Consider the following 57671-nt stretch of genomic DNA (forward strand, 5'->3'; position numbering starts at 1 on the left):
TGTGTGTCAAGATGCACACTACCCGCGGTTAGACGGAAAGACCCCATGAACCTTTACTCTAGCTTTGCATTGGCATCAGGAATGTGATGTGCAGGATAGGTGGTAGGCATTGAAACTTGGACGCCAGTCTGAGTGGAGCCATCCTTGAGATACCACCCTTCGCCTTCTTGATGTCTAACCGCGGTCCGTTATCCGGATCCGGGACCCTGCATGGTGGGGAGTTTGACTGGGGCGGTCGCCTCCCAAATCGTAACGGAGGCGCGCGAAGGTTGGCTCAGACCGGTCGGAAATCGGTCGTTGAGTGCAATGGCAGAAGCCAGCCTGACTGCGAGACTGACAAGTCGAGCAGAGACGAAAGTCGGCCATAGTGATCCGGTGGTCCCAAGTGGGAGGGCCATCGCTCAACGGATAAAAGGTACTCTGGGGATAACAGGCTGATGATGCCCAAGAGTCCATATCGACGGCATCGTTTGGCACCTCGATGTCGGCTCATCTCATCCTGGGGCCGGAGCAGGTCCCAAGGGTACGGCTGTTCGCCGTTTAAAGAGGTACGTGAGCTGGGTTTAGAACGTCGTGAGACAGTTCGGTCCCTATCTGCCGTGGGTGCAGGAGGCTTGAGAAGAGTTGACCCTAGTACGAGAGGACCGGGTTGAACGAACCACTGGTGGACCTGTTATCGTGCCAACGGTAGTGCAGGGTAGCTATGTTCGGACAGGATAAACGCTGAAGGCATCTAAGCGTGAAGCCCCCTTCAAAACTAGGCCTCCCTTGAGGGCCGTGGTAGACCACCACGTCGATAGGCCAGAGGTGTAAGTGCGGTAACGCATTCAGCTGACTGGTACTAATTGCCCGATTGGCTTGATTTGATCCGGTAAAAGCAAGGCATAAACCTTCGCTAACCGACAGACAGCCATATACAAGCACCAAAAGTCGTACAGACCTGAACAATACATCGATGTTCGCGGATCAAATCCGCAAGTCTCTGTTCCGGTTTGGTGGTCATAGTGGTGGCTAAACACCCGATCCCATCCCGAACTCGGCCGTTAAGGGCCTCTACGCCAATGGTACTGCGTCTCAAGACGTGGGAGAGTAGGTAACCGCCAAACCTGATCAGAGACTTCTCTCTCCAATACGATACAAATCCCCTCATACTAACCCCGAGGGGATAACGGCCGCGGGGTGGAGCAGCCAGGTAGCTCGTCAGGCTCATAACCTGAAGGTCACAGGTTCAAATCCTGTCCCCGCAACCAGAATTACTGATAGATATCAGTGTATTAGGCCTCCTTCGGGAGGTCTTTTGCATTTGAGCCCAAAACATCCCGGAAGCATATCGGAAGCACTTGCGCGGAAACCGTAGCGGGAAATCGGCGGAGGTCACATTGACGTGAGGCCAGTCGTTGATGGCGCTGAAGCCGCGCGAAACCGGCAATGTGTCGGCTGATGCTCTGCTCTGATGGATATCGACTCTCAGTTGAGGTCCTGTTGCTGCTGAGCGCCACCGCTTAACCGATCTTTATGGGGATGTGCTTAACCGAATGACATTCGAAGGAAGCTTTGCTAGGTCATGTTGACAAATGGCGGAGCCAGAGCCTGATGCAGGCGACGTCGACGAAGCCCAGGAAGCTTTCGGCGGTTTTGTCGTAGCGGGTTGCAAGGCGGCGGCTGTTTTTCAGGTTGTTGAAGCAGCGCTCGACCATGTTGCGCAGGGTATAGATGGTCATGTCGACAGCCTTGCGCACCCTTCGGTTCTTTCGCATCGGTATCATGGGCAGGGCGTTGCGGCTCTCGATGTCTTCCCGAATTTTATCAGAGTCATAGCCCCTGTCGGCGACCAGAACTGCTGGCTGCGGCAGGTTGTCGGCCATCACCAGATCATAGCCGGTGTAGTCGGAATCCTGCCCCCGCGTGATCTCGGTCCTCTTCGGGAGGCCTGCGCCGTTGACGCGGAGATGGATCTTGGTCGAGAAGTGGAAGGTGGTCCAGAAAACGATCCAGTGGATCGTTTTCCCACCGGACGCTCTCGAACGGCCAGGAGCCTCTTGTCAGCAGTCCCCCTTTTGCGCCCGCCGCATGATGATGAGCGCGGATCACAGTGCTGTCGACCATCTGGAGCTTGTCTGGCGCGATCCCAGCGTGGTTCAGCGCATCCAGGATATCCTCCCACAATCCCGCCAAAGTCCACCGGCGGAACTGACGGTAGACCGAGGACCACTTGCCAAACTCTTTGGGCAGATCACGCCATGGCGCACCAGTCCTTGTGATCCAGGAAATTCCATCGAGAACAAGACGATGGTCCGCAGGTTTCCGCCCGTTAGAGTGCCGGGCGGCACGAATGAAGCCCTCGAAGAAGGTCCACTCATCGTCGGATATCAGGTTGCGTGCCAAGCTCATCTCCCACGTAGAGATGAGCTTGAATCATAGGACGAATGCCAGCGGAATCCCTTTTGTCAACACGACCTAGCAAAGAAGGCGTCCACAAAACATGGGGCTATTCACTTATCTGCCGCATGCACTACGCATATTGGCATGCGAATGACCGACAGAACCCAGTTTCCGAATTTTCGGTGCTTTTCGAAATCTGCTGCCATCACGCCCTCAGCAGACGCATCTCGCCGATGAACGAGTCCAGAGTTTGCAGGTGCGGTTGAACTGATCCGGGGAACTTCTCGATTATGGGTCTGGGAACGACAAGCGTAACCTTTGCGTCAAGCATCTCTTTGAACTGGGTTTCCGAGATCCCTTCCTGCAATGTCAGCAGGTGCTTGTGTTCCACACGATTGGCTTCATTCAGAATCTGGCGCCAACGGTCTTTCATCGTCGTCTTCACCGCCAGCATCCGCAGCTTCTCTGTCGGAAAATGCGTATCTTTGTAGGCTGCTTCTGACGGGAACAGAAAATCTGGTGATTTCCCCGGTTCAGATTCGGGCTGGTGCGAGAAGTCGGTCCCCTCAACGAGCTTCTCTTCTAAAAAGATCTCACGGGCATGGAGTTCGAGTGACCGCCCGGCGCGCGACTTCCGGCGCTGGAGAATGGTCTGCGCGCGGGAGATGAACCCGTCAATATCCGTGAAGCCCTTTTTGATAAACGGCAGCTCAACAGCTTCCTCAACGCTACGGAATATTTCATACTCACAGGCACGCCGTTTCATGAGGCGCAGATCGGGCATCAGGCTGCCATGGGACTGAAGCCCGGCCGCCTTAGCGATGATCTCGGTTCCGCCAGGGAATTTCGAAAGCCATGCAGCAGGAATCTCGGCTGGCGTCAGCCAGCAACTGGCACGGACTGTCGCAGTTGTCGTGAAAAGGTCAGGCTGGATCACGCCGCCTACCGGTTGGATGAACGACTTGCCAGGCTCGACGGGACCGATGCGATCCTCGACCAGATCTTCCTCAGCTTCATGTCGGCATAGCCAGACGTGGCACTTTGGTCCCAGATCCTGGCCAAGGGCAAAAGCGAAGATGGTCAGCGCGCCGGTGTTTTCGGGGTCGAGCAGTGCAGAATCGGAGCCGCCCCAATTCGTAAGCCGGGTTTCGTCGCGCCCGTTCCTCTGCTGCTTATACCGTTTTGAATTGTAGTAGAATGCGCGGATCTGGCGGTAGTCAGCGTGGCTGTCGATGTAGACGTCGAACCAGGCGGTCGGATTTTCGACGTCAACCCGACCGAGAGCGGGCAAGACCTCGAACAGTAAGTTTTTCGGAATATAGGGACCGGCCTGGTGCGTTTTGTTGGCAAGCGTGTCGTTGCCGCTCAATCGCTTGACGTACCATGTGTAATTCGGCCCACTGTATTCGTTGAGCCAGTCTCCCAGGTCCATCATCTGCTGCGCCCCCTGATCTCGCATCTGACCTCTTCTCCGCGGCGCCACGCAGCCGTCCGCACAAGTGTCTCTTCAAGTCCAATACGCCCCGGCCCCGAAACACGCACTCCCAGATCGCCAGACAACGTATACCAGCCTCGGACAGCAAAACACTGACACGTGCATCTCCTGCCCAATTCGTGGCAATTTTGACTTCCCTGAGATCCTGCCTGGCCGCTGGCTACCTGAAAAGAGAGCAGTCGTGCCCGTGCCAGAAACAACCATGAATAGAATCTGCGCCGCGATATCCTGGAACCCATAGATCGGGCTTGCCAGATATTTCTCGGATGCAGCCAGGAACGGAAGCAGAGCGCGTGAAGACCTGATCGCACAGCTGATTCAGGCGTGGTATTTTTGCCTCTGTTTCCAGACGTCATCCGGCGACGGGTTGCAGCATCGACGACGTCAGTCATCTCGGGTAATCTTGCCGAAATGAAAGCTATCGCACTTGTCTTACCCGATGAGACCATGAGCGAGCGATTGAGAAAAGCGAGCCATCAGGCGCTTAATTTTATCGGCTCCTTCGCTGCAGCCGGCGCCTGCACTTAAACGGGCACCGTATGGCTGGCGACCGCCTTCACAACCGGTGACCTGCGCCCTTTGGGTCCCTCGTTCATCACGAGAGTCTGCGGGTTTGTGCTCTGCTCCCCTGGTTAGGACCGCCGCGATCTGGAGTTTCGCGGCTCTGATCACGGAGGCGGGCTGGCTGCGCCACCGGGAATATGCAGGTTGATCGGCACGTTGTAACCGATCGCACTGTGAGGCCTGACCTCGTTGTAGTCTCTGCGCCAAGCCTCCAACTTTTCGCGCGCATCCGCAAGGTCCATGAACCAGTGGGCGTTCAGGCACTCCGCCCGCAGCTTGCTGTTGAACGCCTCAATGAAGCCATTGTCGGTGGGTTTCCCCGGTCGGGAGAAGTCCAATGTGACACCATTGGCATAGGCCCACAGATCCAGGTCGCGGGAGATAAACTCGCTGCCGTTATCGACCCTGATCGTCTGCGGGTAGCCGATCTGCCGACAGACCCGTTCGAGCGTCTGAACCACATCCTCGCCCCGGTAAGCAAATCGGGGATCCGTCGCCGGGCAATAACGCGAATGGATATCCACGATGGTCAGGATCCGCAGTTTCTTGCCCAGGGCGAGCTGGTCATGGACAAAATCCATCGCCCAGACCTCGTTCGGTCCGGAGGCCTCCTGTCGGTCCTCGCGCAGCCTCGCCTTCACCCGGCGCTTCGGATGCCTGTTGCGCAGCTGCAGGCCCAACTCATTGTAAATCCTGCGTGTCTTCTTGATGTTCACCTGCCAGCCCTCCCGCCGCAGCAGCACATGGATGCGCCGGTAGCCATAGCGCACACGCGTTTCGCAGATCTCGCGGATCCGCAGTTCGAGGCCAGCCTGCCCGGTGCGACGGGATTTGTAATGGTAGCTCGAAGTGTCGAACCGCTGCGCCTGGCAGGCCCGTCGGATCGAGACATCCCAGTCAACCAGAAGCCCGTCAACAAGCTTGCGCGTCCGGACAGGCCTCAGAGCTTTCGGCGGATGACGTCCTGCAGCATCTCGCGGTCGAGCGTCAGGTCCGCCACGATCTTCTTCAGCCGTGCATTCTCGTCCTCAAGCGCCTTCAACCGCCGCATCTCATCGGGAAGCAACCCGCCATAACGCTTCTTCCAGTTGAAGTATGTGGCCTGGCTGATCCCCGCCTTGCGGCAGATCTCGGCAACAGGCGTGCCTTCCTCGCCCTGCTTCAGAATGAACGCCTTCTGCGCTTCCGTGAACTTCGATGCCTTCATCGTCTTCAGCTCCTCTCCCAGCCAGGGAAAACTAGCCGAAAACTCCAGCTTAAGACGGTCCAGTTTCCAGGGGGCAGAGCAGTTGGCCGTGCCGCCTTTGAACTCCGCCCTGTGCATGACGCGCTGATGGCCAATCTGAAACGGTCCACCAAGCTGTTCATGGATGAGACCCGCGCCCCGGTCCTCGATCCGGGGGCAGGTCAGGGCCAGAAAGACCAGGACCGGATACTTCTGGGCGCTTGCCCGCGATGACCGCCCCTGGAGCGGCGCGGCGCCACCGGCCGTGGCCTTCACCTATGCGCCCGGTCGGGGTGGGCAACATGCCGAACGGATATTGCAGGGCTTTGGGGGCATCCTGCAGGTCGATGGTTATGCAGGATACAATCGGCTGATTGCGCCAGACCGGATCGGCCCAGGTATCCAGTTGGCCCATTGCTGGGCCCATGTCCGCCGCAAGCTGATCGAGATAACCCGCAACGGTTCAGCGCCGATTGCCGAGGAAGGCGTGACCCTCATCCGCGATCTCTATGCCAACGAGGCCGATATCCGCGGAAACGACCCCGCAACCCGACTTGCCGCCCGGCTCGAACGTTCCGCCCCGATCCTCGCCCGTATCGACGCCTGGCTAAGCCACCACCGCGCCCGCGCGTCGGCAAAGTCACCCTTGGGCGAGGCGTTGGCCTATATCGCCAAATACCACGGCGGTCTCGGTCGCTTCCTGACCGATGGACGTGTCGAGCTGGACAGCAACACCGTCGAGCGCACCATTCGTCCCATCGCCCTGAACAGAAAGAAAGCCCTCTTCGCTGGTCACGACGCCGGCGCCGAAAACTGGGCCGTCATCGCCTCACTCATTGAGACCTGCAAAATGAACGGCGTCGATCCCCATGCCTGGCTGACAACCACCCTCACCGACATCGTCAAAGGCCACAAACAAAGCCAGATCCAGGACCTGCTCCCGCGGAACTACGCCGCCACCGTGTGAGCGGGACATCGCTTACGAAGCGTCATTGCGGACGGTCGACAGGACGTCCAGCCCTGATGGGCGTCATGCGGGTTTGCCACCCTTCCAAGCCCATGCCTGATATGCCCCTCAGTGCGGCATCTCCGATGGTCCTTGCGCCTTTCGGGTTCGGGTCCCCGTCGATTTCCTGACCGGCAGGGCTTGCAGTTGCGGGAATTTGGGTCGAAACCTGTTCGTTGCCAGCGAAATTCCCAAGGAGCGTCTCCCCTATGGCCAGAGATCCCATTGTGCGAGAAGAACCCGAATCGGACGATACGGAGAGCTCTGCCCGGCGGGATGGACATCAGTTCGGCGCAATCCTGCGCGCCCGCCGACGGGCGCTGGATCTCACCCTGAACGACGTTTCGCAAAAGACCGGTCTCGCCAAAGGGTTTCTCAGCGACATCGAACGCGACAAGACTTCGCCCTCTGTTGCATCGCTTGTCAGCCTTTGTGATGCGCTGAGCCTGCCGGTGGGCGATCTTTTTGCCCCCTCGCCGAATGTCCTGGTGCGGGCCGAGGCGCGCCAGCCGATCAAGTTTGGCGGCATCGGTGTGTCCGATCACCTTCTCACCCCCAGCCACGGGGTAAAGATGCAAGCGATCTGGTCGGAAATCGCGCCGGGGGAACCGCAGGTGATCAGCTCTATGCGCTGCGTTCCGAGGAAGAGCTGGTTCTGGTCATAAGTGGTGATCTTGCCCTGAATATCGAGGGTGAGGAGACGATTCTTCACCCCGGAGATTCGATGAGCTTCGATCCCCGGCGCCTGCACAGCTTTCGAAACCCCTCGTCTTCGCTGCCCACGATTGCGGTATTCATCATGACGCCGCCCCCGACCTGACCGTTTTTGTTACGCTCATGGAGAACAAAGTTCGGTATTTGCGAAATTGTTATTGACGAGATCGCCGAACAGCTTCACGTTCTGTAAAAACAATACAGGGAGCAATTTCATGAATACCCGCCAAAGCAGATGTATGATTCCGGGCAAAGCGACCCTGGCAGCGGTGATTGTCGCCGCCGCTTCGCCCCTTGCCGCCCAGACCGTGCCGGATTTTGCCGCCGACGGCTTCTCGGTCTGCGTTGACCCGACATTCCCGCCAATGGAATACATGGCGGACGCCGCCGACAAAGAGCCGAGCGGCGTTGATATTGATGTCGCGCGTGCGCTGGCTGCGCATTGGGGCGTTGACGCCAGCTTTGTCAGCATGGATTTCGCGGGCCTCTTGCCCAGCCTCGAGGCCGGGCGCTGCGACGCGGTGATTTCCGGCACTGTGCTGCGCGAAGATCGGCTGAAGACCTTCAATGCCGTCCCCTATCTTGACACATCCACCGTGCTGATCGCCGGTAAGGGGGCGCCGGTCGTCTCTGATATCGCCGAGCTGGCGGGCAAAACCGTCGCGGTGCAATCCGGCACCTCATATCCCGGCCGGATGGAAAGTCTGAATGCCGAGCTGGAAGCTGCGGGCCATGCTCCGACCAAAATCCAGCAATATCCCAAACAAAGCGATGCGATCCAGCAGCTGCTGGTCGGGCGTGCCGCCTATGTCGTAACTCAGGATACTGAAATCGCCTTCCGCGAGCTTCAGGATCCCGGCAAGTTCGATGTCGTCTTCACCATGCCTGCCGCCGCTTTCGAGCCTTTCTCGGTCTATCTGCGCAAGGATGACGCCGAAACGGCGAAAACCGGCGAGGCGGTGAAGGCTCTGGTTGAGAATGGCGAGCTGCTGAAGATCGTCGAAAAATGGAACCTCTCGCCCTCGCAGCTTAACGGCATCGGCGAGTAATATACTGACAGGGCCACCATGAGTTTTGATCTTTCAACCTTTTGGGAGGCCCTGTTTTCATGGCCCTTCCTGCGCGGCGCGCTGCTGACCCTCGGGTTGACGGTCGCTGCGCATATGACCGCGATCCTGATCGCGCTGCCCCTGGCGGTGGTCCTTAACGGACCACCCTCACTGCTGCGCAAACTGATCACGGCCTATGTCGGGTTTTTCCGGGCAGTTCCGACACTGCTGCAGTTGCTGTTCGTCTGGAACGCGCTGCCGCAGATCTTCCCGATTTTTCGTGAGGAATGGTTCACGCCTTTCCTTGCGGCATGGATTGCGCTTTCGCTGAATGAATCGGCCTATCAGGTCGAGATCAACCGATCTGCGCTTTCGGCAGTGGATAACGGGCAGATGGCGGCGGGTCAGGCGATCGGTCTGAAGAAGTCGCATATCTACCGCTATATCATGATGCCTCAGGCGTTGCGGGTGGCACTGCCGCCGACGATGAACGAATTCATCACGCTGCTGAAGCTGACATCGCTGGCCTCGATCATCTCGCTCCAGGAGCTGATGACCGTCACCCAGATCAATGTCGCCCGGACCTTCCAGTTCTCGGAATATTACGCTGTGGCGCTGACCTGGTATCTGGTCATGGTCTATTGCCTGATGGGTCTGCAGAAACTGGTCGAGCGCCGCTTCCGCTGGTCAAGCCGCACCGAGGCCGCCGTGCTGGCCGAAACCCGCCGCAGCAGGGGGTGGTAAGAAATGATCAGCCTGAAAAACGTCAATAAGAACTACGGCGCCTTCCATGCGCTGAAAGATGTCAGCCTTGATATCGCCCAGGGTGAGAAGGTGGTGATCTGCGGTCCTTCGGGCTCGGGGAAGTCCACGCTGATCCGTTGTGTGAACCATCTTGAGCCGCATGACAGCGGCGAAATCCGGGTTGATGGGCTGGAGGTGGGCGCTGCAAAAGACGTGCTGAAGGTCCGGCGCACGGCTGGCATGGTGTTCCAGAATTTCAATCTCTTCCCGCATCTCACCGTGCTGGAAAACTGCATCCTCGCGCCAAAGCTCGCCAGCGGGGTGAGCGACCGCGAGGCGCGGAAGATGGCGGAGGAATACCTCGCCCGGGTCCATATCCTGGATCAGGCCTGGAAATTTCCGATCCAGCTCTCGGGCGGCCAGCAGCAGCGGGTCGCCATCGCGCGCGCGCTGTGCATGAAGCCCAAGGTCATGCTGTTTGACGAACCGACATCGGCGCTTGACCCGGAAATGGTCGGTGAAGTGCTGGATGTAATGGGCGAGCTGGCGGCCGAAGGCATGACCATGATCTGCGTCACCCATGAAATGGCGTTTGCCCGCAAGGTCGCGGACCGCGTTGTCTTCATGGATGCCGGTCGCATCATCGAAGTGGCGCCGCCCGAAGAGTTCTTTGCTGCGCCGAAATCTGACCGGGCGCGCGCCTTCCTCTCACAGATCTCGCATTGACCGCCAGGCTGACTGGCAGGGGCCACGCGCCCCCGGCAATGCCCAATACCCTCAAGGAGAACGACATGGCTGATTTCGACATCGAACAGGCCAAAAAGGACGTGGGCCGCTGGTACTGGCATGGTATCCCGACCTTCTTCCGCTGCGAATGGAACGAAGATCCTGCTGCGGCCGATATCGCCCTGATCGGCGTGCCGCACAGTTCCGGCAATGGCTCGACCGAGCGTGACCAGCATCTCGGGCCGCGCGCGGTCAGGAATATCTCGGCCCTTTATCGCCGCAGCCATGGCCGCTTTGGGATCACGCCCTGGGATCTTGTCACCATCAATGATGCCGGTGACACGCCGCTGCCCGAAGCGATGAACAATGACGTCTCGGTTGAGCATATCGAAGCCTATGCCGCGCAGTTCGAAAAAGCCGGCACCCGCGTTGTCGCCATGGGTGGCGATCACTCGATCACCGGACCGCTGGTCAAGGCCTGCGCCGGCGCGCATTCCTCGCTGACCGACGGCCAAAAAGTGGCTTTGGTGCATTTTGACAGCCATACCGACACGCTGATGCATCTGCCGCACTGGCTGGGCAATAAGCGCTCGGCGGCGCATTGGGGCGCTTATCTGGTCGAGGAAGGCCATGTCGACGCCTCCAAATCGACCCAGATCGGCATCCGCGCGAATGTCGGAACCGCCGGTTCGCTGAACACCTCGGACGAGCTGGGCTACCGGATCGTCGGCATGGATGAGGTTGAGGAGATCGGCTGGAAAGGCGTGGTCGAGATCCTGCGTGAGCGGATCGGCGATACCCCGGTTTACATCACCTTCGATCTCGACAGCCTCGACCCCTGCGATGCGCCGGGGGCCTCGAACCTGGAGCCGGGCTATCCCGGTATCCGGATCGGCGAGGCCGTCCGTATGCTCCAGGGCCTGCGCGGTCTGAATGTGGTCGGTGGCGACGTGGTCTGCCTGATCCCGACCAAGGACAACCCGAACAAGATCACCGCGCAAAACGCCATGGTCGTCATGTTCGAGATGCTCTCGCTGATGGCCGACTATATCCACACCAATCGCTGAGACCTGGCATGCATATCCCATCGAAGGCAGAGGTCGTCATCATTGGCGGCGGTATTGCCGGCTGTTCAATCGCCTATCACCTGACGAAGCTCGGCATCACCGACGTGGTGCTGCTGGAACGCAAACAGCTGACCTGCGGCACCACCTGGCATGCAGCCGGGCTGGTAACGCAGCTGCGCGCGTCGCAGCGGATGACCGAGCTGGCGCAATATACCGGCGAGCTTTTTGGCCGGCTGGAAGAGGAAACCGGTCAGGCCACCGGCTTCAAGCGCAACGGGTCGCTGCGTCTGGCAAAAACCCAGGCGCGCTATGAAGAGCTGGCGCGCGGCGCTTCGATGGGACGCAACTTCGGCCTGCCGGTCGAGGCGCTGACGCCCGAAGCGGTCAAAGAACGCTGGGACCCGATCTCGACCGAAGGTCTGGTAGGCGGCTTCTGGTTCCCCGATGACGGCCAGGTGAACCCCGCCGATGTGACCATGGCCTATGCCAAAGGCGCAAGGATGGGTGGCGCGAAGATCCTTGAAGGGGTCACCGTCACCAGAATTCTGCATGAGAATGGCCGCGCCTCTGGCGTGATGACCGAATTCGGCCCGATCACCGCCTCGAAGGTGGTGATCACTGGCGGTATGTGGTCGCGCGATCTGGCCGCAGATATCGGTGTCACCCTGCCATTGCATGCGGCCGAGCACTTCTATGTCGTGACCGAGGCAATCCCCGAGCTCAAGCGCGATCTGCCGGTCATGTTCATGGCCGATGAGTGGAGCTATTACAAAGAAGACGCGGGCAAACTGCTGGTCGGCTTTTTCGAGCCGGGCGCCAAACCCTGGGGTCAGAAAGGTATCGCGGAAAGCTTCTGCTTCGACGCGATCCCCGAAGATATCGAACATATCTCTCCCTATCTTGAAATGGCGATGGATAGGGTGCCGGTGCTGCAAAAGACCGGGATCCAGCTGTTCTTCAACGGCCCGGAAGCCTTTACGCCCGATAACCGCTATCACCTTGGCGAGACTGCCGAGATCAGCGGTCTGTTCTCGGCCACCGGCTTCAACTCGATCGGCATTCTGTCCTCGGGGGGCGTGGGGAAATCGATGGCCTCCTGGATCGCCGATGGCCATCCGCCGGTCGAGCTGATCGATGTCGATGTGCGAAGGACGCAGAAATTCCAGCGCAACCGCAAATATCTCGAAGACCGCTCGGTCGAGACCATCGGCACACTTTTCGACATGCACTGGCCCGGGAAACAGTTTGAAACCGCGCGCGGTGTGCGGCGCTCGCCCTTCCACGACCGGATGCTGGAGGCCGGCGCCTTCATGACCGAACTCGCCGGATGGGAACGGCCCGGCTTTTTCGGCACGCCCGAGGAACTCGCGACGATCGACTATTCCTACCACCAGCCCAGCTGGTTTAAGAATGTCGCCGCAGAATGCCGCAACACAGCCGAGAATGTCTCGGTCTTCGACTATAGCTGCTTCGTGAAATACCGTGTCGAAGGGCCGGATGCGCTGTCAGCGCTGAACCGGATCTGCGCCGGAAACTGCGATGTCGAGACCGGCAGGATCGTCTATACCCAATGGCTGAACCCGCGGGGCGGGATCGAGGCCGATGTAACGGTGATCCGCGTCTCTGAAACCGAGTTCCTTGTGATCACGGTGGCCGTGTCGCAGCGCCGCGACATCAGCTGGTTCCGCCGCAATCTGCCCGAAGGGGCACGCGTCCATATCAGCGACATCACCTCGGCCACGCCGATGCTGGCGGTGATGGGACCGAAATCGCGCGAGCTGCTCATGCGGCTCTCGCCCGATGACTTCTCGAACGAAGGCTTCCCCTTCGGCACCTCGCGCGAGATCGATCTTGGCTATGCCAGGGTGCGCGCAAGCCGTCTGACCTTTGTTGGTGAACTTGGGTTCGAGCTGCTGATCGATGCGGAATTCGCAGGCCATGTCTGGGAGGTGCTGGCAGAGGCGGGCAGGGATCTCGGGCTGAAACCCGCTGGCTATTTCGCGCTGAACTCGCTCCGGATGGAAAAGGGCTACCGGCACTGGGGCCATGACATCGGCGAGGAAGACACGCCCTATAACGGCGGTCTCGGCTTTGCTGTGGCGCTGGAGAAAGAGGGCGGCTTCATTGGCCGTGACGCGCTGCTGGCGCAAAAGGCCGAAGGCACCGTACGCCGTCGCCTCGTACAGGTTCAGCTGGAAGGCGGTGCCGACGCGCCGATGCTCTTCCATTACGAGCCGGTGACACGCGACGGGGAACTGGTCGGATCGGTGATGTCCGGGGCCTATGGCCACCGGGTCGGCGCCTCGCTTGGCCTCGCCTATGTGTCGCATCCCGATGGCGTCAAAAGGGAGTGGCTTGAGACAGGCTCCTGGGAGGTCGAGGTCGCAATGAAGCGCTACCCGGCACGGGTCCAGTTCGGTCCCTGGTATGATCCCGCCGGTGCGAAAATCAAAAGCTGAGCGCCCACCCCGCGCTGACGAAAAAGAATGGCCGCATCCGATGGCCATTCTTGCAAATCTCCGCCGTTATCCGGATGTACCCCTTTCCCATTGGGGGTGATGGCACGCTTTCACGCCTGGCGGTGCCGGAGCAGTCACGTATCTGGTCCGGCCCTGTCACCCGTTTGAGCCCCCTGGCGTTAAAAGGCCAGGGGGCTTTTGCCTGTCTGGGCGGAATGCGTGCGGCGCGGGGCGGGGGCGCAGTCATTGCGCAGCCACCATGTCATGCACGGCGGCAGCAGCACGGACCCGGGCAAGGCGTCTGCAACTCCGGGAGCTATCCGCCTTACGGTTCCTGTACTTCTTCGGTCCAGACCCTGAACATGGTCAGCAGATGCGGGCCGAAGGAATGGATCAGCGGGATATCGGTCGCGTCCCGGCCGCGCGCAATCACCACCCGTCCGATGCGGGGTTCGTTATGGCGGGCGTCGAGGGTGAACCAGCGGTCCTCCAGCCAGACCTCGCACCAGGCATTGAAATCCATCGGCGCCGGATTGACCGGCACACCGATATCGCCGAGATAGCCATTGGCGTAGCGTGCCGGGATATTCATGCAGCGGCAGAGCGTGATCGCGAGATGCGCAAAATCACGGCAGACACCGACCCGCTCCTGCCAGGCCTCCGAGGCGGTGCGGGTGGCGCGCGCATGCTCATAGCCAAAGGTGAGGTGCCGGTTCACATGGTCGAAGATTGCCCGCACTCGCGTCCAGCCCGGCGCCACATGGCCGAACAATTCCCAGGCCTGTGCCATCATGAGATCGGTCTCACAGTATCGGCTGGCCAGGAGATGACCAAGCACCTCGTCTGGCAAGGCGCTGAGCGGGCATTCCCGTGCCGTCTCATCCCATTGGTCCGGGCGGTCGTCCACCTCGACGAGGCTGTCGCGTGACAGGCGCATGGCACCTGCGGGTGCTGTCAGCCGCAAACAGGAATTGCCATGGGGGTCGGCATAGGTCCGGTTGGGGATGGCGGGCGAAACCTGCAGCCCGCTGGTTCTGATGATGCTCCCGGCGAAATCCGGATGTGGATCCAGCAGCGCGATCACCTCTGTCGGCTGATCGCAGGCGATCTCGATCTCGTAACCCAACCGGATAAGCACATTCATACTCCTCACTAGATGCAGGCAGAACGTCTGCGGGCGACACAGGTTCCAGCAGGGGACGCTTACTGCGGGATGTCTGATCATCCGTGGCAAAGACCCGCCGATGCCGGTGAACTGCCCGGAACCTTGTCCCGGAGAAGACGTTTCTTTTGCACGAGTGTTTTCGAGTAAAAGGAGAGAATGCCATGGACCATACCAGACATATCCGCCTGAACGACACCGAACTGACCGAGGCCGTGCTGAACGGCGCTACCATCTATGGCCCCGGCGACGAGAAGATCGGCCATGTTTCCGAAGTGCATGGCCAGGGGGCCGGGGCGCAGGTCATCGTCGATGTCGGCGGCTTCCTTGGGATCGGTGCGAAGCCGGTCGCTGTTCCGGCGCGTGACCTCGATTTCATGCGTGACGAGAGCAATGCCGTCCATGCAGTGACCCGCTGGACCAAGGACGAGCTGAAGGCCTTGCCGGAACATCGTCACTGATCGCCTGGAAACGGCCGCCGTCCGCCCGGGCAGGGCGGGCGGCTTCACACAGGGAGGACCCCATGAAAACGCTTCAGGATGCCTTTGAACATACGTTGCAGGATATCTACTGGGCCGAGAATGCGTTGCTCAAGGCGCTGCCGAAAGTTTCAAAAGCGGTGAACAATGCCGAGTTGAAGCGCGCCTTCGACGATCACCTGTCCGACACGAAAGGCCATATCGCCACGCTGGACAAGGTGTTCAAATCCATCGGACAAAAAGCCACCGGCGAGAAATGCGATGCCATGGCCGGGCTGTTGAAAGAGGCAGACGGTCTGATCGCAGAGGCCGAGGGCCATGCGCTGGATGTGGCGCTGATCGGTGCGGCCCAGGCCGTCGAGCATTACGAGATTGCCCGCTACGGGACGTTGCGGGAATGGGCGAAGGTGCTGGGCCATGACGAGGCCCATACCCTGCTCAGTTCCGTCCTCGATGAGGAAAAGGCCGCCAATGCGCGTCTGACCGCGCTTGCGGTCATGGCCGTGAACGAGGCTGGGAAAGAGGCGGGCAAGAAACAGAAGTGATGCTGCAAAGGGCGGCCCGGTCATATCCGGGCCGCCCTTTTCCTGTCAGCGCCGGACCGCGCGCGCGCCCCAGATCAGAATGCAGGCCCCCACGGCGCCGGCAACCAGATAGCCAAGCCAGCCTCCGAAAGAGACGCCCAGCAGGCCAAAGAGGAACCTTGCGATTGCCGCCCCGATGATGCCGAGCAGCACATTCGCGAAAATCCCGGTATCGGATTTCATGAAACCCGATGCGATCCAGCCGGCAAGGCCACCGATGATGATGGCTGCGATCCAGCCGATGCTTTCATTGTCCATTCGTCTCTCCTGTTGGTCTGGTGCCGCAACGCCCAGGGGGGATGTACCAGATAGAAGCGGCTTTTCTGGAAACGCATTCGCGCCCATCGGGTTCCCGGAGGCGTCGGGTGGCCAGAACTACAACCGCTGCGAGGGCTGGCTGATGCATTACCGGATATGGACGCTTGCTGCACAGGCCACGCGGCGTGAGGCGGTAAGGTCGAACCCCGGGCGCTGCGCGTGACCCGGAGACATATGCTGCGGGCTGTCCCCCGGGCGGAGAGATCGCCATTGGCGGGATCTTCAAAGGGCAGGAGCGGCTGAAAAGCCGCCTGCGCCGCATGAGGCTGGATCAGCGATAGCGGAAGATCGCTGCATCGGGATCTGGCATGCCGGCAATCGCGGCGGCGATGATCTGCGCTCCGATGACCGAAAAGGTGATGCCATTGCCGCCAAACCCCATAACCGCAAAGGCGCGCTCGAAGCCAGGCACCCGGTCGATGATCGGCAGCCCGTCATCGGTGACACTGAACGGCGCCGACCAAGTATAGGCCGGCCTGCCGATCTTCACCCCGGTCAGATCGCGCAGCTTCTTCGCGATGATCTTTGCCTTTTTCGCCAGCTTCTTCGGATCGGCATTGGCGTCGCCTGCGTCTTCATCCTCGCCGCCCGCGATCACGCGCCCGGCTTCATCGGTGCGAAAATAGAGATACGGCTCGGCGGCTTCCCAAACGATGGTGTCGCGCATCCAGCCGGGCAGGGGACTGAGCGGCGCAGAGGCCAGCGCCCAGGTCGAAGTGACATGATGCGATTTCGTCTTCATCTGCGGCAGATATTCATAGCCAGTGCAGAACACCGCATGGTCGGCCACCAGAACCTCGCCAGCCCGTGTTGCCAGCGCGATACCGCAGGGAAGTTCCGCAATATCGGTGATCTCGACCGGCGAGACGATCTGGGCCTTGCGCGACAGGGCCGCCTGCAAAAGCCCCGCCGTCAGCTGGGCCGGATTGGCAGAGGCCGAGGCATCGGACCAGATCGCCGCCGGGCGGTCGATGCCATAGCGCTCCATCAGATCGGCGCGTCTGAGATATTCGGCGCGGATGCCGATCTCTGCGCGCGCCTTTACCTCATTCGCCAGCGCCCTTGCGCCCAGATCATTGCCCGCCAGATAAAGCGCGGGCTTGGCGCGCATCTGGCAGTCAAGCTTCAGCTTTCCGGCCAGCGAGACCAGATCGTCAACCGCACGGACCGACCGCAGCCAGGCCCGGTCGGCATGATCCTTGCCGATCTTCCTGCGCAGCCGTGTCAGCGGCACGTCGATTTCATGCTGGATCATCGCCGTCGAGGCCGGGGTGGAGCCGCGCACCGGTGGCCGCCGGTCCAGGATCAGCACCGATTTCCCGGCTCTGGTCAGCGCCTCGGCAACCAGCGCTCCCGAGATGCCCGCCCCGACCACGATCACGTCGAAACGTTCACGGGTTAGTTCCGCCTGTGCCGCTACCGTCGAATGCGGCGTCTTCACCCAGAAGGGCGTGCCGGTTCGCAGATCATCCTTGCGGGTCTTCGCCTTGTGCTTTGCCATGATGCGCCGTCCTTCAGCTGCTTCCCCTGATGTATCGCGTCTTTCGCAGGTCCCGCCTGCCGCGCCCCGGAACGGGCAGCGCGAAGATCTTTGCCGAACAGGCAAGCGCGATGCCGCCCGCCGCCAGCGGCCCAAAGGCCGGATCGCCAATGTCGAGCCCGCCGGCATAGGTGCCGAAGGCCGGCAGGATCAGATGGTCGCGCCCGAGGACGAAGCAGCGAAAGCGCCGTCCGGCCAGCCGCACCGAGGGATGCATATGGCCTGAAATGTCGGGCCCCTGGGCCGCAATATGGCGCAGGCTGATGGCACCCTCGGGCTGCGGGGCAGCGGAGGCCGGAAAGCCGGGAGGCAGTCTGCTTTGATCGTGCTGCCCCGGATCGTGATTTCCCGCGATCCACAGCCAGTCCCGCCCTTGCGCAAGGGCGGCAAGACGCGCCGCGTCCTGATCTTGCAGACGGGTTGCGGCCAGATCATCGTCAAAGGCATCCCCGAGTGACACGATCCGGTCCGGGTCAAGCGCCGTGATCTCGGCGGCGAGCCGCGCCAGCGTATCCTTCACCTCAAAGGGGGGCAAAAGCGCGCCGCCGCGCCTTGCATAGCGTTCCGCGCGCCCCAGATGCAGATCGGCCACGATCAGCATCCGCCGCGTGGGCCACCAGAGGGCCCCGGAGGGGCGGGCGATGAAATCCTCACCCGCAAACCGGAAGGAAAAGCCCTCAGTCACCCTGTCCCACCCGATCAAGCCCCGCCTCTGCCATCAGGTCCTGCGCCGTCTGTTCTGCCAGCCGCAACTGGCCTTGCCCTGCAAGCCTGACCCTGCCCATCTCCAGCAACAGGGGCGCCGCCAGCGGCGAGACGCGGGGCAGCGCGCGCAGCTCGATATGGGGATTGCGCGCCAGCATGTCACCGATCCGGTCGAAATCGATCAGGCCGCGCCGGGTCTCCTCCCGCGTGGCCTGCAGCAGGATGTGGTCAGGGTCATGGCGGCGCAGTGTGTCGTAGATGATGTCGCTTGAAAATGTCGCTTGTTTGCCGGTCTTGCGCGCACCGGGGCGGTTGCGCTGGATCAGGCCCGCGATGGTGGCCACTGCGCGAAAGCTGCGTTTCATCAGCGAGCTGGCGGCGATCCAGTCTTCCAGCCCCTGTTCGAGCGTCGGTTCATCCAGCAGGGGCGCGATTTCGGTGGCGGGCTGCAACGAAGTGACCATCAAAGCGTGATCGGTGGCCAGAAACCCCAGCGGATCAAGGCCCAGCCCCTCCATCTGGCGTGTGACAAGCAGGCCCAGCGTCTGATGCGCGTTCTGCCCGGCGAAACCATAGACCACCAGATGCCAGCGACCCGCACGCGGGAAGGTCTCGCAAAGCAATGTGCCAGGGCGGGGCAGCGTACTTACCCTCGCCTGCAAGTCCAGCCAGTCGCGGATATCGGGTGGCAGTTCCGCATGGCGGCCGGGATCCGCCAGAATATCAAGCATGCGCCGGGATAATTCGGTCGAGGTGGCGAATTTCAGGCCCGAGAAGCTGGCGATTTTCGGGTCCCGGCCCGGCATGGGTGTCACTTCCATCACCAGATCGCGGATGCGGTCATACCGCAGCACCTGACCGCCCAGGAGAAAGGTGTCACCGGGTCTGAGGCTGGCCGCAAAGGTCTCCTCGATCTCGCCCAGTGGCCCGCCGCCCCGGCCGCGCCTTCGCACTTTCAGCTTTTCGGCCTCGGTGATGGTGCCGATATTCATGCGCAGATCGCGGGCGGCGCGGGGGTCGCGCAGCTGCCAGCGCCCGTCGCGCAGGATCAGCCGCTGCCAGCGCTCATAGCTGCGAAGGGCATAACCGCCGGTGGCCGCGAAATCGAGGCAGGCATCGAAATCCGCACGGCTGAGGTCGGTATAGGGGCCGGCGGTGCGCGTCTCGCGGTAAAGCTGGTCCGCGTCGAAGGGCCCTGCGCAGGCGGTCAGCAGGATCTGCTGGATCAGCACATCCAGCGGCCCCGGCCCGCGCGGCTCGCCATCGAGCTCGCCCGCCCGCGCCGCCTCGAGTGCGGCGACGCATTCGATCACCTCGAACCGGTTCGCCGCCACGATACGCGCGCGGGAGGGCGCGTTGTAGCGGTGGTTGGCGCGCCCGATCCGCTGCACGAGACGTTTGATATTCCGGGGCGCGCCCACCTGGATCACCAGATCCACATCGCCCCAGTCAATGCCGAGATCGAGGCTGCCGGTCGCGACGACCGCCCGCAATGCCCCCGCCGCCATCGCAGCCTCGACTTTCTGGCGGGCATCGCGCGCCAGGGCGCCATGATGCAGGCCAATGGGAAGCCCCTGATCATTCGCCAGCCAGAGCGCCTGAAAGAACAGCTCTGCCTGGGCGCGGGTGTTCAGAAAGATGATGGTGGTCCTGGCCCCCGCGACCGCATCAAGGACATCGGGCACCGCATAACGCCCGCCGCCCCCGGCCCAGGGCGGCGGCTGGCGGGTCGGCAAAAGCGCGATGTCAGGGGCAGGGCCGGGATCCGCTTCCAGCACCGCCTTTGCGCCCATGAACCGCGCCAGCGCGGCGGGGTCTTCGACGGTGGCGGAAAGCCCCGTGGTGACCAGAGCTGGCGCAAGGCCGCGCAGCCGCGCAAGGCAGAGCATAAGCTGATCACCGCGCTTTGACTCTGCCAAAGCGTGCAACTCATCCAGCACCACGCGTTTCAGCCCCGCGAACATCTTCGCCGCCTCGGGCCAGGACAGCATCAGCGCCAGCGATTCCGGTGTGGTCAGCAGGATCCCGGGCGGATCGGCGTGCTGGCGGCGGCGTTGGCTTGCGGGCGTGTCGCCGGTGCGGTCGCCAACCCGGATCGCAAGATTCATCCCTGCGATGGGACGCGCCAGGTTGCGCCCGACATCTGCGGTCAGCGCCTTCAGGGGCGAGACATAGAGGGTATGGAGGCCCCTGGCCGGGTGCCGATAAAGATCGACCAGCGAGGGCAGGAACCCGGCCAGCGTCTTGCCGCCCCCGGTCGGTGCAATCAAAAGCGTGTCGGTCTCTGCCGCCAGAAGGGCAAGCTGATGTGGATGCGGCAGCCAGCCCTTTCCGGTGAACCAGTCTGCGAATAGGGGGGGAAGCGTCACAGCATCGCCCTCAGCGTCTCCAGCCGGTCCGCCTCTTCGGCGGGCTTGTCCCAGCGGATGCGCGCGATGCGCGGGAACCGCATCGCCAGCCCCGATTTGTGCCGGGATGAGGCGTTCAGCCCCTCGAAGGCCACCTCGACCACCAGTTTCGGGGCCAGCTGGCGCACCGGGCCAAAACGCTGCGTGGTGTGTTTGCGCACGAACCGGTCCAGATCGCGCAGCTCCTCATCGGTAAAGCCGAAATAGGCCTTGCCGACCGGCACCAGATCAGCGCCGTCCCAGAGGCCGAAGGTGAAATCCGAGTAAAAGCCCGAGCGTTTGCCATGCCCGGCCTGCGCGTAAAGCAGTACAGCATCCACCAGCATCGGATCGCGTTTCCACTTGAACCAGGGGCCACGCGGACGCCCGGCGAGATAGCGGCTGTCGCGGCGCTTGATCATCACCCCCTCGATCACCGGCGCATGGGGGGCTGCGCGCAAAACGGCCAGATCGTCCCAGCTTCTGAACGGCAAAAGCGGCGAGATGTCTATACGGGCGGCCCCGAACTCTGCCGCCTCCAGCCGGGCGCGGCGGGTGGTCAGCGGCAGGGCGCGCAGGTCTTCGCCCTCCCAGACCAGGAGATCATATAGGCGCAGGGCCGCCGGGGTGCTGAGCAGCATCCTGTCGCTGACCTGCTTGCGGCCAAGCCTTTGCTGCAGATGGCTGAAGGGCGCGACCTCGGTGCCGCGGCGTATCAGCAACTCACCATCCACCGCGCCCTGAAACTGCATGGCTTCGATAATTTCGGGGAAGGCGGCGCCGATATCCTCGCCGGTGCGCGAGTAAAGCCTGCGGCTCTCGCCTTCGGCTACGGCCTGCACGCGGATCCCGTCCCATTTCCATTCGGCGAGATAGTCTGCCGGATCAAAGGCGGAAAGCTCGTCCGGCGTCACCGGGGTCGACAGCATCACGGGGCGGAACGGGGCTGCGGCAGGGGCGGGGGCGGGGCCACCCGCAAGCCAGTGGAACAGCGGCAGATAGGGCGGTGAAAGCCCGTGCCAGATCTCTTCGACCTCTTCGACGCTGCGCGCGGTGCCCATCGCCAGCGCGGTGCGGGCAAGCCGCGCCGAGACGCCCACCCGCAGGTTTCCTGTCGCCAGTTTCATAAGCGCCAGCCGCTCGGGTGCGGTCAGCCGGTCAAGGAGATCCGCGATCACGCCGGGCAGCGCCAGCTTGCCGGTCTCGCGCAGCAAACTGACGGCGTCGGTCACCGAGACCTCGGCAGTCGCCACCTCCTCTCCCGGCCAGAGGAGCGCAATGGTTTCGGCCAGATCGCCGACGAAATCATAAGACAGGCGGAAAAGCTGGTCATCGACACGGCTGGCCGCCAGCCGCTTCAACAGCGCGGGCGAGACCTGCCGCAGATCCAGCCCGCCGGTCAGCACCGCCAGCGCATAGCCACGATCGGGGTCGGGGATTTCCTGGAAATAATGCGACAGGATGGTGAGTTTCGCATTGCGGCCCGGGGTGAAGGCCAGCCGCTCCAGCAGACGGGCCAAGGCTTTCATTCCGGCTCATCCTCATAGCCCACCAGGCGCAGCGGCCGCGCGGCGATGCCCTCGATCTCGCACCAGCGCATTAACCCGTCTTCGGTGCCATGGGTGATCCAGAGCTCTTCGGGGCCAAGCTCGCGGATCGTGGTGGTCAGTTGCGGCCAGTCGACATGGTCCGAAATCACCAGAGGCAGCTCGATGCCACGCTGGCGGGCGCGGGCGCGCACTGTCATCCAGCCCGAGGCATAGGAAAGCACCGGATCCCGGAAACGCTGAACCCAGGGCGAGGCAAAGGCCGAGGGCGGCGCAAGCACAAGCTGCGCCTTGCCAGACACAAGGGCCGGATCGGTTGCGGAAACCAGCGGGCCAAGGTCGATGCCCTGTTCGATGTGATAGTCACAAAGCCGCTTCAGCGCGCCATGGATGGCGATGGGCGCCTGATGCCCGGCGGCGCGGGCCAGCGCGATCACCCGCTGCGCCTTGCCAAGCGCATAGGCGCCCACCAGATGCGGGCGTTCGGGGAATTCCGCCATGCTGGCGAGCAGCCGCCCGGCCTCGGTCAGCGGGTCGGGGTGGCGAAAGACCGGCAGGCCAAAGGTCGCCTCGGTGATGAAGACATCGCAGGCGACAGGCTCCCATGGCTGGCAGCAGGGGTTCGGCGTGCGGCAGTAATCGCCCGAAATCAGGATGCGCGGGCCGTTATCGGGTGCAATCAGGATCTGCGCCGAGCCGAGTACATGGCCAGCCGGGTGGAAACTGACCGTGACATCCCCGATCCGGGTCGGGCCATTGGCGATCTGCCGGCTGGCGGTGAAATCCTCACCATAGCGGATGGCCATGATCTCAAGCGTCTCACGCGTGGCCATCACCGCGCCATGGCCGGGCCTTGCATGGTCGGAATGGCCATGGGTCACCAGCGCGCGCGGCGCTGGGCGGAGAGGGTCGATGTAGAAGTCCCCCGGCGGGCAGTAGAGGCCCGCATCGGTGGGACAGACGATCTCCTCCGCCCTGAGCGTCATGGCCCTGCCTGTCATGCAAGATCACGCAGCCCCGCTTCGCGCGCCCAGTAGCGGCGCTTTGCGGTGTCGGGCAGGTCCTCCCATGGGCCGATGCCCGCGCCATCCTCGATCCCGGCGCGGGTCAGGATCACCGCCGAGCCCTTGCAATGGCCGATGGCTTTGAGATGGGCGAAAGCATCCATCACAAAACCGATGGCGGCGCTGTCTTTCGCCAGCTTTTCGGCCTGATCGGGCATCAGGATCATGGCGATGGCATCGAACAGCACCGACGGGCTGCCGGCGAGCTGGCCATCCGGGATGATGCTGCCGCCTTTCAGCTTCAGCGGGCCGACTTTGGGCGCGATGGTAAAGACCGTGCCACCTTCGGCCTCGATGGCCCCGGTCAGCTTGTCGATGCCCTCCTTGTCCGACCCTTCGGCGATCAGAAGGCCGATCTTGCGGCCTTTCAGCGTCTCATGCCAGTTTTTCTGGATCGACAGCGCGTCCGATGGATCAAGATCCAGCGGTGCGCGGAAGGGTTTGGCGGGCTCGGGCAGTTCGACCCCCAGCCCGTCCGCCACGCGCGCGCCGAGATCCTCGTCGATGACCCGCAGATGCGACAGAACCCGCGCGCGTACATGGTCCAGCCCCAGCTTCGACAGCTCGAAGACGAAGGCCGAAGCGATATGCGCCTGTTCATTTTCCGTCATCGAGCGCCAGTACATCCGCGGCTGGCTGTAATGATCGCCAAAGCTTTCCGCGCGGATCCGCAGTTTTTCACCTGCAACCTCCTGCGGGGCGGTGACAAAGCCCTCGGTGCTGGCGCGCGGCCCGGGATTCTCGCCGGCCTGATCGAGGCTGTTCGGCTCGTAATTCGCGCGGCCCTGCGGCACGGCGGTCTGCATCAGCCCGTCGCGCATCATATTGGCATAGGGGCATTTCGGCGCATTCACCGGGATCTGGTGAAAATTCGTGGTGCCCAGCCGAGATTTCTGCGTGTCGAGATAAGAGAACAGCCGCCCCTGCAGCAGCGGATCATCGCTGAAGTCGATCCCCGGCACGATATTCGAGGGCAGGAAAGCCGCCTGCTCATTCTCGGCGAAATGGTTGTCGGGGTTGCGGTTCAGGGTCATCCGGCCGATCACGCGCAGCGGCACCAGCTCTTCGGGGATGATCTTGGTGGGGTCGAGCACGTCATAGGGCAGGCTGTCGGCCAGGGTCTGATCAAAGACCTGCACCGCGAAATCCCATTCGGGGAAATCGCCTGCTGCAATCGCCTCATGCAGATCGCGGCGGTGGTAGTCATTGTCGGCTCCCTGGAGTTTGGCGCTTTCGTCCCAGATCAGCGACTGGGTGCCCAGTACCGGGCGCCAGTGGAACTTGACGAAACGCGCCTCGCCTTTGGCATTCACCAGTTTGAAGGTGTGAACGCCGAAGCCCTCCATCATCCGCAGGCTGCGCGGAATGGCGCGGTCAGACATCGCCCAGATCACCGTATGCAGGCTTTCGGGCATCAGCGAGATGAAATCCCAGAAGGTATCATGCGCCGAGGCCGCCTGCGGATAGCCCTTGTCGGCCTCCATCTTCACCGAATGGATCAGGTCCGGAAACTTGATCGCGTCCTGAATGAAGAAGACCGGGATATTGTTGCCGACCAGATCCCAGTTGCCCTGATCGGTATAGAACTTGACCGCAAAACCCCGCACGTCGCGCGGCGTATCGACCGATCCGGCCCCGCCCGCGACCGTGGAAAACCGCGCGAAGACCGGCGTTTCCTTGCCTTTCCCGGCAAACAGGCTGGCGTGGCTGAGGTCCGGGATCGGATCGGTGCAGGTGAACACCCCATGCGCGGCCGAGCCACGGGCATGAACGATGCGCTCGGGGTGCGTTCATGGTCGAAATGGAAGATCTTCTCGCGCAGCAGGAAATCTTCGAGAAGCGTCGGTCCCCGGGCGCCCGCGCGCAGTGAGTTCTGGTTGTCGGAAACCGGGATGCCGTGATTGGTGGTGAGAGCCTCGCCGCCGCGCTGCTGTGTCTCACCGGAATTTCCGGTGGCTGTGTCATAGGATTTGCGTGCCATCTGTCCTGCCTTTCAAAGGTGGGAACGTGTGGCGCCGGGCAGTGACGTCAGAAGCCCGTGGCGCCGTCTCTGTCACGTGAGCGATCCGCGTCATCGCCGCGTCGCCCATTTGTAGTTCATCTTTGCAGTTCATCGGGGCGCGCCGTTCAGACGCGCCCCGGGCCTGTTTTATGACGATCAGATGCGGTAACTGAACCCGCCCCAGATGCGGTTCTCGTCGCGATGACGGCCCCCGCGTACCGCGCCGGAGACAGCTGCGGCTCCCGCCACCAGTGCGGCGGCGGTCAGCAGGAAGGCGGTCAGGATCGCGCTTTTACGAGCAGTCTCGGCTGCGGCGATGGCGGCCTCTTCTGCCTCTTTCGCCAGGCGCTCGGCCTCGGCGCGCGCGTCCGCGACGGCGGCTTCGGCCTTCGTGCGTGCCTCCTGGACAGCCGTTACGGCCTGATCCACACGGGCTTCAACCTCGGCCTCGCTCTGTCCGGTACGACGCGCGACGGCGGCGACGAGGAAGGCACGATCGCCGTCCGAAATCTCGCCCGTCCGCAACACATTGCCCAGAACCACACCGCTCTGCCGTGCAAGCTCTGCATCATCCATCGAGGGCGTTCCGGGCGAGGTGGTGCCGTCGGCCTGCTGCACGCCCTGACGAATGCCGTCGACCTCGGGGCGCATAAGGGTGCTGTTAATGTAGTCCATCAGCCCTTCATCGGCATCATCGGGCATAGCTGCGCCCACAGCCTGGGTGACGCCCTGGATCGCGCCTCCTGCAACTGCTCCCGCGCCCTGGACCACACCGCCCACTGCCGAACCGGCAGCCGTCGCGGCCGTGCCGACGGCCGTCGCGGCGCCGCTGATGGCCCCTGCGGCAATCCAGGTCGTGACCAGCATTCCGAGGCCCCAGACGACGAGACCATTGATCCCGTCGCGTGCCGACACCTCATCGGCGGTTGCGTCATCGACGCGCCGCCGCATCCGGCCCGCGATATAGCCGCCAGCCAGATAGCTTATGACCAGCGAGATCACGAGCCAGATGGCCGTGACGACAAGCCAGAGATTGAAAGATCCTTCGCCGGGCTCGGCCGAGATCGTTGACAGACCCAGAGCAGCGCCAAAGGCGGTGAAAAGCCCGCCGATCGCGGCTGCAACCACCGTGCCGCCGAGAATGGCAGCCCAGTCTATGTAGGAGCCTGTGACGTCGCGGCGCGGTGCCGCAGCGGATGTGATGGTTTCTGTACGTTCCATTACCGCCCCTCCTCAGCGCAGGCCAAGAAAAGACAGGATTGCCAGAACCACGACCACAAGGCCTACCAGATAGATGATGCTGTTCATGAACGTCCCTCCCGAAAGCGCCTGTTCAGGCGATTAAATACAAACTGATGATGCGGCGGGGGGTCGGGTGCCGCATCCTGAGAGTAACGCGAAAGATGTAGTCCGGTTCCTTCTGTGCGGAGCGTGGGCAGGACGATGCAGCGCTAATCCGCCAGGTCTGCGGTATTTGCTGCTGGCTTCAGGTCAGCGCACGCGCCCGCTTTTTTGAGCGGAGCCGTAGGGAAACCGGGGCCCGACAGCGCATGAGCCGTGCAAAAGGGAGCCGATTCAATCCATCGAGCAGTTTGCCGAGGCCAGCGGGGTTAGCTTTCGAGCTGAATGGCGCGACGATCTTGACCGCGAAAGCGCCAGCATCGACCTTCTGCCTAGGTCGTGTTGACAAAAGGGATTCCGCTGGCATTCGTCCTATGATTCAAGCTCATCTCTACGTGGGAGATGAGCTTGGCACGCAACCTGATATCCGACTATGAGTGGACCTTCTTCGAGGGCTTCATTCGTGCCGCCCGGCACTCTAACGGGCGGAAACCTGCGGACCATCGTCTTGTTCTCGATGGAATTTCCTGGATCACAAGGACTGGTGCGCCATGGCGTGATCTGCCCAAAGAGTTTGGCAAGTGGTCCTCGGTCTACCGTCAGTTCCGCCGGTGGACTTTGGCGGGATTGTGGGAGGATATCCTGGATGCGCTGAACCACGCTGGGATCGCGCCAGACAAGCTCCAGATGGTCGACAGCACTGTGATCCGCGCTCATCATCATGCGGCGGGCGCAAAAGGGGGACTGCTGACAAGAGGCTCCTGGCCGTTCGAGAGCGTCCGGTGGGAAAACGATCCACTGGATCGTTTTCTGGACCACCTTCCACTTCTCGACCAAGATCCATCTCCGCGTCAACGGCGCAGGCCTCCCGAAGAGGACCGAGATCACGCCTGGGCAGGATTCCGACTACACCGGCTACGATCTGGTGATGGCTGACAACCTGCCGCAGCCAGCAGTTCTGGTTGTGTTTCGGCGTGCAAAATTGACCCCCTAATGCGGGGTATCGGCGTCCAATTTTGCCCCCCCTTAGGTTCTGTCAGACCGTTCGTTGCGAGGCAGCGAACGGAGGGGGGGATGAAGCGGGTGGATACGATCGCGCGAGAGCGGCGGGCCTTCTACGTTCAGGGCTGGTCGATGAAGAAGATCGTGCGAGAACTGCACGTGTCACGGAACACAGTGCGCAAGATCCTGCGGACGGATGAGACGGACTTCAGTTACGAGCGTGAGCGTCAGCCGATGCCGCGGATTGGTCCCTGGCAGGGGCAGCTCGAACAGTTTCTGTCGTCCAATGCGAACAAGCCCGCGCGGGAACGGCTGACGTTGATCCGCATCTTCGAGGAACTGCGTGGGTTCGGATACCAGGGTGGCTATGATGCCGTGCACCGGTTCGCCAGGAACTGGTCGCAGAACCGGGGGGCGGTGACGGCAGAAGCCTATGTGCCGCTCTACTATGCACCGGGCGAGGCTTACCAGTTCGACTGGAGCCATGAGATCGTGCTGATCTCTGGCGTCACGGTGACGATCAAGGTGGCGCATGCCTCAGACGGCCGGATCTGGCGGGTGATGGACATCGATCACAATCCGCCTGAGCCGATCTGCTGGTGCGAGCCGCAGGACGGCACCACCGGCAGCAGCTGGGTCATGCTGGCATCGCTTACCGCGATCACCTCGGCGGCGCATGTGGCAGAGGCTGAGATGATTGCGGAGGTTTTGGCAGAGATGGCAGCTGATCCGCCGGAGTTGGAATGACCCCCCTGCTGGTGGTTGGTCCCGTCGATCCTCGGCGGGGCCGCAATATGGGCGATGGTGCTTGCGGCTGTCCTGTGACTGTCAGAATTGGCAGAGATCAGGCTTCGATATCAGATCCTGACGGTCCAACTTTTTTGTCCAGAAGCTGATCTGCCGCCGTCCAGAAGCTGGGCCGCCGCAACACGGTCGGTGGTGAGCGGGGCCCGGCTGATCGCTCTGATCGATGCGGGGTGTCAGTAGCCCTAGGTCTATGGTCAGGGGTTTTTTGCATGGGGAGAAGGGGGGCTCTCGGGAACATGTTCCCAACTAAATTCCCAACTGGTCATTGATTGTCGGGAGGATGAACCACTAAGTCTTTGGTTCGATTGGCAGGGGCAGCAGGGTTCGAACCCGCGACCTACGGTTTTGGAGACCGTCGCTCTACCAGCTGAGCTATACCCCTACGGTGCGGTTTCATTAGGTTTTCCGCCAGTCGGCGTCAAGCGGTTATCATTCGTGTTTTCCGTTTCTTGCTCTGGTGCCGTCCTTTCCGGGGCCGCGCGCCCGGGGCTGGTACTGTGCGCAGACTGGAGCTCACGGGTCCCGTGGGCGGCGTATATTGCTTTGAAGTGAAGAACAGCTTTTCCCCGTGGCAACGGCAAAGCGCCATCCGCTGCACGCGGCGCATCGACGAAACCGTGGGGCGCCGCCTTTGCTCCTGACGTTGTTAACTTCCGGTCCGGTCGTGTTTCAGCGTGCCGGGACCATTTCCGTCAAAGTGCCGAATCATGCAGGCGCTTACCGGTCAGATCGAGATGCCAAGGGCGCGGGGGGGGGGGCGCGTCCTGGATGGAGGAGATCCCCCACCGTGCAGTCTGTGGCCGTGACAATATCCTGATACAGGGTGCAGACCTGAACTTTCGGTGGGCTGTTTCGGTTACAGCTATGACACTGCATTGGCCGGGAAGATCAACCATTCCGGGGCTTGCGCGGTCCCACTGCGGCCGCAGTCCCGTTTGTATCATCAAGCCAGAGGTCATTCACAGAAGCGGTCCATAGCGGACCTTCTAAGTCGTCGAATACGCCACGCCGGGATGGATTGACCGGGTCAACAATCCCTCGCAGGCTCTCCCGAACCTGTGGCTTTCACCTGGTCGACCTCCTCGAGCCAATCGGGAGCATCCCGCCAGCCGGGGCAGAGGCCAGCGTCTGTGCAGGTCCGGAAAGTGAAGCCATGGCTGCGTAACCAGTCGTAATCAGCCTCCGGCAAATCCGGCGCGGTTAAGCCCGCCCCAGCAGGTCAATCGCAGCAGATATTCGACGCGGGTAGTGGTCTGGCTGAGTGCGATGCCGGTTTGATACCAAGCGGAGCCTTCAGGCTGGCCAGGGCCGGAGCGCGGCAGCGCTGTAATCGCGCAGTCGAACGTCCTTGCCGATCGGATGCAAGGGAGATGTCATGGGGCGCGGAAAGCCGGTATCTCACCTTTCGTTCGGAGCCCCTTTCTGCCGCTTGCGGCTAAAGGTGTCACGGAAGGACGGCAGGGGGCACGGACAGCAAAAAAGCCGGTCCGACAGCGGGCCGGCTTTGAGAATGAGGCGAAAAACCTTGCGCCGGGCGGGGCAGATCCCTGCTGAGACGGTACGGAATGCTCAGGCTCCGCCGTGTTATCTGAGCCAGGCGAAGCAGCGGTCGGGCAGGACTGCGTGTTCCCGTCTCAGGTGCTCCCGGGCGGGGAGGTCAATAGCCGCTTTTACGGATCAGGAGGTTGAGACGCTTGGTCAGCTCTTCTGAATTGCCGACGATGCTCATGTCTGAACAGACCTGATAGGCAATGTAGCTTGCCTGCTCGCGCGGCATTTTCGGGCGAACTTCCTGAATAAAATCAATAAAATCGGAATGGGTCTCGTTGATGATAGCCCAGTGCGGCACGGGGCCGCGATTGCAGGGCTGTTCGAAAACCCGGGAATTTTGTGCAACTGCGGGAACAGCAAGGCAGGCGACCGCGGCCGCAACTGTCACGATTTTGTACATTCTGGCACTCCGGTCCTGGATAGATGTCCGCGAGACTCTTGCGCTCTGGAGGGGAGTGAGTCCAGCAAATTGCTGGTAAAATCATGCCTGCAACGTGGAAACTAACTGGCGCGCGAACGGAAACGGCCAGCGCGCAGGCTTCTGAAGCGGGGGCTGCCAGGCGGCTTGCCCCGCCTGCCGGGCACGTATTCCCGTAAAACAGGGGGCTGAGCCACATTACACAACCTTGCGGATGATTGTGGCGCAGATGTGTCATTGCCAGGGCGTGTTTCGGACGGGACGTAAGGCCTGAGGCGCGGCGGCGTAACCGTCGCGCAAAATGAAATTCCCCCTCCCGTCGCGGATTGCCGGCAGAATGACTTGAATTTCCGGCTCCAGGCCAGTATCTCGGCGCGAATGGCCGCCAGGACCGGAGCTTTCCAAAGCTTTCTGACCGGGGCGGCTTTGGGAATTATCTCGGGATACCGCAGTTATGGCGACGACCAATCCTCTTCAGTTCCTGCAGCAGGTTCGCGGCGAAGTGGGCAAGATCCACTGGCCGAAACGCCGTGAGGTGGTGCTGACGACGATCATGGTCTTCATCCTTTCAGCGCTGGCGGCGACTTTTTTCAGCCTTACGGATCTGGCGATCCGCTGGGGGCTGGAGCTGATCATCGGCGTCTGAGCGGGGATCGGCGGGCGGCCCGGACGGGCCGCCGGGCAGGCCGGTACGCCGGTTAGGACTTGATCGGGGCGGCGTGAGCGGATATTCCGCGCCGACGTCTCTGTCACGGGCGCGCATCGATTCGGGATGCGCGCTGTTTTTTGTTCGGAGCGGCGGGCAGATCGGCAGTTTGCGGATCGGGTCGGCAACAGGAATTCGGGAGGCAATCCTCCCATGCAGTCAGAAGGTGGAAGCGAGACCATGGCAAAACGCTGGTATTCGGTGAGCGTCCTCTCGAACTTCGAGAAGAAGGTTGCCGAGCAGATCCGGACCGCCGTGGACGAAGCGGCCCTGCAGGAAGAAATCGACGAGATCCTCGTGCCCACCGAAGAGGTGATCGAGGTCCGTCGCGGCAAAAAGGTGACGTCTGAGCGTCGTATCATGCCCGGCTATGTGCTGGTGCATATGGAGATGACCTCGCGCGGCTATCACCTGATATCGTCGATCAACCGCGTCACCGGCTTCCTTGGCCCCCAGGGCAAGCCGATGCCGATGCGGGATGCCGAAGTCGCCGGGATGCAAAGCAGCAGCGCCCAGAAGGGCGAAGTCGCGCCGAGGAACCTGATCCGGTTCGATATCGGCGAGAAGGTCAAGGTTACCGACGGGCCGTTTGACGGCTTTGAGGGCATGGTCGAAGAGGTCGATGAGTCGGAAAGCCGTCTCAAGGTCTCGGTTTCGATCTTCGGCCGGGCAACCCCGGTCGAGCTGGAATTCACTCAGGTCGTGAAGTTCTGACCTTCGGGTCCTGAGTGCATCGCGCGGAAGGCGAGCGCCTGTTTCAGAGGGCTGAACCAGGTGACGGACCGGACCGCTAAACGCGTCTCCATGAGGGCGGCGCCGTGAAAAGGAGAAGGCCAGATGGCCAAGAAGATTATGGGCAGCCTCAAGCTGCAGGTGAAAGCACAACAGGCGAACCCGTCGCCGCCCGTCGGCCCGGCTCTGGGTCAGCGCGGCCTGAACATCATGATGTTCGTCAAGGAATTCAACGCGAAGTCGGCTGATTTCCCGCCCGGAACCCCGATCCCGACGATCATCACCTATTACCAGGACAAGTCGTTCAGCCTCGAGCTGAAGACCCCGCCGGCCGCTTTCCTCGTGAAAGAAGCCGCTGGCCTGAAACCGGTTGGCAAGCGTAACCGCACCAAGGGTTCGGACAAGCCGGGCCGCACCGTGGCCGGCACGATCACCGCGGCACAGCTGCGCAAGATCGCAGAGACCAAGATGAAAGATCTCAACGCCAATTCCGTGGAAGCGGCGATGAACATCATCCTGGGCTCGGCCCGGTCCTGCGGCATCGAAGTGAAGGGCTGATCGACATGGCAAAGCTCGCAAAACGTGTGAAGAAGGCGCAAGAGGCTTTCGCTGGCAAGGATCTGCTGGCTGTTGAGGCCGCGGTCGCGCTGATCAAATCGGCTGCTTCGGCGAAATTCGACGAAACGCTGGAAATCGCGATGAACCTGGGCGTCGACCCGCGTCATGCAGACCAGATGGTCCGCGGCGTGGTTCAGCTGCCGAACGGCACCGGCAAAACCGTGCGCGTCGCTGTTTTCGCCCGTGGCGCCAAGGCTGATGAAGCCAAAGCTGCCGGTGCGGAAATCGTCGGTGCAGAAGACCTGCTGGAGAGAATCCAGGGCGGCATGCTCGATTTCGATCGCTGCATCGCAACCCCGGACATGATGCCGCTGGTCGGCCGTCTCGGTAAGGTTCTCGGCCCGCGCAACCTGATGCCGAACCCGAAAGTCGGCACGGTGACAATGGATGTCGCGACCGCTGTGACCAATGCCAAAGGCGGCGAGGTCCAGTTCAAGGTCGAAAAGGCCGGCGTGATCCATGCGGGTATCGGCAAAGTCTCGTTCACCGAAGAGAAGCTGGCTGAAAACGTCCGCGCCTTCGTCGATGCAGTGACCAAAGCCCGCCCGGCTGGCGCCAAAGGCACCTATGTGAAGAAAGTTTCGCTTTCCTCGACCATGGGCCCGGGCGTCTCGCTGGATCTCGCGACCACGGCATAAGCCTGAGCTGGCGCGAATACTGAATGCAAAGCCGCTGCCCTTTCCGGGTGGCGGCCTTCACCATTTCGACGCCCCGTATCTGGCTGATTGCGGAAGCCTCCGGCGGGGATATTTAGAGACAGATGAAATCGGCATTCATCTGTCCTTAAATATCCCGGGGGTAAGCGGCGCAGCCGCGAGGGGGCAGGGCCCCCTTCTTCCGCACATGGCAGGCGGGACGGCAGAAAGCCTGCCACACCATCTTGGCTTCGCAGTCGCAACAGGGTAGAGACAGCACCTGTTGGGGCTGCGTGATTCGTCACTCAGCCCCAACACGCTTTGTCCGAGAAGGCTGGTGGCGCGCAAACGCCTTAATTTCCGGCCTGAGATGGAGTTCGGGACGATTTTTTCCGGGGCTTGCCTCGGGTGATTTTGGCTCTCGGGACGACATCATGGACCCGAATGCCCTGGCCGCGAGGCCCGGGCTGACTTGAGCCGGGGGAAACCCCAAACTTGGAGTGAAACTGTGGATAGAGCCCAGAAAGAGAAATTGGTCGAGGATCTCGGCCAGATCTTTGAAAGCTCTGGCGTCGTAGTGGTTGCCCATTACGAAGGCATGACGGTTAAACAGATGCAGGACCTCCGCGCACGTATGCGTGTCGTGGGTGGATCCGTTCGCGTTGCCAAGAACACGCTCGCCAAAATCGCCCTTGAGGGGAAAGCCATCGCCAAGATGGGTGACCTGCTTACGGGTATGACTGTGCTGACCTTCTCGGAAGATCCCGTGGCTGCGGCCAAGGTCTCCGAGGGCTATGCCAAGGATAACGAATGTTTCGTGATCCTCGGCGGCGCTATGGGCGGTACGGTTCTGGACCCTGTCGGTGTCAAAGCCGTCGCATCGCTGCCGTCGCGCGAAGAGCTGCTTGCTCAGATCGCGTCGATGATCGGTGCGCCTGCTTCGAACATCGCTGGTGCCATTGGCGCGCCTGCTTCGAACATCGCCGGCATCCTGTCGACCATCGAGGACAAAGCCGCGGCCTGAGGCCCCGGCATTGCCCAATGTCTTTCGTAGGGTTGATCAACACATCGTTGGACCCCATCTTAACTGAACGGAATGTGAAAAATGGCTGATCTTAAAGCTCTCGCCGAACAAATCGTTGGCCTGACCCTCCTGCAAGCTCAGGAACTGAAGACCATCCTGAAAGACGAATACGGCATCGAGCCCGCTGCTGGCGGCGCTGTTGTCATGGCTGGCCCGGCTGCTGCAGCTGAAGCCGTCGAAGAGAAAACCGAATTCGACGTCGTTCTCGTCGAAGCCGGCGCAAACAAAATCAACGTCATCAAAGAAGTCCGCGGCATCACCGGCCTCGGTCTCGTTGAAGCGAAGAACCTCGTGGAAGCTGGCGGCAAAGTCAAAGAAGGCGCTGCCAAAGCTGACGCAGAGGAAATCAAGAAGAAGCTTGAAGCTGCTGGCGCTAAAGTCGAGCTCAAGTAATCTGGCTTGCGGGTCACCCCGCAGCTTTGATTTTCAGGCAGGGGGCGGAGCAATCCGCCTCCTGCCATTCGCGTCCTGAAAGGGGATTTTACGAAATCCTCTCTCCGGGTGCGGTATCGGTTCGGGAGCCGTCTGACGGGACAGATGGCAGGTATGGAACCGGATATCCCCTCTCGCCAGTTGGCGTGTGCCTGTGCCCCGACGGGTCGCGCGCCGGCGAAACGATGAAAGGTGACCACGAACATGGCGCAAGCTTATGTTGGCCAGAAGCGTATCCGCCGCTATTACGGCAAGATTCGCGAAGTCCTCGAGATGCCGAACCTTATCGAGGTTCAGAAATCCTCCTATGATCTCTTCCTCAATTCGGGTGACGGCGAAAAGCCGCATGACGATGAGGGCATCCAGGGCACGTTCCAGTCGGTCTTCCCGATCAAGGATTTCAACGAGACCGCTGTTCTTGAATTCGTCCGTTACGAGCTGGAAAAGCCGAAATACGACGTCGATGAATGTATGCAGCGCGACCTGACCTATGCGGCGCCGCTGAAGGTGACGCTGCGCCTGATCGTGTTCGATATCGACGAGACCACCGGCAATAAGTCGGTGAAAGACATCAAGGAACAAGACGTCTATATGGGCGATATGCCCCTGATGACGCCGAACGGGACGTTCATCGTGAACGGCACCGAGCGCGTGATCGTGTCGCAGATGCACCGCTCCCCGGGCGTGTTTTTTGATCACGACAAGGGCAAAACCCATTCCTCGGGCAAGCTCCTGTTCGCCTGCCGGATCATTCCCTATCGCGGTTCCTGGCTCGATTTCGAATTCGACGCCAAGGATATCGTCTTTGCCCGCATCGACCGCCGCCGCAAACTGCCGGTGACGACGCTTTTGTACGCGCTTGGTCTCGACCAGGACGCGATCATGAAGGCCTATTACGACACGGTCACCTTCAAATATGTGAAGAACAAGGGCTGGGTTACGCGCTTCTTCCCGGAACGCGTCCGTGGCACCCGTCCGACCTATGATCTCGTTGATGCCGCCACCGGCGAAGTGATCCTGAAAGCGGGTGAGAAAGTCACCCCGCGCATGGTCAAGAAATGGCTGGACGAGGGCGAGGTCACCGAGCTTCTGGTGCCGTTCGACCATATCATGGGCCGCTTTGTCGCCAATGACATCGTGGATGAGGAAAACGGCGCGATCTGGGCCGAGGCCGGCGATGAGCTGACCTGGGAGCTGGATCGGGATGGCGAGGTCAAGGGCGGCACGGTGAAAACCCTGCTCGACCAGGGCGTCAATGAGATCCCGGTGCTCGACATCGATAATATCAATGTCGGCCCCTATATGCGCAACACCATGGCCGCCGATAAGAACTGGGGCCGCGACACCGCGCTGATGGATATCTACCGCGTGATGCGTCCGGGTGAGCCGCCGACCGTTGAAGCAGCGTCGAGCCTCTTCGACACGCTGTTCTTCGATAAAGATCGCTATGATCTCTCGGCTGTTGGCCGGGTCAAGATGAACATGCGTCTGGATGTCGCCAAGCCCGACACCCAGCGGACGCTGGACCGTGACGATATCATCAAGTGCATCAAAGCCCTGGTTGAGCTCCGTGACGGCAAGGGCGAGATCGACGATATCGACCACCTCGGCAACCGCCGGGTGCGCTCGGTCGGCGAGCTGATGGAAAATCAGTATCGCGTCGGTCTGCTGCGCATGGAACGTGCGATCAAAGAGCGGATGTCCTCGGTCGAGATCGACACGATCATGCCGCAGGATCTGATCAACGCGAAACCGGCGGCTGCGGCTGTCCGCGAATTCTTCGGCTCGTCGCAGCTGTCGCAGTTCATGGACCAGACCAACCCGCTGTCGGAAGTCACCCATAAACGTCGTCTTTCGGCGCTTGGGCCGGGCGGTCTGACGCGCGAGCGCGCAGGCTTTGAGGTTCGCGACGTTCACCCGACCCATTATGGCCGGATGTGCCCGATTGAAACGCCGGAAGGTCAGAACATCGGTCTGATCAACTCGCTCGCGACCTTTGCGCGCGTGAACAAATACGGCTTCATCGAGACCCCGTATCGCAAGGTGGTCGACAACAAGGTGACTGACGAAGTCGTCTATATGTCGGCAACCGAAGAGATGCGGCACACCGTCGCTCAGGCCAACGCATCGCAGGATGCGGAAGGTCACTTTACCGACGACCTGATTTCGTCGCGTAAGGGCGGTGAATTCATGCTGAACCCGCCGGATGCTGTCGATCTGATCGACGTTTCGCCGAAACAGCTGGTCTCGGTCGCGGCCTCACTGATCCCCTTCCTGGAAAATGACGACGCCAACCGCGCTCTGATGGGCTCGAACATGCAACGTCAGGCGGTTCCGCTGTTGCAATCCGACGCGCCTTTCGTGGGCACGGGGATTGAGGCTGTGGTTGCGCGCGACTCGGGTGCTGCCATCATGGCGCGCCGTTCGGGCGTGATCGACCAGGTCGACGCACAGCGTATCGTTATCCGTGCGACCGAACTCCTGGAGCCGGGCGAGCCGGGCGTCGACATCTACCGTCTGCGCAAGTTCAAGCGGTCGAACCAGTCGTCCTGCATCAACCAGCGTCCGCTGGTGAAGGTGGGCGATACGGTCATCCGTGGTGAAGTGGTCGCTGACGGCCCCTGCACCGATATGGGTGAACTGGCTTTGGGGCGGAACGTGATCGTGGCCTTCATGCCCTGGAACGGGTATAACTATGAGGACTCGATCCTAATTTCCGAGCGGATCCTCAAGGATGACGTCTTCACCTCGATCCATATCGAGGAATATGAAGTCGCCGCCCGCGATACCAAGCTCGGGCCGGAAGAGATCACCCGCGACATCCCGAACGTCGGCGAGGAAGCTCTGCGCAACCTCGACGAAGCGGGCATCGTCTATATCGGTGCCGAAGTGCAGCCGGGCGATATCCTTGTCGGTAAGATCACCCCGAAGGGCGAAAGCCCGATGACGCCGGAAGAGAAACTTCTGCGTGCCATCTTCGGTGAAAAAGCGTCTGACGTCCGCGACACAAGCTTGCGTCTGCCGCCGGGTGCCTATGGTACCATCGTCGAAGTGCGGGTCTTCAACCGTCACGGCGTCGACAAAGACGAACGCGCGCTGCAGATCGAGCGCGAAGAAGTCGAACGTCTGGCCCGCGACCGCGACGACGAAATGACCATCCTGGAGCGCAATATCTATTCGCGCCTCAAGGCTCTGATCCTGGGTCGCGAAGCTGTCAAAGGCCCGAAAGGTGTCCGCGCCGGTTCGACCATTGACGAGGAACTGCTCGGCACTCTGAGCCGTGGCCAGTGGTGGCAGCTTGCTGTCGCCGAAGAGGCCCAGGCGAAAGAGATCGAGGCGCTTCACGATCAGTATGAATCGCAGAAACGCGCTCTGACCGCACGTTTCGAGGATAAGGTCGAGAAGGTCCGTCGCGGTGACGATCTGCCTCCGGGCGTGATGAAGATGGTCAAGGTCTTCGTCGCGGTGAAGCGTAAGCTGCAACCGGGCGATAAGATGGCCGGTCGTCACGGCAACAAGGGTGTTATCTCGAAGGTTGTGCCGATCGAAGACATGCCCTTCCTGGCGGATGGCACCCATGTTGACCTCGTGCTGAACCCGCTCGGCGTGCCGTCGCGGATGAACGTGGGTCAGATTCTGGAAACCCATATGGGCTGGGCCGCACGCGGTCTGGGCATCCGGATTGACGATGCTTTGCAGGACTATCGACGCTCGGGCGATCTCACCCCTGTCAAGGAAGCCATGCGCTTTGCCTATGGCGACGAGACCTATGATGAGGCCTTCGGCGAAGCGGGCGATGAGGATATCATCGAAAGCGCGCGGACCGTCACCCGTGGCGTGCCTATCGCGACCCCGGTCTTCGACGGTGCGAAAGAGGCGGATGTGAACGACGCGCTGCGGCGTGCCGGTTTCGACACCTCTGGCCAGTCGGACGTCTTTGACGGCCGTTCGGGCGAGAAGTTCCAGCGCAAGGTCACCGTGGGCGTGAAATACATGCTCAAGCTGCACCACCTCGTTGATGACAAGCTTCACGCGCGTTCGACCGGTCCGTATTCGCTCGTCACGCAGCAGCCGCTGGGTGGTAAGGCGCAATTCGGTGGTCAGCGTCTCGGGGAGATGGAGGTCTGGGCTCTGGAAGCTTACGGCGCCGCCTATACCCTGCAGGAGATGCTGACGGTGAAGTCGGATGACGTCGCGGGCCGGACCAAGGTCTATGAATCGATCGTCAAGGGCGAGGATAACTTCGAGGCCGGTGTGCCTGAGAGCTTCAACGTTCTCGTGAAGGAAGTCCGCGGCCTCGGCCTGAACATGGAACTCCTGGATGCGGAAGAGGAGTGACCGGAATTTTAAGGAAAATTCCGGGCCGGTTTCTGGAAAGAAACCGGCGCCACCCTCTGACCGCAACCTCCTGATTGGGAAGATCAAATGAACCAGGAACTGACGAACAATCCGTTCCGGTCGCGCCGGTCAAGACGTTTGACGAGATCAAAGTCTCGCTGGCGTCGCCGGAGCGTATTCTCTCGTGGTCCTACGGCGAGATCAAAAAGCCGGAAACCATCAACTACCGGACTTTTAAGCCCGAGCGCGACGGTCTGTTCTGTGCCCGGATTTTCGGGCCGATCAAAGACTATGAATGCCTTTGCGGCAAATATAAGCGGATGAAGTATCGCGGCGTTGTCTGCGAGAAATGCGGCGTGGAAGTCACGTTGCAAAAGGTCCGCCGTGAGCGCATGGGCCATATTGAGCTGGCCGCTCCGGTCGCGCATATCTGGTTCCTGAAGTCGCTTCCGTCCCGGATCGGCCTCATGCTGGACATGACCCTGCGGGATCTGGAACGCATCCTCTATTTCGAAAACTATGTCGTTATCGAGCCGGGTCTGACTGATCTGACCTATGGTCAGCTGATGACCGAGGATGAGTATCTCGACGCGCAGGACCAGTATGGTGCTGATGCTTTCACCGCCAATATCGGTGCCGAAGCGATCCGCGAAATGCTGGCCGCGATTGATCTGGGCCAGCTGGCCGAGACCCTTCGCGAAGAGCTGAAGGAAGCCACCGGCGAGCTGAAGCCCAAGAAGATCATCAAGCGTCTGAAGATCGTCGAGAGCTTCTACGAATCCGGCAACCGCCCGGAATGGATGATCCTGACCGTGCTTCCGGTGATCCCGCCGGAACTGCGTCCGCTCGTCCCGTTGGACGGTGGCCGTTTCGCGACCTCGGATCTGAACGACCTTTATCGCCGCGTCATCAACCGGAACAACCGGCTGAAGCGTCTGATCGAGCTGCGTGCGCCTGACATCATCGTCCGCAACGAAAAGCGGATGCTGCAGGAGGCGGTTGACGCGCTGTTCGACAACGGCCGTCGTGGCCGAGTGATCACCGGGACCAATAAGCGCCCGCTGAAATCGCTGTCCGATATGCTGAAAGGCAAGCAGGGCCGCTTCCGTCAGAACTTGCTCGGCAAGCGCGTCGACTTCTCGGGCCGCTCGGTCATCGTGACCGGGCCGGAGCTGAAGCTGCACCAGTGTGGTCTGCCGAAGAAGATGGCTCTCGAGCTCTTCAAGCCCTTCATCTATTCGCGGCTGGAGGCCAAGGGCCTGTCCAGCACCGTGAAACAGGCGAAGAAGCTGGTTGAGAAAGAGCGTCCGGAAGTCTGGGACATCCTCGACGAGGTCATCCGCGAACATCCGGTCCTTCTGAACCGCGCGCCGACGCTGCACCGGTTGGGCATCCAGGCGTTCGAGCCGATCCTCATTGAGGGTAAGGCGATCCAGCTGCACCCGCTGGTTTGTTCCGCCTTCAACGCCGACTTCGACGGCGACCAGATGGCTGTTCACGTTCCCCTCTCGCTGGAAGCCCAGCTTGAGGCCCGCGTTCTCATGATGTCGACGAACAACGTTCTGTCGCCCGCCAACGGCGCGCCGATCATTGTTCCGTCGCAGGATATGGTTCTCGGGATCTATTACGTGACCATGCAGCGCGAAGGCATGAAGGGCGAGGGCGGTCTCTACCGCGATATCGACGAAGTCGAACACGCCCTTGCCGCCGGCGAGCTGCATCTGCATGCCAAAATCACTGCCCGCCTCAAGCAGGTCGATGAGGAAGGCAATATCGTCTGGAAACGCTACGAGACGACGCCTGGCCGTCTGCGGATCGGGAACATCCTGCCGCAAAACGCCAAAGCGCCGTTTGAACTGGTGAACCGTCTTCTGCGTAAGAAAGACGTGCAGACCGTCATCGACACGGTCTACCGCTACTGCGGTCAGAAAGAGTCGGTGATCTTCTGTGACCAGATCATGGGTCTCGGCTTCCGCGAGGCGTTCAAAGCAGGCATCTCGTTCGGCAAGGACGACATGGTCATCGCCGACAACAAATGGGACATCGTCAATGCGACGAAGGCTCTCGTTGCCGATTTTGAACAGCAGTATCTCGACGGGTTGATCACTCAGGGCGAGAAATACAACAAAGTCGTCGACGCCTGGTCGAAATGCAACGACAAGGTGACCGAGGGCATGATGTCCACGATCTCGGCCACCAAATACGACGACAATGGCGCCGAGAAGGAACCCAACTCGGTCTATATGATGGCCCACTCCGGTGCCCGGGGTTCGGTCACGCAGATGAAGCAGCTGGGCGGTATGCGCGGCCTTATGGCCAAGCCTAACGGCGAGATCATCGAGACGCCGATCATCTCGAACTTCAAGGAAGGTCTGACCGTTCTTGAATACTTCAACTCGACCCACGGCGCCCGGAAGGGTCTGTCGGATACCGCTCTGAAGACGGCGAACTCGGGTTACCTGACCCGCCGTCTGGTCGACGTGGCGCAGGATTGCATCGTTCGCGTGCATGATTGCGGCACCGAGAACTCGATCACTGCTTCGGCAGCCGTCAAGGAAGGCCAGGAAACCGCTCCGCTCTCGGAACGGGTGCTGGGCCGTGTCGTGGCGGAAGACATCATGATCCCGGGCACCGATGAGGTGTTGATCGCCAAGGGTGAACTGATCGACGAGCGCAAGGCAGATCTGGTCGGCAAGTATAACGTACCTGTCGCCCGTATCCGCAGCCCGCTGACCTGTGAGGCCGAGGAAGGCGTCTGCGCCCAGTGCTACGGTCGCGACCTCGCCCGTGGTACTCAGGTGAACATCGGTGAAGCGGTCGGCATCATCGCCGCCCAGTCCATCGGTGAACCGGGCACGCAGCTGACGATGCGGACCTTCCACATCGGCGGTGTTGCGCAAGGCGGCCAGCAGTCGTTCCTTGAAGCTTCGCAGGAAGGCAAGATCGAGTTCCGCAACGCGAACCTCCTTCTGAACGTCGCAGGCGAGCAGGTGGTGATCGGCCGGAACATGTCCATCGCGATCATCGACGCCAATGGCGACGAGCGCGCGGTGCACAAGCTGACCTATGGCGCCAAACTTCACGTGAAGGATGGCGAAGAGGTCAAGCGTGGCCATAAGCTGTTCGAATGGGACCCCTTCAACCTGCTGATCGTGGCCGAAAAGGCTGGCGTGGCGCGGTTCAAGGACCTGGTCAACGGCATCTCGGTGCGCGAAGACACCGATGACGCAACCGGCATGACGCAGAAGATCGTGTCTGACTGGCGTGCGGCACCGCGTGGCTCGGATCTCAAGCCCGAGATCCTTGTGGTGAACCCGGAAACGGGCGAACCGGTGCGTGGCGACAGCGGCAACCCGATCCAGTATGCGATGTCGGTGGATGCGGTTCTCTCGATCGAAGACGGTCAGGAACTGCGCCCGGGCGATATCGTGGCGCGTATTCCGCGCGAAGGCACCAAGACGAAGGACATCACCGGGGGTCTTCCCCGCGTGGCGGAACTCTTCGAGGCGCGTCGCCCGAAAGATCACGCAATCATCGCGGAAGCCGATGGTTATGTGCGCTTTGGCAAGGACTACAAGAACAAGCGCCGCATCACGGTCGAGCCGGTGGATGAGACCCTTCAGTCGATGGAATATATGGTGCCCAAGGGCAAACATATCCCCGTCCAGGAAGGCGATTTCGTCCAGAAGGGCGACTATATCATGGACGGGAACCCCGCGCCGCATGACATCCTGCGTATCATGGGTGTCGAAGCGCTGGCGAACTACATGATCGACGAGGTCCAGGACGTCTATCGTCTGCAGGGCGTGAAGATCAACGACAAGCATATCGAGGTTATTGTGCGGCAGATGCTGCAGAAACTCGAAGTGCTGGATTCGGGGGATACCACGCTGCTGAAGGGCGAGCAGGTCGAACGCCAGGAGCTGGAGGAAGAGAACCTCAAAGCCCGTGGCCGCGGTCTCCGCGAGGCGAAAGCCGAGCCGGTTCTGCTGGGGATCACCAAGGCGTCGCTGCAGACCCGCAGCTTCATCTCGGCGGCTTCCTTCCAGGAGACGACCCGCGTCCTTACCGAGGCGTCCGTTCAGGGCAAGCGCGACAAGCTGCAGGGCCTGAAAGAGAACGTCATCGTGGGCCGTCTGATCCCGGCCGGCACCGGTGGGGCCACGCGCCGCGTGAAGTCCATCGCGTCCGAGCGCGACTCGACGGTGATCGAGGCACGCCGCAGCGAGGCGGAAACCGCCGCCGCTCTGGCCGCTCCGATCCCGGCTGCGCAGCCTGATCTGGCCAGCGTGATCGTCGACGATCTGGAAAGCCGGGATTGATCCCCGGCTCACTGGCCCCGGGCCGGTGAAGTGATCTCTGGCCCCGTCCGGACAACCGGGCGGGGCTTTTCTGTCTCCACACCCGGGGCGCTGAACCGGGGCAGGGGGCCAGACCGGATATTCCGCATTGGCAGGGCCTGTGCCTTCGCGGTGCACGGTTGTGGGCCGCGCGTGGTTCGCTGGTCCCGGCCTTTCCCCCGGGGATATGTGGAACGTGGCGCCGCCGGGGGCCGATATAAAGCGGAGGGGGCCGCATCCTGCCCTTCCAAACCGGGCTGAAACCTGACAGAGGGCAGGGCGAGCAGAACTGAGGCGCCCGACATCATGCCAGTGAGTGAGAAGACCCGCGGTATCGCGCTGATGTTGCTGGCCATGCTCGCCTTCGCGATCAATGACACGATCATCAAGCTTTTGCTGGCCGATATGCCTTTGCCGCAGGCGATGGTGGTGCGCGGTGTGCCGGCCTGCGCCATGCTGGCGCTGCTGGCCTGGCGGGCGGGGGCCTTCTCACATCTGCCGAAGGGGAGGGACCGCAAATTCCTGATCCTGCGCAGCCTTGGCGAAGTGGCGGCGACTCTGACCTTCCTCGCCTCTCTGATGCATATGCAGCTGGCCAATGTCACCGCCATCCTGCAATCAGTGCCGCTTGCTGCGACGGCTGCTGCCGCTGTGTTTCTGGGGGAAAAGGTCGGCTGGCGTCGCGCGCTTGCAGTGGCCATCGGCTTCATCGGGGTGCTGATCGTGATCCGTCCCGGCGAGAACGGGCTGGACCCCTGGGCGTTTCTGGTGCTTCTGTCGGTGGCCTGCGTGGTCTGCCGCGATCTGATCACCCGGCAGATCAGCCGCGCTGTACCGGCGGCGCTGGTCGGGCTTGGCGCGGCGATCATGGTCCTGACGCTGAGCGTCGTCTGGTCGGTCTTTGTGCCATGGGAGCCAGTGACCCTGCGCCATCTGCTGCTGGCGCTTGTCGGCGGGTTCTTCATGACGATGGCATTCGTCTCGCTGGTGGGCGCATTGCAGTCCGGAGATGTCGGCATGACGGCGCCCCTGCGGTATAGCCAGCTCTTATGGGCGACGCTGCTCGGCTGGCTGGTCTTTGACCATCTGCCCGATATTGTGACCCTTGCAGGGGCGGCGCTGATCGTGGCCTCCGGGGTCTTCACCATCCTGCGTGAGGCCCGGCGCAGGGGGTGAATCCTGCCCGGTTCCTGTGGCCCGGGCACCTGTGCCACGGGCGGGGGCGCAGTTGACACCAGGGGCGATTCCACCTATAGCCCGCTCACCCTTGCGGGGCTGCCATGTGCCGCCAGGGTCAGAGCGTCCTGAAATTCAGGGCCGGACCCCGTCCGATCCTCTGCAGAAATACCCGCGTCATCCACCTTATCGGCGGATGAATGCGGTTTTTGTGTTTTGCGATTCGCGCAATGCACTCGAGAAGCGGCGCACCATAAGGCATAGGGTGCGAGTATCGAAACGAGGAACGTGAATGCCGACGATTCAACAGCTTATCCGGAAACCCCGGGAAGATAAGCCGAGCAAGTCCAAGTCCCAGCACCTGGAATCCTGCCCGCAAAAGCGTGGGGTTTGTACCCGCGTTTACACCACGACCCCGAAGAAGCCTAACTCCGCTATGCGGAAAGTGGCCAAGGTTCGTCTGACGAACGGCTTCGAGGTGATCTCCTACATCCCCGGCGAAAAGCACAACCTGCAAGAGCACAGCGTTGTTCTGATCCGCGGCGGCCGCGTCAAAGACCTTCCGGGTGTCCGTTACCACATCCTCCGGGGTGTTCTGGATACCCAGGGCGTCAAAGACCGTCGTCAGCGTCGTTCGAAGTACGGCGCCAAGCGTCCGAAGTGATCCAGGAGAGGTAGAGAGACATGTCCCGTCGTCACGCCGCAGAGAAGCGCGAAATTCTCCCGGACGCCAAATATGGCGACCGCGTTCTGACCAAATTCATGAACAACCTGATGCTGGATGGCAAAAAGTCGGTCGCCGAGTCGATCGTCTATGGTGCCCTGACTCGCGTCGAAGGCCGCCTGAAGCGTTCGCCGATCGAAGCCTTCCACGAAGCGCTCGACAATGTGAAGCCTTCGGTCGAAGTCCGGTCGCGCCGCGTTGGTGGTGCAACCTACCAGGTTCCGGTCGAAGTCCGCACCGAGCGCCGTGAAGCGCTCGCGATCCGCTGGCTGATCATCGCTGCGCGTAAGCGCAACGAGAACACCATGGAAGAGCGTCTGGCAGCTGAGCTGTCCGATGCCGTCAATGGCCGCGGCACTGCCGTGAAAAAGCGCGAAGACACCCACAAGATGGCCGACGCGAACAAAGCGTTCAGCCATTACCGCTGGTAAGGGGGCCAAATGGCACGCGACTATCCGCTTAATCTCTATCGTAACTTCGGCATCATGGCCCACATCGATGCCGGCAAGACGACCACGACCGAGCGTATTCTTTTCTATACCGGCAAGAACCACAAAATGGGCGAGACGCACGATGGCGCCTCGACCATGGACTGGATGGAGCAGGAGCAGGAGCGGGGGATCACCATCACCTCGGCTGCCACCACCACCTTCTGGGAAAAGACCTACGACGGCACCGCTCCGACCTCGCCGAAGCACCGCTTCAACATCATCGACACCCCGGCCACGTTGACTTCACCATTGAAGTTGAACGTTCGCTGGCGGTTCTTGATGGCGCGGTCTGCCTTCTCGACGGTAACGCCGGTGTGGAACCGCAAACCGAAACGGTGTGGCGTCAGGCCGACCGTTACGGCGTTCCGCGCATCGTGTTCGTCAACAAGATGGACAAGATCGGCGCAGACTTCCAGAAGTGCCTCGACATGATCAAGGACCGCACCGGCGCTACGACCGCGCCGATCGCGTTCCCGATTGGTGCCGAAGATCATCTGGAAGGCATCGTTGACCTCGTCACGATGGAAGAATGGGTCTGGGAAGGCGACGATGTCGGCGCATCCTGGGCGCACCGTCCGATCCGTGACGACCTGAAAAAAGAAGCCGAGACCCGTCGCGCGACCCTCGTCGAGCTCGCCGTCGAGCAGGACGATGCTGCGATGGAAGCTTACCTCGAAGGCAAAGAGCCTTCGCAGGACGAGCTGCGCGCGCTGATCCGCAAGGGCACCCTAGCGATGGCATTCGTGCCGGTTCTGGGCGGTTCTGCGTTTAAAAACAAAGGCGTGCAGGCTCTCCTGAACGCTGTTGTCGATTATCTGCCTTCGCCGCTGGACGTGAAACCCTATATGGGCTTCGCACCGGGCGACGAGACCGAGACCCGCAACATCCAGCGCGTTGCAGACGATGCCCAGCCCTTCTCGGGTCTGGCGTTCAAGATCATGAACGACCCCTTCGTCGGCTCGCTGACCTTCACCCGTCTCTATTCGGGCGTGATGAAAAAAGGCGACAGCCTGCTCAATTCGACCAAAGGCCGCAAAGAGCGCGTTGGCCGGATGATGATGATGCACGCCATCGAGCGTGAGGAAATCACCGAAGCCTTCGCCGGCGACATCATCGCGCTTGGCGGTCTGAAAGAGACCACCACCGGTGACACGCTTTGCGATCCGGCAAACCCGGTCGTTCTGGAAACCATGACCTTCCCGGTCCCGGTTATCGAGATCGCCGTCGAGCCGAAAACCAAGGCTGACCAGGAAAAGATGGGCATCGCTCTTGCCCGTCTGGCTGCCGAAGACCCCTCCTTCCGGGTTGAGACCGATCAGGAATCGGGCCAGACCATCATGAAGGGCATGGGCGAACTTCACCTCGACATCCTCGTCGACCGTATGCGTCGCGAGTTCAAGGTCGAGGCGAATATCGGCGCGCCGCAGGTGGCTTATCGTGAGACGATCTCGCAGCAGCATGAGATCGACTACACGCATAAGAAGCAGACCGGTGGTACGGGTCAGTTCGCACGCGTCAAGCTGGTGATCACGCCGACCGAACCGGGCGAAGGCTATTCGTTCGAGTCGAAAATCGTTGGTGGTGCGGTTCCGAAGGAATACATCCCCGGCGTCGAAAAAGGCATCAAATCCGTCATGGATTCGGGCCCGCTGGCAGGCTTCCCGGTGATCGACTTCAAAGTCGCTCTCATCGACGGTGCTTTCCACGACGTCGACTCTTCGGTTCTCGCCTTCGAAATCGCAGCGCGTGCAGCAATGCGTGACGGTTTGAAAAAAGCCGGCGCGAAACTGCTTGAGCCGGTGATGAAAGTCGAAGTGGTGACCCCGGAAGAATATACCGGCGGCATCATCGGCGATCTGACCTCGCGTCGCGGCATGGTTCAGGGCCAGGACACCCGGGGCAATGCAAACGTGATCAACGCGATGGTCCCGCTGGCGAATATGTTCGGTTATATCAACAACCTGCGTTCCATGTCTTCGGGCCGCGCGGTGTTCTCGATGGAATTCCACCATTATGACGCCGTGCCGGAAAACCTGAGCCAGGAAATCCAGAAGAAACACGCCTGATCCGGCGGGAGGGCGTCCGCGCCCTCCACCCCCCAAATGCCGCGAAACTCGCGGAGCAAGAATTTGAAGGAGTTGCCAAATGGCAAAGGCAAAGTTTGAACGGAACAAACCGCACGTCAACATCGGCACGATCGGCCACGTTGACCACGGCAAGACGACCCTGACGGCCGCGATCACCAAATATTTCGGTGACTTCAAAGCCTATGACCAGATCGACGGTGCTCCGGAAGAGCGCGCCCGCGGCATCACGATCTCGACCGCACACGTCGAGTATGAGTCGGAGTCGCGTCACTACGCCCATGTTGACTGCCCCGGCCACGCCGACTACGTCAAAAACATGATCACCGGTGCGGCCCAGATGGACGGCGCGATCCTCGTTGTGAACGCCGCTGACGGACCGATGCCGCAGACCCGCGAGCACATCCTGCTCGGCCGCCAGGTGGGTATCCCCTACATGGTCGTCTATATGAACAAGGTCGACCAGGTCGATGACCCGGAACTGCTGGAACTCGTCGAGATGGAAATCCGCGAGCTTCTGTCGTCCTACGAATACCCGGGCGACGATATCCCGATCATCAAGGGCTCGGCTCTGGCTGCGATGAACGGCACCAATCCGGAGATCGGCGAGACCTCGATCCGCGAACTGATCGCGGCTGTCGACGCCTATATCCCGACCCCGGAGCGCGCTGTTGACCAGCCCTTCCTGATGCCGATCGAAGACGTGTTCTCGATCTCGGGCCGCGGCACGGTTGTGACCGGTCGTATCGAGCGCGGCGTGATCAACGTCGGTGACGAAGTCGAGATCGTCGGCATCCGTCCGACCTCGAAGTCGATCTGCACCGGTGTGGAAATGTTCCGCAAGCTGCTCGACCGCGGTGAAGCCGGCGACAATATCGGCGCGCTGCTGCGCGGCGTCGACCGTGATGGCGTCGAGCGTGGTCAGGTTCTGTGCAAGCCGAAATCGGTTCTGCCGCACACCACTTTCGAGGCTGAGGCCTATATCCTCACCAAGGAAGAGGGTGGCCGTCACACGCCGTTCTTCGCGAACTACCGCCCGCAATTCTACTTCCGCACCACGGACGTGACCGGCATGGTCAAGCTTCCGGAAGGCACCGAAATGGTGATGCCGGGCGACAACCTGAAGTTCGAAGTCGAACTGATCGCGCCGATCGCCATGGAAGAGAAACTGCGCTTCGCAATCCGCGAAGGCGGCCGCACCGTTGGTGCAGGCGTTGTTGCCAAAATCATCAAGTGATCTGAAGCCTTCGGGTTTTGTGATCCAGAGGCCGCCCTTCGGGGCGGCCTTTTTCTGTTCCGAGCCGCCGGCGGGCGTATCTGGAGCAAGCGGAAATTCCGGCGCTCTCTTGATGCAGACGCGCCCCGCAGAGCGATCTGCCGAAACCAGAGACTATGCCTCGTCATAATTCCGCGCCAGGATAAGCTGGCCTGGTTTTTGTGCGGAGGTCTTCATGCGCCTTTCGATTCTGGCTGTATTGCCCCTGTCCCTTTTGCCGCTGCCCGCTGCGGCCGAGACCGTGTTGCGGGTGATGAGTTTCAACATCTGGGGCGGCGGTGTGAATGAGGATAAAGACGTCTCTGAGACGGTCGCTGCCATTCGTGCCGCAGGCGCGGATATCGTGGGTCTGCAGGAGACCCGGGCAGAGCCTGAGGATTGCAGTGCCGAATCCTGCGAAGCGACCGGTCCCTCGGCGGCAGAGGCAATTGCCCAGGCACTTGGCTGGCAGTGGTACGATCAGAAGGGCGGGGCGCCGGCGCTCTGGGCCAATGCGGTGATCTCGCGCTACCCGATTGGCGAGGCCAGCCCGCATGAGCTTGGTGTCCGGATTGATGTGGAGGGCAGGGCGGTCTGGCTCTTCAATATCCATCTCGATGATGAACCCTATCAGCCTTACCAATTGCTCGGGATTGAATATGGCCCGGCGCCATTCCTGACCACGGGGGAAGAGGCGGCGGATTGGGCGCGGCGGACACGGGGGAGCGGGATGGATTTGCTGGAGAAGGATCTGAACTCCGCAGCGGGCGCGGCGGCGGTGTTTGTGACCGGCGATTTTAATGAACCGTCGTGGCTTGACTGGACCGGGGCTGCGATGGCGCAGGGCACGCATCCGGTTGTGGTCGAATGGCCGGCGACGAAGCGGCTCGCCGATCTTGGGTTCACCGATGCCTATCGGGCGGTCTTTCCCGATCCTGTCGCGAAGCCTGCTTTCACCTGGGCCCCACGTTATGACGAGGCTGCCACGGATGACCACCCGGACCGGATCGACCAGCTGCTGGCAAAAGGCGATGGGCTGCGGGTCACCGATGCCGCCATCATTGGCGAAGATGGGCCGCGCAGCGATATTGTCGTGATGCCCTGGCCCTCGGATCACCGCGCGGTGATGGCGGAATTCGCATTCTGACCCCTGCCGGGCGGTGTTTGCCCGGGGGTGGACCCCGGGCAAAGTCTCTGCGCGAGGCTCAGTTATCGCAGGCTTCGACCGGCGTGCGGACCTCATAAGTGACTTTGCCGGTCATCCCTTCCGGCAACGGCTGCGGGTCCAGCCAGATCTCGATATCGCAGCCATCAGTGTCGATTTCCCATTTCACGCTGCCATCTTCGGCATGGCGTTCGTATTCAAGCCCGTCGATGGGGCGCCCGCCGAGACGCTCGGCCACGGCCTCGCTGGCGAGGATGGTCTGCATCTGCTCGATCCGGTCAAAATAGGGCGGCAGGGCGGCCAGGGCCGGCAAGCTGCCAAGCACGATGACGGCGGCGGCGAGGGGAAAAGTGCGGGACATGGATGCTCCTCTGAAAGCGTTCTTCCAGTGATAGCCGCCGGGCCTGTGATTGTAAGGCAGGATTACGTCAAAAGCGAAAACCCGCCAGCGGGTACGGCGGGTTTTCAGGGGGAGCTGCAGGCAGGTCAGTGGCCGAGGATCTGGCTCAGGAAAAGCTTGGTACGTTCAGATTGCGGGTTCGAGAAGAACTCTTTCGGCGCATTCTGTTCGACGATCTGACCCTGATCCATGAAGACGACGCGATTTGCCACAGCCTGGGCAAAGCCCATCTCATGGGTGACGCAAAGCATGGTCATGCCCTCTTCGGCGAGCTCGATCATGGTGTCGAGCACCTCTTTGATCATCTCGGGGTCAAGCGCCGAGGTCGGCTCGTCAAAGAGCATGATCCTGGGGCGCATGCACAAAGACCGCGCGATGGCGACCCGCTGCTGCTGCCCCCCTGACAGCTGGCCCGGATATTTCAGTGCCTGATCGGGGATCTTCACCTTGGTCAGGAAATGCATCGCGGTTTCTTCGGCCTGTTTCTTCGGGATCTTGCGGACCCAGATCGGCGCAAGGGTGAGGTTTTCCAGCACCGTCAGATGCGGGAAGAGGTTGAAATGCTGGAACACCATTCCGACCTCGGAGCGCACCTTGTCGATATTCTTGAGGTCGTTGGTCAACTCGGTGCCGTCGACGAAGATATGACCGGACTGGTGTTCCTCCAGCCGGTTGATGCAGCGGATCATCGTTGATTTCCCCGACCCGGAAGGGCCACAGATCACGATTCGCTCGCCGCGCGCCACCGTCAGGTCGATATCGCGTAAGACGTGGAACTGGCCGTACCATTTGTTCATCTTGCGGATTTCGATCGCGACTTCGCCCGCGACGTCCGGGATCTTCTGTGCCTGGCTCATGATGCGTCCTTAGCGATGGTCTGTCTTCAGCTTGCGTTCAAGATACATAGAGTATCGTGACATGCCAAAGCAGATAATGAAGAAGATGGCGCCGACGAAGATATAGGGCTCCCAATAGATGCCCTTCCAGTTGATGTCGGCGCGCACGGTGGTGGTAACGCCGCGCAGCGGGTCGAGAAGGCCGACGAAGGAGACCAGCGTCGTATCCTTGAAGAGCCCGATAAAGGTCGAGACGATTCCCGGGATCGAGATTTTCAGAGCCTGCGGCATGATGATCAGGCGCTGCGCCTGCCAATAGGTCATGCCAAGGCTGTCGCCGGCCTCATACTGGCCACGGGGCAGGGCCGCGAGACCGCCCCGGATCACCTCGGCCAGATAGGCGGCCGAGAAGAGCGAGGCGAGGATGATCACCCGCAGGATCAGGTCGAAATTGGTCTGCGGTGGCAGGAAATACTGCAGAAGCAGGGATGCGGTGAAGAGGAGCGTGATCAGCGGCACGCCCCGGATGAACTCGATAAAGCCGATCGAGAGCATCTTCATCAGCCACATGTCCGACCTGCGCCCGAGCGCCAGCATGATCCCGAGAGGCAGCGAGGCCGCGATGGCGGTGACCCCGATGATCAGCGCCAGCAAAAAACCCCCGATCATATTCGAGCCGACCGGCGCAATCGTCAGCGGCAGGTCGGTCGTCATATAAGCGACCATCTTCGGGGCCTGGTACAAAAGCCAGCCACCGCCGGCCAGCAGCCCGGCGAGAATGCCGATCACGACGGATCGATTGCGCGCCGCGACAAAGACCAGCGCGAAGGCAAACAACGTGCCGAGACTGATCATCGCCGCCCAGGCGGGCAGGGTTTCATAGCCGAAGAGCCGGGCGAGATCGGTGAGGTTGTAGTTCAGCACCGCGCTGATCACATACATCAAGGCGAGCAAGAGCCAGATCGCCGCGGTCAGCAGCATCACGACGAAAGAGACGACGGCGCCGAAGGCCATGGCCAGGATATTGCCGCCCTGGCCAAAGCCCTGCCAGAAGGTCGCCATGCGCAGCCGCGCAAAGAAATCGGTCGAGATGGCATCGCTGTAATTGATCACCACTGAAGCCACCCAGGCCGCCGCCAGGGCAACCACCAGCGCAAAAGCGTCATTCAGCCATTTATTGGGGTTGTTGTAATAGACCCGCGCCACCAGGGCGCCAAGCGCAATAGCCAGCAGCTGCGTGACCGGGGTCCAGAACGACCCGCCCCAGATCAGCCAGATCGCGATAAAGGGGAAAAGCCCGGTTACCCAGATCAGTGCCGCCGGGCGCAGGCTCGCCGTTCCCCAGAGCACCGCGAAAATGACGGCAGTCGCGGCAAAGGCGAGGCTGTTTGCGGAAATCGCGTAGAGGGCGGCAAGGGTCAGGATGCCCGCAAGGCCGACCATATGGGCGCTTTTGCGGTTCTTCCAGAACAGGATCGGCGCCAGCGCGGCAAAGAGCAGCCCGCCGGTGAGCACCGGGCGCCAGTATTGATCGGGCGGGAAGAAGCCGAACAGGAACTGGTGCCAGCGCGCTTTGATCACCGCCCAGCAGGCGCCGCTTTCGCCGCCCGCCGCCGCGACGATTTCGCGGCATTCGGCCAGCGAACTGGCGTTCCAGACCGAATGCCACCACCAGGGAAAGGCGGTCCAGACCATCCAGATTGCCACCAGAAGCCCGGCAAAGGTCAAAAGCGTATTGACCGGTGACGAGATCAGGTTCTCGCGCAGCCATTTAACAGCGCCCGCCTCACGCAGCGGCGGCGGGGCCGGGCGCAGCATTTCCTCGCGGACCCAGAGATGCGATGTCCCGGTCATCTCAGCGCTCCTTCAGCTTAACGGCAGAGTTGAAGGCATTCATGCCCGAGGAAATGATCAGGCTGATCGTCAGATAAATCAGCATCATCAGGAGCATGCATTCCAGTTCGCGCCCGGTCTGGTTCAGCGTGATGCCGCCCAGCGTGCCGCGCAGATCAAGGTAGGATACCGCGATTCCCAGCGAGGTGTTTTTCGTGAGGTTCAGATACTGGCTGATCAGCGGCGGAATGATTACCCGCAGGGCCTGGGGCAGGATCACCAGCTTCATCGTGCGGCCCGGGCGCAGGCCCAGGGCGGCGGCAGCCTCGGATTGTCCGCCCGGGATGGCCTGAATCCCGGCGCGCACGATCTCGGCGATAAAGGCCGAGGTATAGAGCGTCAGTGCGATGAGGAGGGCGGTGAAGGAATGCATCACCTGGATGCCGCCCTGGAAGTTGAAGCCCTGGCTCACGCCCTGGTCATTCACCGGAAAGCCCGGCAGCTCCCAATGCAGGCCAAGCGCTGTCAGCAAAAGGACCAGCGGCAGGAAAAGGATCAGGAGCGAGATCCACCAGGTCGTCGGGCGGCGGCCGGTCTCTTCCTGAAGTTTGTTGGCGCGCCGGGTGACCGAGCGATTTGCAAGTACCGACACGATGATCACTGCAAGCACCGCCAGCACCGAGAAATTCACCGGCACCGAGGCGATTTCGGTCCCGCCGAGCGGGCGGTCCAGCAGCGGCGCGGGGATATTGGTGCCGCGATTGGTCAATGCAATGGAATCGAAGAAGAATTTCGAGGCTGCGGGCTCGGTCGGCCCGATGGCGGTTGCCTCGCTGTCTGCGAGAACCGGCGAGAGCGAGGGGCTGAATACGGTCAGGGCCGCGATGATCCACAGAGCCGCCGGAACGGCTGTGATCAGCGCCGCCTTACCTGCGTCAAACCGGCTGCGGGCATATTGCCAGGTCGCGCCGGTAATGCCGATAAAGGCGAGCAGCCAGAGGAAGAAGGCGAAAGACGAGACCTGGAGCCCCGCAAGTCGCGCCGCAAGCCCATGGCCACCGGCCTGGGCGGTCAGCCCCTCCAGCGCGGCCCGGCTTTCAAGGATCGCGGGCGTGATCTTGAAGGCCGCCGGCGCCGGCATGGTCTCGGAGATCACCACGAAAGTCAGAAGGATCCACAAAAGCAGCGGCACATTGCGGAAAACCTCGACATAGACCGTCATCAGCCGCGAAATCAGCCAGTTGTTCGACAGCCGCAGCACGCCAACGGCGACCCCGACTACGGTGGCGAGGATACAGCCGAAGAATGCCACAACCAGCGTGTTCAAAAGCCCGATGATAACCGCGCGGCCATGGGTGGAATCATTGGTATAGGGGATCAGGGTCTGCTCGATATCATATCCGGCCCGGACCCAGAGAAAGCCGAAATTGATGTCCTTGCCCTTGGCGTCGAGGTTGCGGATCACATTATCCGTCAGCCAGCCGATGAAGAGCAGGAAGAGAACAAGTGCAATCACCTGGAGCGTGATGGCACGAAAACGGGTGTCATAAATCAGCATCGAAAGGCGGAACCCGCCCTTCGACGCCTCCGCCCGACTGGTGGCAAAGGCCATGAATTCCCCCTGAGCCCGACCGCCTCCGGCTTTTGCCGGTTATGGTACTGCCGCTGTCGGGCAGTCCGTGGTCGTGATTGTTCTGAGTGTTTGATCTAAAAGAAGTGGGGGCGCGCCTTTCAGACGCGCCCCCGGGGCAGATCAGCGCATCGGCCAGGCGTATTGCAGCCCGCCTTGCGTCCAGAGCGCGTTCAGACCGCGCGCCAGACCGATCGGGGTGCCGGTTCCGAGATTGGCTTCAAAAATCTCGCCATAATTGCCGTTTGCGGCAATCGCACGTTTGGCCCAGTCATTGTCGAGGCCGAACATCTTGCCCATCTCGCCTTCAAGACCCAGCAGGCGGCGGATTTCGGGGTCGGTGGAGGAACCGGCGACCTCTTCGATATTGGCTTTGGTGATGCCTTTCTCTTCAGCGATCAGCAGCGCGTTATAGGTCCAGCGCACGATGTCGCCCCAGACATTGTCACCATGCCGCACGGCCGGCCCGAGCGGCTCTTTCGAGATGATCTCGGGAAGGATGATGTGGTTTTCCGCATCCGCCATGGTGGCACGGCCCGCCGCCAGACCCGACGCGTCCGTCGTATAGGCATCGCAGGCGCCGGCGAGATACTGGCGCTGCGCCTCAGAGTCGTCCTGCACCGTGACCGGGGTATAGGACATGTTATTTGCCTTGAAAAAGTCGGCAAGGTTCAGCTCGGTGGTGGTGCCGGTCTGGATGCAGACAGTGGCGCCTTCGAGTTCTTTGGCCGAGGAAACGCCCAGGTCTTTTTTGACCATGAAGCCCTGGCCGTCATAGTAATTGATGCCGACAAAATCAAATTTAAGGTCAACGTCACGGGTGAAGGTTGCGGTCGAGTTGCGGACGAGCAGATCGACCTCACCCGAGGCGAGGGCGGTAAAGCGCGTCTCGCCGGTGGTGGGCACAAATTTCACCTTGGTCGGGTCGCCAAGCACGGCAGCGGCAACCGCGCGGCACAGATCGACGTCAAAGCCGACCCAGGTGCCATTCGCATCCGCCATGCCAAAGCCGGTGAGGCCGACATTGACGCCGCAATTCAGCTCGCCGCGGGCCTTAACATCATCGAGCGTGGCCGCACTGGCAGCGCCCGCGAGCATGGTGCTGGCCGCCAGCGCGCCGATGAGTGCTGATTTCTTCATAATTACCTCTTCCTGAGCTGCCGCCATCGGCCGGGCCGCGGCGGGGGTGTCGCCTGACTGTTCGCAGGCTGTCTCTCGGGTCTTTGATCGCCCGATGAGCATATTTTCAGAGCAAGGTCGCTTATCGGTCAATAGGCGAGCGTCGAATACGGGAAAATCGCCGTTTTTCCGGGCTTTGCGCCGGAAAAATGCTGCTCAGATCAGCTTTATCGGGAAATCGGCCTGAATTGTTACCCGCACAATCCGTAGAATCGCCAGGCAAGCTCAAAGGCCGACCGCTTCACAACCTCAGTTGCGGCAGCGTCTTCATCGACGCCCCATTGCTCGCTTTGCCAGCTTTCATCGAGGCGCGAGGCCTCCCAGGCCTGGCCTGCGTCAATCCTGCCCGAGATCAGCGCCAGCGCAAGCACCAGCGAGCCGGAAATCGCCACCAGATCGTGGAACGCGGTAAGCCGGAAATTGTCCAGCGCGGCGACTTCGGCGGTCAGCCGGGCGAGGCTTGCCGCAGGCTGCGCCACCGGCACGACACCGGCGGTCACGGCAAGCGGCGCCTGCAGGCTGTTGGCCGCCCAGTCGAGGATCGGGTTCCAGACCTCGGCCTGGCGGGTGACAAGGGCAAGCGGGCGCTCGGCGCGGTAGCACAGCAGGTCGGTCTCGCCGTAAGCCGCGAGCATGGTCACCACGGCCTCGCGCTGTTCACTGAGCTTGTCGATCGCCGAATTGGCCGAGCGGGTCGCTGGCATCGATTCGGGGTCGATCTTGCCCTGTTGCGCCTCCCACTCCGTGGCGATCAGTTCCGCCAGAGCCCGCGTCGGCACGATCAGCGGCGCCTTTTGCGGCGTGCGGATCGGGCGCCCGTCCAGATGGACGGTGAAGCCACCACCTGCCTCGGCAAGGCGTGTCTCTTTCCAGAACCGTTTCGGGGCCCAGGCCGACATCTCAGCGCCCTCCGAAAGTCTTGAACGGATCGGCGGGAACGTCGTCTTCCTTCCAGTCCAGCGCTTTCCAGGTGCGTTTCATATGGTCCGGGAGCGGCGCCTGAAACAGCATCTCTTTTTTGGTGATCGGATGTTCAAACCCGATGGAACGCGCATGGAGGTGTAGCTTTTTCGACAGATCACCGCCGATGCCCGCGCCCCAGCCATCGCCCTGGTTTTCCATATCACCGCCGCCATATTTTCCATCCCCCAGAATGGGATGGCCGATTTCTGCCATATGGGCGCGCAGCTGATGGGTGCGGCCCGTCACCGGCTCCAGCGCCATCCAGCTCAGCCTTGTGCCAAGGAACCAGAGCGTGAAATAATCGGTCTGGCTGCGTTTTGCATCCGGGTAGTCTTTGGCCTGGGCGGGGTGAATGGCGATCATCTTCTCGCCTTCGCCGCCACGACCACGGCCCGGCGCCTTCATCAGGTGGAACTTGATCGAGCCCTGTTTCGGATGCGGCACGCCGGCGACCACGGCCCAGTATATCTTGCGGGTCAGCCGGTGGCGCAGCGCCTCGGAAAGCGCGCGCGCGATGCGGTCGGTCCGCGCCAGCAAGAGGATCCCCGAAGTGTCTTTATCCAGCCGGTGCACCAGCTTCGGGCGGTCTTTATAGCCGAATTTCAGTGCCTCGGTCAGCCCGTCGACATGGCGGTCACCCTGGCCTGATCCGCCTTGCGAGGGCAGGCCCGGTGGCTTGTTCAGCACGATGATATGTTCGTCCTTCCACAGC

Annotated in this window: 40 protein-coding genes, 2 tRNA genes, 2 rRNA genes and 7 pseudogenes (2 of these 51 running past the window's edge); 29 read left to right on the forward strand and 22 right to left on the reverse strand. The window is 61.4% G+C overall.

Translation table 11 applies throughout. From position 1 onward, the window contains the following. The 3 genes from QNO18_RS07695 to QNO18_RS07705 all read left to right on the forward strand — a co-directional run. Nucleotides 1–866: ribosomal RNA gene (locus QNO18_RS07695) — 23S ribosomal RNA — on the forward strand; it begins 2043 nt to the left of the window's first position. A 125-nt stretch (nucleotides 867–991) separates the two neighbouring features. After that, nucleotides 992–1106: ribosomal RNA gene (rrf, locus tag QNO18_RS07700) — 5S ribosomal RNA — on the forward strand. 67 nt (nucleotides 1107–1173) lie between these two features. Continuing rightward, nucleotides 1174–1250, forward strand: a tRNA-Met gene (locus QNO18_RS07705). 312 nt (nucleotides 1251–1562) lie between these two features. On the opposite strand, the gene QNO18_RS07710 is transcribed toward QNO18_RS07705, so the two are convergent. The 3 genes from QNO18_RS07710 to QNO18_RS07720 all read right to left on the reverse strand — a co-directional run bounded on the left by QNO18_RS07710 (nucleotide 1563) and on the right by QNO18_RS07720 (nucleotide 5648). Beyond that, nucleotides 1563–2391, reverse strand: a protein-coding gene (locus tag QNO18_RS07710) for an IS5 family transposase (RefSeq protein ID WP_283177203.1) whose coding sequence is annotated in 2 segments (ribosomal slippage) — nucleotides 1563–2042 and nucleotides 2044–2391 — 828 coding nt in all. Because the reading frame shifts where the segments join, the coding sequence is not laid out codon by codon here. Nucleotides 2392–2587: 196 nt separating this feature from the next. Further along, entirely contained in the window at nucleotides 2588–3841 is a 1254-nt protein-coding gene (locus QNO18_RS07715; protein ID WP_283177204.1) for a type II restriction endonuclease, read from the reverse strand. Nucleotides 3842–4545: 704 nt separating this feature from the next. Further along, nucleotides 4546–5648, reverse strand: a protein-coding gene (locus QNO18_RS07720; protein ID WP_283178759.1) for an IS3 family transposase whose coding sequence is annotated in 2 segments (ribosomal slippage) — nucleotides 4546–5387 and nucleotides 5387–5648 — 1104 coding nt in all. Because the reading frame shifts where the segments join, the coding sequence is not laid out codon by codon here. An 81-nt stretch (nucleotides 5649–5729) separates the two neighbouring features. Between QNO18_RS07720 and QNO18_RS07725 the strand changes: the two are divergent. From QNO18_RS07725 to QNO18_RS07760, 8 genes and pseudogenes are all read left to right on the forward strand, one after another. Then, nucleotides 5730–6633 (forward strand): annotated as a pseudogene (locus QNO18_RS07725) (IS66 family transposase); the annotation flags it as partial. A gap of 248 nt (nucleotides 6634–6881) precedes the next feature. After that, nucleotides 6882–7337, forward strand: a complete 456-nt coding sequence (locus QNO18_RS07730) for a helix-turn-helix transcriptional regulator (protein ID WP_283177205.1) — start codon at nucleotides 6882–6884, stop codon at nucleotides 7335–7337. Nucleotides 7338–7357: 20 nt separating this feature from the next. Next, nucleotides 7358–7492 carry a cupin domain-containing protein gene (locus QNO18_RS07735; RefSeq protein WP_283178760.1) on the forward strand — a complete coding sequence of 45 codons (135 nt, stop codon included), beginning with the start codon at nucleotides 7358–7360 and terminating at the stop codon, nucleotides 7490–7492. Between the two features lie 109 nt (nucleotides 7493–7601). Next, the gene (locus QNO18_RS07740) at nucleotides 7602–8435 is read left to right on the forward strand and encodes a transporter substrate-binding domain-containing protein (RefSeq protein WP_283177206.1); all 834 of its coding nucleotides are present in this window, start codon (nucleotides 7602–7604) and stop codon (nucleotides 8433–8435) included. 18 nt (nucleotides 8436–8453) lie between these two features. Beyond that, nucleotides 8454–9179 carry an amino acid ABC transporter permease gene (locus tag QNO18_RS07745; protein ID WP_283177207.1) on the forward strand — a complete coding sequence of 242 codons (726 nt, stop codon included), beginning with the start codon at nucleotides 8454–8456 and terminating at the stop codon, nucleotides 9177–9179. 3 nt (nucleotides 9180–9182) lie between these two features. Further along, complete coding sequence (locus QNO18_RS07750; protein ID WP_283177208.1) at nucleotides 9183–9905, forward strand: amino acid ABC transporter ATP-binding protein; 723 nt, start codon at nucleotides 9183–9185, stop codon at nucleotides 9903–9905. A 65-nt stretch (nucleotides 9906–9970) separates the two neighbouring features. After that, on the forward strand, nucleotides 9971–10972 hold the full coding sequence (locus QNO18_RS07755; protein WP_283177209.1) for an arginase family protein: 1002 nt from the start codon (nucleotides 9971–9973) through the stop codon (nucleotides 10970–10972). A gap of 8 nt (nucleotides 10973–10980) precedes the next feature. Further along, nucleotides 10981–13431, forward strand: a complete 2451-nt coding sequence (locus QNO18_RS07760) for an FAD-dependent oxidoreductase (protein WP_283177210.1) — start codon at nucleotides 10981–10983, stop codon at nucleotides 13429–13431. 325 nt (nucleotides 13432–13756) lie between these two features. Here QNO18_RS07760 and QNO18_RS07765 read toward each other — a convergent pair whose 3' ends face one another. Continuing rightward, nucleotides 13757–14569 (reverse strand): transglutaminase family protein, encoded by an 813-nt coding sequence (locus QNO18_RS07765; protein ID WP_283177211.1) that lies wholly within the window; start codon nucleotides 14567–14569, stop codon nucleotides 13757–13759. Between the two features lie 188 nt (nucleotides 14570–14757). Between QNO18_RS07765 and QNO18_RS07770 the strand changes: the two genes are divergently transcribed. Together QNO18_RS07770 and QNO18_RS07775 are read left to right on the forward strand one after the other, a co-directional pair. After that, a complete protein-coding gene (locus QNO18_RS07770; RefSeq protein ID WP_283177212.1) occupies nucleotides 14758–15054 on the forward strand; it encodes a PRC-barrel domain-containing protein in 297 nt (98 codons plus the stop codon). Nucleotides 15055–15116: 62 nt separating this feature from the next. Next, a complete protein-coding gene (locus QNO18_RS07775) occupies nucleotides 15117–15617 on the forward strand; it encodes a ferritin-like domain-containing protein (RefSeq protein ID WP_283177213.1) in 501 nt (166 codons plus the stop codon). Between the two features lie 45 nt (nucleotides 15618–15662). Here QNO18_RS07775 and QNO18_RS07780 read toward each other — a convergent pair whose 3' ends face one another. The 9 genes and pseudogenes from QNO18_RS07780 to QNO18_RS07820 all read right to left on the reverse strand — a co-directional run bounded on the left by QNO18_RS07780 (nucleotide 15663) and on the right by QNO18_RS07820 (nucleotide 26440). After that, nucleotides 15663–15914 carry a GlsB/YeaQ/YmgE family stress response membrane protein gene (locus QNO18_RS07780; protein WP_283177214.1) on the reverse strand — a complete coding sequence of 84 codons (252 nt, stop codon included), beginning with the start codon at nucleotides 15912–15914 and terminating at the stop codon, nucleotides 15663–15665. Nucleotides 15915–16245: 331 nt separating this feature from the next. Beyond that, nucleotides 16246–17475 (reverse strand): FAD-binding oxidoreductase, encoded by a 1230-nt coding sequence (locus QNO18_RS07785; RefSeq protein ID WP_283177215.1) that lies wholly within the window; start codon nucleotides 17473–17475, stop codon nucleotides 16246–16248. Between the two features lie 13 nt (nucleotides 17476–17488). Then, complete coding sequence (gene pdeM, locus QNO18_RS07790) at nucleotides 17489–18199, reverse strand: ligase-associated DNA damage response endonuclease PdeM (protein WP_283177216.1); 711 nt, start codon at nucleotides 18197–18199, stop codon at nucleotides 17489–17491. Continuing rightward, nucleotides 18192–20588: a ligase-associated DNA damage response DEXH box helicase gene (locus tag QNO18_RS07795; RefSeq protein WP_283177217.1), complete on the reverse strand. Its 2397-nt coding sequence runs from the start codon at nucleotides 20586–20588 to the stop codon at nucleotides 18192–18194. The genes pdeM and QNO18_RS07795 overlap by 8 nt, the downstream gene beginning before the upstream one ends. Beyond that, a complete protein-coding gene (locus QNO18_RS07800; protein ID WP_283177218.1) occupies nucleotides 20585–22135 on the reverse strand; it encodes a cisplatin damage response ATP-dependent DNA ligase in 1551 nt (516 codons plus the stop codon). The genes QNO18_RS07795 and QNO18_RS07800 overlap by 4 nt, the downstream gene beginning before the upstream one ends. Further along, nucleotides 22132–23139 (reverse strand): ligase-associated DNA damage response exonuclease, encoded by a 1008-nt coding sequence (locus QNO18_RS07805; protein WP_283177219.1) that lies wholly within the window; start codon nucleotides 23137–23139, stop codon nucleotides 22132–22134. The genes QNO18_RS07800 and QNO18_RS07805 overlap by 4 nt, the downstream gene beginning before the upstream one ends. 11 nt (nucleotides 23140–23150) lie before the next feature. Further along, complete coding sequence (locus QNO18_RS07810; RefSeq protein WP_283177220.1) at nucleotides 23151–24959, reverse strand: catalase; 1809 nt, start codon at nucleotides 24957–24959, stop codon at nucleotides 23151–23153. A 95-nt stretch (nucleotides 24960–25054) separates the two neighbouring features. Further along, nucleotides 25055–25198 (reverse strand): annotated as a pseudogene (locus QNO18_RS07815) (hypothetical protein); the annotation flags it as partial. Nucleotides 25199–25375: 177 nt separating this feature from the next. Beyond that, entirely contained in the window at nucleotides 25376–26440 is a 1065-nt protein-coding gene (locus tag QNO18_RS07820; RefSeq protein ID WP_283177221.1) for a hypothetical protein, read from the reverse strand. A 522-nt stretch (nucleotides 26441–26962) separates the two neighbouring features. Here QNO18_RS07820 and QNO18_RS07825 point away from each other — a divergent pair. Together QNO18_RS07825 and QNO18_RS07830 are read left to right on the forward strand one after the other, a co-directional pair. Beyond that, nucleotides 26963–27524 (forward strand): annotated as a pseudogene (locus QNO18_RS07825) (IS5 family transposase); the annotation flags it as partial. Between the two features lie 110 nt (nucleotides 27525–27634). Continuing rightward, a pseudogene (locus QNO18_RS07830) lies at nucleotides 27635–28096 on the forward strand (IS21 family transposase); the annotation flags it as partial. A 579-nt stretch (nucleotides 28097–28675) separates the two neighbouring features. On the opposite strand, the gene QNO18_RS07835 reads toward QNO18_RS07830, so the two are convergent. Both QNO18_RS07835 and QNO18_RS07840 read right to left on the reverse strand, forming a co-directional pair. Continuing rightward, nucleotides 28676–28751, reverse strand: a tRNA-Trp gene (locus tag QNO18_RS07835). Nucleotides 28752–30026: 1275 nt separating this feature from the next. Continuing rightward, nucleotides 30027–30320 (reverse strand): hypothetical protein, encoded by a 294-nt coding sequence (locus QNO18_RS07840; protein WP_283177222.1) that lies wholly within the window; start codon nucleotides 30318–30320, stop codon nucleotides 30027–30029. A gap of 472 nt (nucleotides 30321–30792) precedes the next feature. On the opposite strand from QNO18_RS07840, the gene secE reads away from it, so the two are divergent. The 14 genes and pseudogenes from secE to QNO18_RS07910 all read left to right on the forward strand — a co-directional run bounded on the left by secE (nucleotide 30793) and on the right by QNO18_RS07910 (nucleotide 50100). Next, complete coding sequence (gene secE, locus QNO18_RS07845; protein WP_092895871.1) at nucleotides 30793–30984, forward strand: preprotein translocase subunit SecE; 192 nt, start codon at nucleotides 30793–30795, stop codon at nucleotides 30982–30984. A gap of 240 nt (nucleotides 30985–31224) precedes the next feature. Further along, a complete protein-coding gene (gene nusG, locus QNO18_RS07850) occupies nucleotides 31225–31758 on the forward strand; it encodes a transcription termination/antitermination protein NusG (RefSeq protein WP_198839196.1) in 534 nt (177 codons plus the stop codon). Between the two features lie 123 nt (nucleotides 31759–31881). Further along, nucleotides 31882–32334 (forward strand): 50S ribosomal protein L11, encoded by a 453-nt coding sequence (gene rplK, locus QNO18_RS07855; protein ID WP_092895875.1) that lies wholly within the window; start codon nucleotides 31882–31884, stop codon nucleotides 32332–32334. 5 nt (nucleotides 32335–32339) lie between these two features. Further along, nucleotides 32340–33032 carry a 50S ribosomal protein L1 gene (gene rplA / locus QNO18_RS07860; protein WP_283177223.1) on the forward strand — a complete coding sequence of 231 codons (693 nt, stop codon included), beginning with the start codon at nucleotides 32340–32342 and terminating at the stop codon, nucleotides 33030–33032. Nucleotides 33033–33537: 505 nt separating this feature from the next. After that, nucleotides 33538–34053, forward strand: a complete 516-nt coding sequence (rplJ, locus tag QNO18_RS07865; RefSeq protein WP_283177224.1) for a 50S ribosomal protein L10 — start codon at nucleotides 33538–33540, stop codon at nucleotides 34051–34053. Between the two features lie 81 nt (nucleotides 34054–34134). Beyond that, nucleotides 34135–34506: a 50S ribosomal protein L7/L12 gene (gene rplL / locus QNO18_RS07870; protein ID WP_198839198.1), complete on the forward strand. Its 372-nt coding sequence runs from the start codon at nucleotides 34135–34137 to the stop codon at nucleotides 34504–34506. A 243-nt stretch (nucleotides 34507–34749) separates the two neighbouring features. Beyond that, on the forward strand, nucleotides 34750–38883 hold the full coding sequence (gene rpoB / locus QNO18_RS07875) for a DNA-directed RNA polymerase subunit beta (protein WP_283177225.1): 4134 nt from the start codon (nucleotides 34750–34752) through the stop codon (nucleotides 38881–38883). An 87-nt stretch (nucleotides 38884–38970) separates the two neighbouring features. Continuing rightward, nucleotides 38971–43205, forward strand: a pseudogene (gene rpoC, locus QNO18_RS07880) (DNA-directed RNA polymerase subunit beta'). Nucleotides 43206–43529: 324 nt separating this feature from the next. Continuing rightward, the gene (locus QNO18_RS07885; RefSeq protein WP_283177226.1) at nucleotides 43530–44399 is read left to right on the forward strand and encodes a DMT family transporter; all 870 of its coding nucleotides are present in this window, start codon (nucleotides 43530–43532) and stop codon (nucleotides 44397–44399) included. Between the two features lie 292 nt (nucleotides 44400–44691). Beyond that, on the forward strand, nucleotides 44692–45063 hold the full coding sequence (gene rpsL / locus QNO18_RS07890) for a 30S ribosomal protein S12 (protein WP_092895889.1): 372 nt from the start codon (nucleotides 44692–44694) through the stop codon (nucleotides 45061–45063). 20 nt (nucleotides 45064–45083) lie between these two features. Then, on the forward strand, nucleotides 45084–45554 hold the full coding sequence (rpsG, locus tag QNO18_RS07895; RefSeq protein WP_092895891.1) for a 30S ribosomal protein S7: 471 nt from the start codon (nucleotides 45084–45086) through the stop codon (nucleotides 45552–45554). A 9-nt stretch (nucleotides 45555–45563) separates the two neighbouring features. Then, nucleotides 45564–47680: pseudogene (gene fusA, locus QNO18_RS07900) on the forward strand (elongation factor G). 79 nt (nucleotides 47681–47759) lie between these two features. Beyond that, a complete protein-coding gene (gene tuf, locus QNO18_RS07905) occupies nucleotides 47760–48935 on the forward strand; it encodes an elongation factor Tu (RefSeq protein ID WP_283177227.1) in 1176 nt (391 codons plus the stop codon). Nucleotides 48936–49149: 214 nt separating this feature from the next. Continuing rightward, nucleotides 49150–50100 carry an endonuclease/exonuclease/phosphatase family protein gene (locus QNO18_RS07910; RefSeq protein WP_283177228.1) on the forward strand — a complete coding sequence of 317 codons (951 nt, stop codon included), beginning with the start codon at nucleotides 49150–49152 and terminating at the stop codon, nucleotides 50098–50100. 58 nt (nucleotides 50101–50158) lie between these two features. Here the strand turns inward: QNO18_RS07910 and QNO18_RS07915 are convergent, their stop codons facing one another. The 7 genes and pseudogenes from QNO18_RS07915 to QNO18_RS07945 form a co-directional block, all read right to left on the reverse strand. Beyond that, nucleotides 50159–50479 (reverse strand): hypothetical protein, encoded by a 321-nt coding sequence (locus tag QNO18_RS07915; RefSeq protein ID WP_283177229.1) that lies wholly within the window; start codon nucleotides 50477–50479, stop codon nucleotides 50159–50161. 125 nt (nucleotides 50480–50604) lie between these two features. Further along, nucleotides 50605–51375, reverse strand: a complete 771-nt coding sequence (locus QNO18_RS07920) for an amino acid ABC transporter ATP-binding protein (RefSeq protein ID WP_283177230.1) — start codon at nucleotides 51373–51375, stop codon at nucleotides 50605–50607. A 9-nt stretch (nucleotides 51376–51384) separates the two neighbouring features. Then, nucleotides 51385–52017 (reverse strand): annotated as a pseudogene (locus tag QNO18_RS07925) (amino acid ABC transporter permease); the annotation flags it as partial. A gap of 1192 nt (nucleotides 52018–53209) precedes the next feature. Continuing rightward, on the reverse strand, nucleotides 53210–54799 hold the full coding sequence (locus QNO18_RS07930) for an ABC transporter permease subunit (protein ID WP_283177231.1): 1590 nt from the start codon (nucleotides 54797–54799) through the stop codon (nucleotides 53210–53212). Between the two features lie 141 nt (nucleotides 54800–54940). Next, complete coding sequence (locus QNO18_RS07935) at nucleotides 54941–55957, reverse strand: amino acid ABC transporter substrate-binding protein (RefSeq protein WP_283177232.1); 1017 nt, start codon at nucleotides 55955–55957, stop codon at nucleotides 54941–54943. A gap of 230 nt (nucleotides 55958–56187) precedes the next feature. Next, nucleotides 56188–56895: an ATP12 family protein gene (locus QNO18_RS07940; protein ID WP_283177233.1), complete on the reverse strand. Its 708-nt coding sequence runs from the start codon at nucleotides 56893–56895 to the stop codon at nucleotides 56188–56190. Between the two features lies 1 nt (nucleotide 56896). Further along, nucleotides 56897–57671 carry the 3' portion of an RluA family pseudouridine synthase gene (locus tag QNO18_RS07945; RefSeq protein WP_283177234.1) on the reverse strand. The gene runs 278 nt beyond the window's last position, so the window shows 775 of its 1053 coding nt (coding positions 279–1053); its start codon lies beyond the right edge, outside the window; the stop codon is at nucleotides 56897–56899.

It is taken from the genome of Gemmobacter sp. 24YEA27 (assembly GCF_030052995.1).
Taxonomy (GTDB): domain Bacteria; phylum Pseudomonadota; class Alphaproteobacteria; order Rhodobacterales; family Rhodobacteraceae; genus Pseudogemmobacter.

Excerpts from the sequence above, each read along its gene's own strand:
- rpsL (WP_092895889.1), top strand. The coding sequence starts at position 44,692 with ATGCCGACGATTCAACAGCTTATCCGGAAACCCCGGGAAGATAAGCCG.
- QNO18_RS07930 (WP_283177231.1), bottom strand. The coding sequence starts at position 54,799 with ATGGCCTTTGCCACCAGTCGGGCGGAGGCGTCGAAGGGCGGGTTCCGC.
- QNO18_RS07780 (WP_283177214.1), bottom strand. The coding sequence starts at position 15,914 with ATGGACAATGAAAGCATCGGCTGGATCGCAGCCATCATCATCGGTGGC.
- QNO18_RS07910 (WP_283177228.1), top strand. The coding sequence starts at position 49,150 with ATGCGCCTTTCGATTCTGGCTGTATTGCCCCTGTCCCTTTTGCCGCTG.
- QNO18_RS07770 (WP_283177212.1), top strand. The coding sequence starts at position 14,758 with ATGGACCATACCAGACATATCCGCCTGAACGACACCGAACTGACCGAG.
- rpsG (WP_092895891.1), top strand. The coding sequence starts at position 45,084 with ATGTCCCGTCGTCACGCCGCAGAGAAGCGCGAAATTCTCCCGGACGCC.
- rplL (WP_198839198.1), top strand. The coding sequence starts at position 34,135 with ATGGCTGATCTTAAAGCTCTCGCCGAACAAATCGTTGGCCTGACCCTC.
- rplA (WP_283177223.1), top strand. The coding sequence starts at position 32,340 with ATGGCAAAGCTCGCAAAACGTGTGAAGAAGGCGCAAGAGGCTTTCGCT.
- QNO18_RS07915 (WP_283177229.1), bottom strand. The coding sequence starts at position 50,479 with ATGTCCCGCACTTTTCCCCTCGCCGCCGCCGTCATCGTGCTTGGCAGC.
- QNO18_RS07840 (WP_283177222.1), bottom strand. The coding sequence starts at position 30,320 with ATGTACAAAATCGTGACAGTTGCGGCCGCGGTCGCCTGCCTTGCTGTT.
- nusG (WP_198839196.1), top strand. The coding sequence starts at position 31,225 with ATGGCAAAACGCTGGTATTCGGTGAGCGTCCTCTCGAACTTCGAGAAG.
- QNO18_RS07935 (WP_283177232.1), bottom strand. The coding sequence starts at position 55,957 with ATGAAGAAATCAGCACTCATCGGCGCGCTGGCGGCCAGCACCATGCTC.
- QNO18_RS07785 (WP_283177215.1), bottom strand. The coding sequence starts at position 17,475 with ATGGCAAAGCACAAGGCGAAGACCCGCAAGGATGATCTGCGAACCGGC.
- secE (WP_092895871.1), top strand. The coding sequence starts at position 30,793 with ATGGCGACGACCAATCCTCTTCAGTTCCTGCAGCAGGTTCGCGGCGAA.
- QNO18_RS07885 (WP_283177226.1), top strand. The coding sequence starts at position 43,530 with ATGCCAGTGAGTGAGAAGACCCGCGGTATCGCGCTGATGTTGCTGGCC.
- QNO18_RS07820 (WP_283177221.1), bottom strand. The coding sequence starts at position 26,440 with ATGGAACGTACAGAAACCATCACATCCGCTGCGGCACCGCGCCGCGAC.
- QNO18_RS07730 (WP_283177205.1), top strand. The coding sequence starts at position 6,882 with ATGGCCAGAGATCCCATTGTGCGAGAAGAACCCGAATCGGACGATACG.
- QNO18_RS07940 (WP_283177233.1), bottom strand. The coding sequence starts at position 56,895 with ATGTCGGCCTGGGCCCCGAAACGGTTCTGGAAAGAGACACGCCTTGCC.
- QNO18_RS07800 (WP_283177218.1), bottom strand. The coding sequence starts at position 22,135 with ATGAAAGCCTTGGCCCGTCTGCTGGAGCGGCTGGCCTTCACCCCGGGC.
- QNO18_RS07920 (WP_283177230.1), bottom strand. The coding sequence starts at position 51,375 with ATGAGCCAGGCACAGAAGATCCCGGACGTCGCGGGCGAAGTCGCGATC.
- rpoB (WP_283177225.1), top strand. The coding sequence starts at position 34,750 with ATGGCGCAAGCTTATGTTGGCCAGAAGCGTATCCGCCGCTATTACGGC.
- QNO18_RS07805 (WP_283177219.1), bottom strand. The coding sequence starts at position 23,139 with ATGACGCTCAGGGCGGAGGAGATCGTCTGTCCCACCGATGCGGGCCTC.
- QNO18_RS07775 (WP_283177213.1), top strand. The coding sequence starts at position 15,117 with ATGAAAACGCTTCAGGATGCCTTTGAACATACGTTGCAGGATATCTAC.
- QNO18_RS07740 (WP_283177206.1), top strand. The coding sequence starts at position 7,602 with ATGAATACCCGCCAAAGCAGATGTATGATTCCGGGCAAAGCGACCCTG.
- QNO18_RS07715 (WP_283177204.1), bottom strand. The coding sequence starts at position 3,841 with ATGCGAGATCAGGGGGCGCAGCAGATGATGGACCTGGGAGACTGGCTC.
- QNO18_RS07760 (WP_283177210.1), top strand. The coding sequence starts at position 10,981 with ATGCATATCCCATCGAAGGCAGAGGTCGTCATCATTGGCGGCGGTATT.
- QNO18_RS07745 (WP_283177207.1), top strand. The coding sequence starts at position 8,454 with ATGAGTTTTGATCTTTCAACCTTTTGGGAGGCCCTGTTTTCATGGCCC.
- QNO18_RS07750 (WP_283177208.1), top strand. The coding sequence starts at position 9,183 with ATGATCAGCCTGAAAAACGTCAATAAGAACTACGGCGCCTTCCATGCG.
- rplK (WP_092895875.1), top strand. The coding sequence starts at position 31,882 with ATGGCCAAGAAGATTATGGGCAGCCTCAAGCTGCAGGTGAAAGCACAA.
- tuf (WP_283177227.1), top strand. The coding sequence starts at position 47,760 with ATGGCAAAGGCAAAGTTTGAACGGAACAAACCGCACGTCAACATCGGC.
- QNO18_RS07755 (WP_283177209.1), top strand. The coding sequence starts at position 9,971 with ATGGCTGATTTCGACATCGAACAGGCCAAAAAGGACGTGGGCCGCTGG.